Genomic DNA, 57,671 nt, shown 5'->3' on the forward strand with positions numbered 1-57,671 from the left:
ACGTTCCAGGGTAGGGAAATCTCGCCCCTCCATCGGTGGAAGCGGAGTGGGCAACTCCTGAGATCCGCTACGAGGTGGAGTGAAGTTTTTCCCCTGATCTGTTTGTGGGGCTGCTGGAATCGAAGGAGATGCTGAGTTCGTTGGAGCTCCACCTGAAGTTGGTAAAGAGGGAGGGGTGCGAACTGGTGGTTTCGCAGGGGGAAGGTCTTCAAATTCATCCGAAAACTGAGCCCATGCCAGATTGGCAGTTCCACCCCAGATTGCGATGAGAAATACGATCCGTCGAATCAGCCATGACATGATTGACCATCCTCTTTGCGGGGAGGGACTCCAGCTTGATCTGCACACCCTCCAGCAATGACTTATGCAGCTATGCTCCAGTTTCTACAGTTTCACAAAAACACGCAAACCTCCTGCTTGTTCGAGATTGTGCCGTGGTCAAAGCAAAGTGTCGAGTCGTCTCTTCCTGAATCTCGGAAACCGAAGCCGCATGGGGCAGAGAATCGATCTGCGCAAATGAGAAACTGATGGTCGATCAAACACCGTCTCAAACCAGAATTTCAAAGGGATGGATTGATCTCACATTGGCAGCGTCCGGTTCCGAAGTCTGATCCGCTGCGAATGCGAAAGCTCATGAATTGTTCATCACGCCTGAGAATGGTGACATGCACAGGCTCACCCGGCGGGTGCTTGGAAATAGCCGCAACCATTTGTCGCAATGTGGGATTTTCAACGTCATCGATCGAAAGGATGCGATCTCCGGGACGTAAGCCGACGCGTGCTGCCGGGGAATTGGGAACAATACGATCAATCACCACGTTCGAACCAAAGGGCATCGCGCCGATGACCCCGAGGCACCCATTGACTTCTGAACTGATCTGAAGACGAGGATACCACTGTCGCAGTGCCGCCAATTCTTCACCCGGGATATCGAGTTTTTCGGAAACATAAAGGACATGCAGAGTATTGAGTCGCTTCAGATGCTTAAGCCCTTCGCGTCCTCCGGTATAACGCTCATCCAGCAGCACAAATTCAAAGGTCGTCGAATTTCCAATGAATTGATCATTGACCGATTCGACCTGTGCACCAAGGCGAGACAAATGATCGATCGCCCGCATCCGGCGAATCGAAAAGTTTTCCGATAAAGCATCAAATGCAGCGTCGGCCACTTCTTTATGATGATACGTCGTTAGTGCTTCGATGGCAGAGAGGGCCGCTTCACCAGCTTCATTCTCATCAAGAACGGTCATATCTGAGAGAACATGAATCAAGGGACGGCATCGATCAGGTGCCTGCTTGATCTGAGTCACAATCTCCGGGACAACATTCTGGCCCGCCTTGATTAACTCTTCTGCGGCGCGGCGTCGATTCGATGCAGATCCACTGTTGAGATCGCGAATGTTCTTCGATGTCAGTTCCGGGCGACTCAATTCCCCTTGGGGATTAGACGTCAAGGCAAACCAGAGAATCAATCCAAGAATAAGAGCGATGACCACATAACGACCAGGAATTGGCAGCATTTGTTCCTCGCTCTACAGTGATTTGATTACGGCTTGTTGGAAGCGATGGCACTATTAACGACAAAAAAATCCCCTGTCAGAACGAGTCATGATTCAGGGCGAACCATCACCTGTAATTGATCATCGAGATTCTCATCCATTTCCACAGTGATCACATTAGGACAACAACAGACAGGGCAATCTTCGACATACTCCTGAAAGTTCCCCTGTGAAAGATCAACTGGCACAATAATCTCTTCGCCGCACGAAGGACAGATGTAAGCGGCTTCCAGAAATGTGCTGCGCTGCCGGCGTCGACGTCGCTTAGGTTTTGTCATCCTTCAAATCCTGAATTGAGAAGTTATTACAACAACACCTCCAGGCCCTGTTCAGTGAGTACATGTGGCCCCTCAAGGATGATAGCCAGCAGCTTCAAATTCACCGGGAGGCATTGACTGCATGGAGTCGAAGCCATCAATGATGACTTTTGGCAGCGATGCCTGGTTGCAAAAAAACGACAAATTCTGACGAATCGTTACATTTGGCAGCGCCTGTCGCGAATTTTCCACGCAAATCAAGAAAAATCCTTACCTCGAACTTGAGAACTCTCCGTGAGAGTGAAATAGTTCAAAAATGCTCAAGTTTGGCGAAAAACTGCTTCCGTCCTCCTGCTTGTCGTATCTGGCCTTTCGTCTGGCCTGGCGACAAACGGTCGAGGCACTCATTTATCAGCAGCAACCTCTCGAAGATCGGTACCAGACGCTCTCAGGCGAGGATTTCCTGGCCTTCGAGAAAAAGAAACCAACAACTTCGGGTTTTCTGTGCGAAGTCCCTTTCCTTTCGGAAGTCGCTCCACAGGTGCAGTTGGATTTACTTTCAAATTTCTGGTCGCGACATATCAGTCTGGCGAGCTACCGAGCCTCACTTCTGGATGAAGCGATTCTGTATGCCGCTTGTGAATCTGCAGCGAGCCTGTTGGAGCATGATCCTCATGCTGTGCCGCTCCATTTAAAGGGTGGACCACTGGATGTGACTTTTCCTGTCGACGAATCACTCTCAGCCGAGATTCGCAAACTCTATCTGGATTTGCCCAGCGAAGGCGATTACTTGCTGATCGGGCAATTTCTTGATGTACCACCCGAAGAGTGCCGCAAGCTCAAGAAGAAATTTGGCCTACGATCCATCGAAACCGAGGAGCTTTTCGACCTTCTCGGACGCTGGACCATACAGCCAGCGATGAATGACCGTCTGGCTGGATTGCTCTCGCCTCACGAGATCTCCAGACTTCGCAAGATTCTTGACCGTCACATTCGCATCTGAGAAACATCCACCTTCATGACTTTCGATGTCGAACACAGCGAAAGTCCCGTGTTCATCTCAGCGAGCCAGTGCATAAAGCAGAATTCCGGTCGCGACGGAGACATTCAGCGAACCTACGGCTCCCTGACTGGGGATCGAGCAGACTTCATCACACAGTTCGAGTGTGAGACGTCTCAATCCACCTTCTTCGTTACCAATCACGATCAACCACGGGCGATCCGCCTTAATTGATGAAAGTGGCTGCTGGGCATGCTCCGATGTCCCAAGTACCCAGACACCACTTTTCTTGGCAATTTCGAGAGCACGGGCCAGGTTAGGGGGTTGTGCGAAAGGAATCGATTCCAGTCCTCCTGCCGATACATCGTATGCCGTCCCTGAAAGTGGTGCCGACCGGTCTCTCGTAGCGATGATGCCGCGAACTCCGAAAAACGCAGCAGCACGGAAGACGGCTCCCACATTGTGAGGATCTTGCAGGCAATCCAGTGCCAGCCAGATGCCATGCCGATTACCTTCTACTCCGCCAGGTGCGTCACTCTTCGATGCCAATGGGCCCGGTGGAGCAAGTTCAAAGAGCTGCTCCACTGTCAAAGGTGCCCGGTCGCGAACGGTGGCTTCCGAACTGCTTTGCCTTTCGAACTTTCCACCGCGATCTTTTCCGCTCGCGGGACGTTCAGAACCACTGGAGGGCAGGGCCGTTCGAATGGGAATGCGATGTACTCTCGCCTGTTCGAGGACTTCGCTCCAGGCACTGGAAGGATTGGCTGTGGTAACAATTTCGAGGACATCGTGTGGTCGATATTGCAGGGCAGCGAGGACACTATGAGGATTTCGCAGAGTGACTGTCACAAAAGACTTTCCATGGTAAAGATTGGCATTTCGCCATACTGAATTTGCTATTGAATCTTCGCAGACTGCCGCTGGATTTCGGCCAGTAAGATCCCGGCAGCCACAGCAGCATTCAAAGACGATGTTTTCCCCGCCATAGGGATCCGTACCTGAATATCGCAAGCTGAAAGCAGAGAAGGAGAAACACCTTTCCCTTCGTTGCCAATAATCAGACACAATGGCGCAGGGATAGCGACATTCCAGAGGGATTGCTCACTCTTCTCTGTGGCAGCCAGGATTTTCATGCCCCTAGATTTTAACTGATCGATCGCTCGGTCGAGAGCTGGAACACGATAGATGGGTAGAAAGTTGACCGCACCGGCAGAACTTCTTGCTGCCTGACTGTTCACACCCGACTGACCTTTCTCCGGAAGCACGATCCCACCGGCACCCAAGGCTTCTGCACAGCGAATAATGGCACCCAGATTGAAGCTGTCTTGAATTCCATCGAGAATCACGAGAAGTGACGGGAGATGTGCCAGCAACAGATGATCAAAATCCGCATAAGGAAACTCGGGCATCCGGGCAGCCAGCCCCTGGTGATCTTCCGCCCGAATCAAACGAGCAATCTGATCAGCAGTCGATGCCACCAGATGGATCCCGGCTGCTTCACAAAGATTTTTGAGCGAAGTCAAATCGGTTTCTAAGGAATCGCCCAGCGGGACATCGCCAGGTGGCAGATCGCCCACAATGGAATTGCCAAGGGGATCATGCGGCGAAAATCGATGAGAATCGTAATGCAACTCCAGAGGAATCCAGTATTTGGCGTGAATCGTGGCCGATACGAGGTGGCGTCCCCAGATCCAAGAACGATTATGGTTTCCAAGTAGTTTCGGCACCGAAAATCTCAAATCTCTATTGGCAGGTTCTGTAGCAAGGTCGCAAAAGAGAGCCTGCTGATTTCAAATGTTGACGGGGTCAAACTGGGATTGTCAGGCAAGGAACGATCGCTCGAACTCGACTCCAGGCGAAGTCGTGGCGGTCGCCATGTCAGACAGTTGTCGAGATTCTATTGTATGAGGATAAGATCAGGACTTGCCAATTGCGAGCAGTGAGGCGACACTCGTTGAATTCCTTTGCCAACTGGCAAAAGCAGGTCATGACCCTCACGATGAGTTCAGCATAAGATGCAGGCACCGCTCCGCCGAAAAGTTCGCCGCAAGTGTCCGATCTATGGCCCCGAAGAACGGGATTGTCTGCGACGAGCTGCGCGGTTTAATGCGCAGGTGATGGATTTCATTCGGGATCATGTGAAGGCGGGTGTCACCACGCGGCAATTGGATCGACTGGTGGAAGAGTACACCCATGATCACGGACACACCTGTGCTACCAAGGGTTACAAAGGCTATCCCGCTTCAATCTGCACGAGCGTCAATGAAGTCGTTTGCCATGGAATCCCGAACGACCGTCCTCTCAAAGAGGGCGATATTGTCAACGTCGACCTGACCAGCATTGTCGATGGCTGGTATGGCGATCAGTCCGAAACCTTTTTAATCGGCGAGGTTTCCGCAGCAGCGCGCGAGTTGGTCCAGGTAACTTTTGACGCCATGTTTGCCGGCATCGACGGCATTGCCCCCTTCGGCAAAGTCGTCGATATCGGCCGCGCGATCGAACGGTTCGTGCGTGATAAACCGTATGAAATCGTGCGTGAATATCAGGGCCATGGGATCGGACAGGATTTCCATCAGGATCCCGGCATCCCGCATTATGTTCCCCGCTTGAATCCCCCTCAGGATGTGATTGAGCCCGGCATGTCCTTTACGATTGAGCCGATGCTCAATGCCGGGACCTACCGGACGTTTGTCGACAGTGTCGATGGCTGGACTGTCCGCACCGTCGATCTGGCACTCTCCGCCCAGTTTGAACATCAGATTCTGATGACCGAAAATGGGCCCGAGATTCTGACACTCACGCAAAAAGGTCCACAAAGGGGGCATCGCTTCTGAAATCTTGAAAATGAGGAAGCACCTCGCTGAGAAAATTGTTGGAACAAGGATTGATTTTGAGCAGGCGGAAGGCAACACTCTAATAGCCATTAGAATGTGGTCCCCCAGGAGCCTGCTGTATGCCTGCCCAAACTCCCCGTTTCAAAGCGTTTTTAGCCCGCTCGGGATTCACTCTGATCGAACTGCTGGTGGTCATTGCCATCATTGCCATTTTGATCGCCTTGCTCCTACCAGCCGTCCAGCAAGCACGCGAAGCGGCTCGCCGGACACAATGCAAAAACAACCTCAAGCAACTGGGGTTGGCGCTGCACAACTATCACAGTTCTCTCAACACATTCCCGCCGAGCATGTCTCACGGCGGAGCAGCCAGTTACACGGGTGGCGCCAACTGGAGCGTTCTGGCATTTCTGACGCCCTATCTGGATCAGAGCAATGTCTATAACGCGATGAACGTCAACTTCCCGACCTACGATGCGACGTTCAACATCAGTGCGCCGAACCGAGTGGCTGCGGGAACGATTGTCCCCTCGTTCCTGTGCCCAAGTGATCGCGGAACTGCCATTATCAGCAATGTGCTGGGTGTCACAACCGGTCTGGGCCCGACGAACTACGTGGCCTGTAATGGAACGGGAACAGTGGGACGCGATGGGCTGAGAACTGGCGGTACAAGCACAAACTACCCTGGCTCACCATATCAAACCGATGGTGTGCTCTTTGCCAATTCGAGAATACGTATTGGCGATATCACCGACGGTACCAGCAACACGATCTGTTTCTCCGAATCACTCCTGGGTGATCGCACAGCCAATGGAACGACCTTACGAGAACGTGCCTTCGCCGTCGCAACTCCCTCCTATTCCTACAGTACCTTCAACGATGCGGGCTGCACTTCTGCAACCAACTGGGCTGATGGAGCGGCCAGAAATCCCAAAGGCTACAGTTGGATTCACGGTGAAATCGGAGCGGCCTCATACAATCATTACTACGGGCCGAACTCAAGAAACCATGATTGTGGTGGCAATGCCATTGAGCTGGGATTTACTGCCATCGGCTGGAGAGCAGCGCGAAGTCTGCACACAGGTGGAGTTCATGTGCTGCTGGCTGACGGGGCTGTCAAGTTTGTGAGTGAGAATATTGATCTGACCGTCTGGCGGAACCTGTCCACCCGCAGCGGTGGTGAAGTGATTGGTGAGTTCTAAATCCTGATCACTTTCGCGGTTTAAATTGATAGCACTCACATTTGACAGGTGACTTCATGAGTATCGTGATTGAGAATTCCTCGACACATGAAACGAGCCCATCTCCAGCGAGTTTGACTCCTGTAATCAGTGCTGATGTAAGTGACTATCACCGCGATGGATATCTGATTCTACGTCAATTCTTTGATCCGGCACTGATTCAGCAAATTTCTGATGAAGCGATTTCACTGCTGATCGAGCGGCGGGATCTGATCGATACCAACAACTTGCGATGTCGGTTTCAGCCTCACCATCAGAACGGCGAATGCCTGTTTGAGACGTTTGATCCGGTGATCGATCTCTCTCCTGCCTGTGGGATGATCGCCCGAGATCAGCGTCTGTTTCAGGTTCTGGAAATGCTCTATGGAGAGCCAGCCGCTCTCTTCAAAGACAAGCTGATTTTTAAACCTCCCGGCGCTAAGGGTTATGGAATCCATCAGGATTACATCGCCTGGAAGAATTTTCCGCGTTCGTTCCTGACAGTCCTGGTTCCGATCGATGCCTGCAGCCCGGAAAATGGTTCGACCGAACTATATGCGGGCCTCCATCATGACGGGCCACTGACTCCTGAAGATGGTGCCTACCATGAATTGACGATCGACCAGCTTCAAGGAGTAAAGCCTTTGAAGCTCACTCTGGCTCCGGGGGATATTGCAATCTTTGGCGGCTTCACCCCACATGGCTCCGCGCCCAACGCATCGGACGTCTGGAGACGTCAGCTTTATCTCAGCTACAACGCGTTAAGTGATGGTGGAGACCAGCGATCAGCACACTACGCAACCTTTCAATCCTGGCTGAAAGAACGCTACGCCGAATTTGGCAAAACGGAGACATACTTCCGGTAATACCAATGCCAGCCTGCAAATCAACAAGACGTTTGCATCTCTAAGTTCTACCCAATGATTTGCAGGCCCTACACATTACCTGCCACTGGACTGCGAGATTTTGGAATCACTGTGAATCAGGATCAGACAATTCATCCCAGACCACGGTCGATCCTGGTAAGGCACACTGACGCTGGCTTAGCTCTGGTGATCGCTGCAGCCGCGATGGTCGCGACATTTCCTGCCCGTACTCATGGCCTGGGTTTAATTACAGAACGGGTGATTCAAGATACTTCGCTCGATCTCAATCATCTGTCCATGGCCCGTGTTAACTTTTTTGCAACCATTCTCGGTGCAGCCTTTGGAATTGGCAGTGGTTGGCTGATGGATCGGATCGGTACCCGCTGGGTGCTGACAGCGAGTCTTTTTCTTCTCGCCGGATCCGCCTGGTGGTTAACCAATATCAAAGGTTTCTGGGCTTTTGCTTTCGTGTTGACATTAAGTCGTGGTTTTGGACAGACCATTCTTTCTTCGGCCAGTTTAACGCTTGTGGGGAAGTGGTATCACCGCCGCATCACCCTGGCGATGGCTATCTATACAGTTCTGATGGGAATCGGTTTTGCCGCAGCTTTTTATTTTGCTGGCGGCCAAAAGGAAAGCGACTGGAGAGTTCTTTGGACTCAGGTCGCCATGTGGGTGGCTGGGTGTGGAGTGGCTTCACTCCTGCTGCTTCGTCGAGAGCCTTCTGCTGCTGAACTTGAACCTGCCGCTACACCTGATTCACTTACCGGGAAGATCAATCAAACGGTTTCGCCGGATGACTCATGGACGTTGAAAGAAGCGATTTCGACTCAATCCTTCTGGCTGCTGGCGATTGCCAGTTCTTACTTTGGTTTAATTTCTACCGGGACATCGTTATTCAATCATTCAATCTTGATGGAACGCGGCTATTCCGACGAAGACTATCACTTGCTACTCGTGTTCTCGCTGATTTGCGGCCTCATGACAAATCTCTGTGCTGGTTTTGCGGGCCTCGTGATATCGCTGGAGAACCTCATGGCATTTGCCATGTTTCTGATGGCTGTCACCCTCGGGGCTTATCCATTTTTAGAGACCAGGCAACATCTCATCATGTACGCGATGGGCATGTCGATTTCCGGAGGGATTGTAACTGTCATTTTCTTCACTGCCTGGCGAAAGCGATTCGGCGCATTACATCTCGGTTCGATCCAGACGTTCGCTCAAGTCTGTACAGTATTAGCATCAGCACTTGGGCCGGAATATTTCCAGAGGAGCAACTTCCATTTTTGTACATATATCTATAGCTTTAGAGTAGCGGCTGTGATCGCTATCTTACTCTCACTTTGGGCCATGGTTGTGAGAATACCTCAGCGGGTAGAAAATCCCTGAGGTATAGATTCTTACATTGATGATATGAATGTCGTAAATCGACGGATACGTGAGGCGGCATGATGGCAGACCTGATCAACCGATTTCATCTTTCGCTCAATGTTGGCGATCTCAATCGTTCAGTCGATTTTTTTCGCAACTTACTGGGGCAACCACCGGCTAAATGTCGGGAAGACTACGCGAAGTTTGAAGTGAATGATCCTCCGCTAGTCCTTTCACTGGAACCGATGCCTCCGACAGGACGCGGGGCACTCAATCATGCCGGGTTTCGTTTTTCGTCATCTGAGAAACTGGTTGAAGCCCAGTGTCGCCTCGAGATGGCAGGTTTCCCGACGCAGCGTGAAGAGGGAGTCGAATGCTGTTACTCCAAGCAGACCAAGTTCTGGATCAACGACCCGGATGGCAACATGTGGGAGTTCTATGTGCTTGAGGAGGACATTAGTCATCGCGGGGCAGGGCAACAACTGCCGGTATTGACCGCGATGACGACGACTGGCGAAGTTCGCGAGTCAGTGAAGAATATCAATGATCTGGCTCCTATTGCCGTCAATTGCTGCACTCCGAGCGATAAGAATTGCTCGACAAATGCCGTACTGCCGCCTCAACAAACGAAGCCACCCTCCAGTTTTGAGCATTTCCTCGGAAGCCCCGTCAGGCCAGAACCGGGCGTGATCTACCAGCAGATACACCTGCGGGGAACCTTCAACGAGGCGCATGCCGAGGAAAAAATTGCGACCTGGCTCCAAACCTCAAGGAAACAACTCGCGCCACACGGTGAACTGAAAATTCATGTGCTGACCACTGACTCTCCCATTGAGGAGAGCGACCTGAACCTTCCCGGGCCGGCAGCATATGTCAAACATGTCCCGGTTCTGGAAGAATTGCTGGGCCAACTGCAGCAAGCTGGATTTGTGCATATTTCTCTAGAAACATTCCGCAGTCAGCCCTGTTTTGTGGTGCATCATGCACAGCTTCGAGAAACACTGATCATCGCCAGGCAACCAGCAGTCATCCCGGTAAAATCTTCTCCAAATTCCTCTGTCGAGGATCAAAACAGTCCCGGCAGTGAGACTTCGGAACCCACGTTCGAAGTGCTCTACAAAGGACCATTCGCCCAGATTACGGAAGACAGCGGGATTGTATTTCGGCGTGGAATCCGCACGCGTGTCGCTGAATCGATCTGGAAACCCATTGCAGGTACTAAGTCGAGTCAGGAGTTTGTGACTTTGACAACTCCACGATAAAACCATCGCAAATACAGGGCTTCACAAGGTCGTCGGACGTCAAATTGACTCAGCCGAAATCGCAGATGACATTCTGCCCGACGGTCGTTAATCTCAAGCGATGGAAGAGAAAACTGACGCATCTGCCCGTCCCATCGAATGTGCCGAAAAACTCAAAGTTCTCGGCGAACCGATCCGGTTTCGTCTGATCGAGGCCTTGCAGGCGGGTTCTATGGCAGTGGGTGATCTGGCGGAATTGCTGGAATTGCCGCTGATGCTCGTCTCCCATCATCTGAAAGTTCTGCTCGAGTACGGATTTGTCCAGAGGCAGAAAGAAGGGCGTTTCGTCTATTACTCTCTCGGAGACGACGTCCTGCGCATGAACAAGCTCAATCTCGGCTGCTGCGAACTCAGCTTTCCTGCTTCAGAAGATCAGCGAACCAAGTCGGGTGGAGAGCCGCTGTGAACTGCTGAAAACTCGAAATCGATTCGACAATTCAGGGAGTCGGTGACCGTTTGACTCTTGAAGAAAGACGATTTTAAGTGAATCGATGTTGAATGTGGCTGGTATCTGTCGCTTGAGGGATGGTCTTGGCGGCACCTTCAGACTCGGCTTTCCGACTTCGAGCTGCGATCTTTGCCAGGAGCGGTCACTCGAACAATCTCAATTGCGAACCTTGAGGTGCAGGTCTGCTGAACTGCGAACAATCAAGAGGCGCAAAGTTTTTGAAGCCATACTTTTGCTGAAAGACCTGGAACATTGTTTTGATTTGTTCAGCAATCGGGCCTGCCCCTGTCATCCGCTGGCCCCACAAAGAGTTATTCAGGCCTCCCTGCCGTGTGTCTCTGATGAGGCTTTCCACTTTTTCAGCTTTGAGGGGTTGAGTCCGTCTCAGCCATTCCAGGAAAACGGGTTCAACGGTCAGTGGCAATCTCAGTAAGACATAGCCAGCAGCCTGAGCACCCGCTTCACGAGCAGATTTCATGATTTGCGGCATCTCGTGATCATTGAGGCCGGGAATTATGGGCGCAACCATGACTCTGACAGGGATCCCCTCTTTCGCCAGAAGTTCAATGGCCCGCAGTCGAGCTGAGGGAATACTGGTGCGAGGCTCCATCTCTCGCGCCAGTTGAGGCTCAAGAGTGGTGATCGAGATGGCCACGTGGACCAGATTTCGCGCAGCCAGCGAAGCCAGTAACTGCTTATCTCTCACGACCAGTGCATTCTTGGTGATCAGCGTGACCGGTTGATTGAATTCATCGACGACTTCGAGGCATTGGCGAGTCAGTCCCAACTCTCGTTCGATGGGTTGATAGCAATCGGTCACTCCACTGAAAGCGATCGGTTCTGACTGCCACGATCGACGCGAGAGAAACTTTCTGAGGAGGGCAGGTGCATCTCGCTTAACAACAATTTTGGTTTCAAAATCGAGACCCGCATTCAACCCCAGATACTCATGCGAATTGCGGGCATAACAATAGCTACAGCCATGAATGCACCCGCGATAAGGATTGACACTGTATCGAAACGGGATGTCTGGGGAATTGTTCTCGGAGACAATGGTCTGCGATGAATCTTCAATCAATTCAATGGGGCGATGTTCACGTTGATGCAAGTATTCTTCGTCCCATTCGAGATGCTCCAGGTCCGGCACCGCGTGGGTATTTTGGAAGCGATTGGGAGGATCGAGGTGAGATCCGTGCCTCATGCGTTGCCCCTCAGAAAAAGCCATCCACACCCAATCTATACGTTAGTATAGATTCATGGCAAGTGATTTTGGGGATATGAGTCCGGAACACAAAGATCCGGGCATTCGACTGGCCGAACTTTGTTCGCTCCAAGAAACCTGCAGAGTGACGTTTCGTCAATCATTATTTGCTGCCCCACAGGTGGTTTGCCTGAAGCAGCGAGCAGATCCAATGAGCGGATTGGTGCAGGGCTCCAGTCTTGTGAAGCCGAAAGAACCAGATTAGCTTCTTCAGATTGTCGGGAAAGCTGCTCAGACAGAATGTGGTGACTGCTGCAGACTCAACACCGATCCGGGAGATGCTCTGATGAAACTGGGGATGATCGACGCAGAAGCTGGGCTGCGAGTGGTCGCGCTGAATCCGGATGGTCAATACGTCGACCTGCTGGCTTTGGATGCACAGATTGCTCCAACACTTATCGGCATTCTGGCAGATCCGGAAGGACTGGCTCGTGTTGCCAGTGCTCTGGTAACAGGGTGGAGCAAAGGGCCGTTTATCGAAGGCCGACTGGTCGCACCTTTTTCTCGACCAGGTAAGATCATCTGCATTGGACTCAATTACCGCGATCACGCCAAAGAAACGGGTGCGGAGATTCCCACAGAACCTGTGGTGTTCAGTAAATTCTTCAATACGATTACATCTCCCGAAGCCCCGGTCGTCTTGCCCTCAGTCGCCCATCAGGTCGATTTTGAAGCGGAACTTGTGGCGGTGATTGGGAAAACGGCGAAGAACGTCTCTAAATCCAAAGCCTTCGAGTTCATCGCCGGCTACACCTGCGGCAACGATGTCTCTGCCCGCGACTGGCAGAAAGGGAGGCCAGGGGGCCAATGGCTCATGGGAAAAACCCCTGACACTTTTGCACCCATTGGACCCTGGTTCGTGACTGCCGATGAAATTGGGGATCCTCACGATCTGGCGATCTCCCTCAAGCTCAATCAAGTCGTCATGCAGCAATCGAGGACGAATGAGTTGATCTTCGGTATCGACGAATTGGTGGCTCACCTGTCTCAACTCGTCACTCTGGAGCCAGGAGATCTGATTTTCACAGGGACGCCATCAGGCGTGGGTGTCGCCCGCAAACCACCAGTCTTCCTGAAGAATGGCGATGTCATGGAAGTCGAGATCGAAGGGATCGGCGTCCTGCGAAATCCGGTGGTCGCCGACTCGCACAATCGATAGCCACACGTCGACTGGCGACTTTGCGTCGTAGGAGACGACAATTCTACCGAGTTGCCGAAAAACCTGCTGGCTGGATCTGAGCGACATTGCCAGGGTGAGATTGCCTTTTCGCAATCGCATCGGCTCCTGTATTGGCAGAGAGCATTTGTGCTAAAGTCGTCGCACCACGGTGATCTGGCTGCATGGCCAGCGATTTCTGGACGCTGATCCTGGCGTGTTCTCCACTTCCCGTGTGAAACTGGGCCTCGGCAAGGTGATACCAGTCGTCAGCCGATAGCTCACGCTCGGCAATCGATTGCTCCAGACGCTGGACGGCATCTTCCCATCGCTGATTCGAAGCATAGGCCAGACCCAATTGCCACTCGGCCTCGCGTTGCTGCGGCAGCGTCGCATAGGGATGGTGCATCAACTCACGAAGAATCGGGCAAGCACGGTCAGCCTGACCACGCTCGATCTGTACGCGAGCCATCGCCAGTTTTGCCGCTACGTCATCCGGCCAAAGGTCACTGACGGAACGATACATTTCATAGGCAGCATCGTAATCTCGCTGCCTTTCGTGAATTTTCCCTAAGAGCATTCTTGCAGAGACGGATTGCGAATCTCTCAGCAGTGCCGCCTCGGTCGCGAGTTGTGCCTCGTCGATCTGCCCCAGCTCGAGATAACATTGAGCCAGATTGACAACAGGTTGAGGATCACCGGCGAACTGATCTGCCAGACTCCGGTATTCGGCGATCGCAGCCTGGTGGCGACCACTTTCCCACAACAGCCTGGCTTTCATATCACGAGTCGAAGCGTTTTTGGGAGAACTTTTTTCAATCTCGCTGAGCAGCGACGAAGCATGCCGGAAATCTCCCTGTTCATGGAGAGCCTCGGCATCCTTACACAATTGTTCACATCGTCGATCCTGATTGGCCACCTGCCGACTGACCCATTGGCAACCGGAAAGCGAAATGGTCAAAATCACCATTGTGAGCGAGAATGCGGTTTGGGAGACCAGACGTGCAGACACCCGGCAGAAACTGCCAGCCAGCCATCTCGAAATGCCTGGAGATGTCCATTTCATGGCACGGGCTCGCACCAAATCCATTTGAACGAGTGAGGAGCAACAGGCAAAAATCGATTATGGGTCACATTCTGCCTGAGTCCCGTCATATCATATCGACCAGATTTGAGGGAAGACCGAAGCGATTCCCAACGTTTGTTAAGGCTTTTGACAGGCTCATTTCGAGAAAATTGAGTGGTGGAGCCACTGGAGTCTGAGCGGCCTCAGACATGGAAAATTCAGCACAACTTGATCTTTCCGAAAGCTCCCCCTATTGTTCGCCCAAGGTAACGACTGGTTGACCCAGTCATTAAGTACAACGATTTATCACTCTCTGACAGGACTCCAGGTCATTATGGCTGATTTGATTCCTCCCCATGGAGGATTGTCCGAACCGGTCAATCTTACAGTTGCAGCAAACGATATCGAGGCCTTTAAGGCTGAAGCAGCAGGCCTGACAAAGGTTCCTGTTTCCGCGGCAGATCTTTCGACCGTCTACCGCATGGCTGATGGCACACTCTCGCCATTGACCGGGCCGATGGACAGTGCGACTTATCATCGCGTGCTCGATGAAGCTGTCATTGAAAATCTGGGCAAGAAATACGCCTGGACAATTCCTCTCGCTTTCCCGGTCACTGCTGAACTGGCAAAAACCATCAAGGCCGGTGACAAGGTGGCATTGACTGCTCCCGATGGCAGTGCTGTCGCCATTGTTGAACTGACAGATGTCTACCCATGGCCTAAGCTGAAGTATCTGCAGAAGGTCTACCGCACCGACCGTATTGATCATGCTGGTGCGGATATGGTTCTCAAGGGTGATGCCGACAAATCTCACCTGATTGGTGGCAAACTGCGAGCACTGCCACAACCTAAGAACCCGGCCTTCGGGAAGTATGTGCTGACTCCCGTAGAAGTGCGTAAACTGCTGGCCTCCAAGGGTTGGAATGCCGTTGTCGGCTTCCAGACTCGTAACCCTCTGCACCGTGCTCACGAATACGCTCTGGTTTACGGGTTGGAAACGCTTATTGCTGGTGGCAAGAACGCTGGCGCTGTGCTGAATCCACTGATTGGTGAAACCAAAGGGGATGATGTGAATGCCGAAATTCGCATGTCCACCTACGAAGCACTCATTGAGCAGCGTCAACTGGGTAATGGCGACAGCGATGAAAGTCTCTGGAAAAGCCGTAACGAATCGGTCCCTGATCGCGTCATTCTTCTCGGTCTGGACATCAAGATGTTCTACGGTGGGCCAAGCGAAGCCGTGATGCATGGCATTTACCGCCAGAACATGGGCTTTACACACATCGTGATTGGCCGCAAGCATGCCGACGTGCCCTACGCGAACGGCGAAGCGATCTGGGGTGATTTTGATGCCCAGGAAATCTTCAGCAAGCTGGGTGGCGAACTCTTGATCCAGCCACTCAAGGTGGGTTTCGCCGCCTATTACGAATCGATTGGCCGTGTCGATCTGACCGAACGTCACGCTGGCGAAAAGCCACTCTCCATCAGTGGGAAAGACATTCGCTCCACATTGCAGAAGGGTGAAATGGTCGACCCCCGCATTATGCGGCCCAGCACCTCTGAAATTCTGGCCAAGGCGATGAAAATCGCATAGTGGATCTCCGACGGGATCTCTGTCAGAGAGTTTGCAGAAAAATGATCAGGACCTGCCGGCAATCTTGTCGGCAGGCCCTGAGTTTTTTTACACGGCCAGTATTTTGAATGTTTTAAAGCACACTGAGTCGAGAATGATGCTCGATCCAGAAATCAATCGCGCGATGAAGTTCCGTAAACGACTCCTGTTCGGACTCACAAGCACCAAATTCGAGGCCTGCTAAATCCTGAAACCCGTATCAGCGGACTCAGGGTTTCATGGCAGGCAGCTCCGGCAATGGGAATTTCTGCAATTTGACCGAGTTACCGTTAGTGGTAGTTGTCCGGCTTCCTTGAAGGGCGGCAATAGCATCTGCCAGTGAGCCATCGGGCGTGTCGTTCAGAGAGGCAAAGAGTTTCTTTTCGTCGGTCGCGGTCATGGCCCAGCCAAAACGCTGGACATGAGCTAAGAGGTTTCGCACGGCTGAAAGCCGCACGTTCTCGGGCAGATTGTTGTTGGCAGCCACTTCAGCCAGTCGTGACTGGACATCGCGAGTTCCAATCGAGAGGACTGCCCGCTGGGCCAGTGGTCCCAGTTGAGCATCATCCACGAGTGACAACAGTGGAGCCTGTGCGGAAGAAAGGTCGACTTTGACGGCGCTTTCAGGACGAGAAAGATCAGCCAACCAGGCCAATGCATCCCCCCGCATCTCGGCACGTTCCTGAGGAGTGAGGGAGGCCGGCGCGTAACGCGCCAGAAACTCTCGCGTTTGCGAATCGAATCCATCAAGAGTCGAAGATTCGGCGACAAAGAGAATGGGTGGATACTGCGTTAATTGGCGAGTGACTGCGGATCGGACAGATTCCGGCCCATACAGGAGAATTGGAAGTGCCGCTGTCCGGGCATCAGCACGGAAGTTTGCCAGTGTTTGCGAAAGCTCCCAGCGGGCCACATTCACATGAATAACGACCAGAGCACACTGAGAGGAAGCGGCAGCTTCTTTAAATCCCTGCTGACCAGTTTCCACGCGGATCGATTCGAACCCAAGGTCGGCCAGATATCCAACTGTTGCAGCCGATCTGGTTTCATCAGCATCAATCACGATCGCTTTGGGTTCTGTTCCAGTGCTGAGGCTGCGAGTGAGTATCTGAGCGATCTGATGTGAGAAGGCTTCAAAGTTTTTGGGAGCCAGTTGCAGTATGGCCGTGGCGGCGGCAAACCGCACTCGTTCATCAGGATAGCTCAATGCGTTCTTGAGCGGTGACTGCACTCCACCGGCCACCTGGAGAGCCAATTCACTGTGCTGATCAGCCAGAGCATCGATGACTCTGACGGCCGGCCCAGGCTGACCAACTTTGAGTGCTTCGGTCAGCACAGCGGAAAGGAGTTCCGGGCTCATCGAGCGAAGCATCGAAGCTGTTTGACCTGCCGGATTCCCGAGAACAGTCTCATAGGCAAGATAACTCGTCAGATAGAGCTGCTGAGTCTGTGGACGGTCAGGGCTGATCCCCAGGGCCAATCTGGCAGTTCTGGCAGCAAAGTATGCACTGGCTAAAGCGGGTGCCAGTTGCCGTTCACCCACCAGATTATCGGCTGAGTCGTACACCCAGACCGAGACCTGGCCATCATTCATCAAAGAGAGTGGGCCATGGCCAGAAAGATAATCGCGGGTGCGTTGTTCCAGCGCATTCAGAGCCACGACATCAGAAAGTCGATCGGCCCGGTCTGGCTGGTTGTAGAGGATTCGACCCAAAGCTCTCAGAGCCGCCGTTTTTTCGGGCGGAGAACTTTTCTGACCAAAGGCGATTCCATAGAGATCGAGCACGGCTTGATCGGCTCGAAGATACCCCAGGACATCGATCACTCGAGTCCGTACAGATTCTTGCGGAAGACTGAGTCCTGCTCTCAAAGGATCGATTGTCATACCACCCATTTTCACGAGCGCGAATGTCAGCAGATCCTGTTCTCCACTGTCTTTGGTTGACTGCATCCGTTGCAGCATCGAGGCCACAACAATCGGGCCCAGATTCCGCAATTCGACGATTGCCAGGTCTCGCTGCTGGGGAGAGCCATTGAGTTGATCAAGCAATTTTCCCACGAATTCGGGATTGGCAGCCTGCTCTTTGGCAGCCTTACCAAGCTGCACAACTAAATCTTGCGATGCAGGCTGCAACTCTTTCGTTTGAGAGAGCTTCAGGAACGCGGCAGAGCCATGCTTACCCCGAAGTGCGAGAAGGAGATCATTGGAAGGCTGCCCCGCCATGAACTTGTCGAGATATTGTCTGGCAAGATCGAGTCGTCCGAGGTCGACCATCAACAGAACGACCGAAAACTCCTGCTCAGGGGTTTCGGGAGGAGCCAGCAACGGATTCGTGTCGGCAAGGCGATCGGTCGCTGCTGGAGGATTCGCCCCCTCATCTTGAGCCCATGCCACAGGCGCACTGACAGTAGCCAGCCCGGCAAAGACGAACAGCAGTAAATACCGCATGGCAAAAGACATCAGCAGCAGCTCCGGACAACCAGACAACCGCGAGACTCGTCCCTCCATGGATCGCCTCAATAACCCGGGAAACATCGACCCGGTGCACATGTTGTCGATGGTACGGTTCCAGAGATGGGCATGGCAATCCACTGTTTCCTCCGATTCTTGCCGAACCGGCAATCCTGACGGAGAAGTTTCTAGTCCCATACCCTCACACTTCCCGGAGATCGGTTGATCGTGACCAAACTCTTCCGCGTCCAACCTTCTGTTCGGTCAGTCTCGGCCGAAAGCTGTGTGACGTAGGGTTTGTGCGGATTTTTCATGTTCGACATGTCATGACGGCAACCGCATTCTGCCAGGACGCAGTGCCGTCCCCACAGAAAAGTGCGGGAAATTTGGCCCATTGGTCGAGTTCACAACATCAATTCGACAAACTCACACGGCGAAAACATCGAATTGCCGGAACCTTCTCAAGACTTACCCGCCGATGAGCTCCCCCACTTTCAGAGAACTTCCGCCTGCATCCCCTGAGAGCGGAGCCCGCAAACAGGCGGGAATTGAGTTCATCCTCTGCACTCTTCTACTGGATATATTAGGGATTGGACTGATTATTCCGGTTCTACCGGATCTCGTGAAAATGCTGGCTGGGAAGGACAATTCGGACTCATCCCTGTGGTTCGGCTCACTGATTACGGCCTACGCCACAATGCAGTTTCTATTCGCGCCACTGATCGGTGCGCTTTCCGATCGGTTTGGTCGCCGACCAGTGCTGCTGACAAGTATCGCAGTCCTGACATTCGATTTTTTGCTGACAGCTTTTGCACCCAATCTCTGGTGGTTACTTGTGGCTCGCATTCTTTCGGGAATGACCGCCGCCAACATTACAGCAGCCAGTGCCTATATTGCGGACATCAGTGACGAAACAACCCGCGTGCGAAATTTTGGTCTTGCGGGCGCAATGCTTGGTCTTGGATTTGTCCTGGGCCCACTCTTAGGAGGATTCGCTGGCAGTTACAGTTCGAGGTTACCGTTTCTACTGGCAGCACTGTTATCGGCCATCAACTTTCTTTATGGCTGGCTGGTTCTGCCAGAATCCTTACCCGCCCACGCACGTCACTGGCCACGCAGATCGTCGTTCTTTCCGGGAACATCACTGCGGTCGCTGCGCGTCGAGCCTGTAGTTTTTGGATTGGCAATCGCCTATTTCTGTGTCAGTTTTGGAGAAATGACCCTACGTGCGACGTGGATTCTGTTCACTGAAGAACGATTTCATTGGGATGCCTTTCAGAATGGACTGGCCCTTTCGTTGGTGGGTCTGATGTCGGCCTTTGTTCAGGCAGTACTTCTCCGCAGACTCAACAACCGGTTTGGAGAACGAGCCGTTCTGCTCACTGGACTTTTCATTTCGATGCTGGCGTATATCGGCTATGCATTGGCAACCCGCAGCGAGATGATGTTCGCGATCATCATGCTCAGTTCCCTGGGTGGAATCTCCGGGCCAACGGCTCAATCGATTATTGCCAAACGTGTTGATCCGAAAACTCAAGGACAAGTGCAGGGGGCGCTCTCGAGCATTGCCAGCCTGACCGCCATTCTGGCACCACCGCTCGGAACAGGAACCTTCTGGTACTTTTCCCACGCTCCGCAATCGCTTTACTTCCCGGGAATCCCCTTCGTAATCGCTGCAATCTTTGCATTCCTGGCTCTGCTCATTACCGCCTGGGTCACACAGTCAATCTCGACATTTCATCAAGTGACAGACCCGATCCGCTATTCATCACCGGCTGGGAAAATTTGAGTTCACCAAGCAGGTTGCGAAGAGCACGAAAAGAGCGGTAAGGACAATTCCGTTGTCCTTACCGCTCGCTGCCATCTTAAATTCAGTATGTCGATCGCTCAAACAACAGAGCTGATGATTATTCAACATCCATCTCGGCGGCAATCAAATCGTCATAGGTCTCACGACGACGGACCACCTGCACGTGACCTTTATCAACGAGCAATTCAACCGCACGAGGGCGGGAGTTGTAGTTGCTGCTCATGGATGTCCCATAAGCACCTGCACTGAAAATGCTGATCAGATCGCCGCGTTCTACTGGCGGCAGATAACGTCCTTTCGCAAAGTAATCGCCCGATTCACAGACCGGGCCAACGACGTCGCAAGCTTCGCATCCGTCAATCTCGCCTTCATAGTTGGCTGGTTCGGCTGCAGCCTTCACTGGCCAGATTTTGTGGAAGGCATCGTACATCGCAGGACGCATGAGATCGTTCATAGCCGCATCCTGAATCACGAAGAGCTTGCCACCTTCCCGTTTGGTGTAGACCACTTCGCTGACGAGAATACCGGCATTGCCAGTGATGAACCGGCCAGGCTCCAAAGCGAGCTGCACACCCATTTCCTGCACGGCTGGTACAATCACTTTGGCATATTCCGAAGCCGGCAAGCCTTCGCTTCCCCGATAACTGATGCCAAACCCGCCACCCAGATTCACCCAGCCAATCTCATGTCCACGTGCACGAAGATCGCGCGTCACTTCAATGGCCTTCTGCCCAGCCAGTTCGTAGGGTTCTGTCGTCAGAATAGGAGAACCCAGATGCATGTGAATCCCGACGAGTTTTAACCGAGGCGTCTTCAAAACTTTGTCGGCCAGTTCAAAGACCCGTTCGATATCCATCCCGAATTTGTTGCCCTTTTTGCCCGTGGTGGTTTTCGCATGGGTTTTGGCATCGATATCAGGATTCAGGCGTAACGCCACGGGAGCAATGACCCCCATTTTTTCCGCCACTGCAGCAATGGCATCAAGTTCTGGTTCACTTTCGACATCGAACATCAGAATCTGATTTTCGAGAGCTAGCTGAATCTCGGCATCTGTCTTGCCGACACCTGCAAACACCACTTTGGCAGTATCGGCCCCGGCTTTCTTCACGCGGTAAAGTTCGCCACCAGAAACCACATCGAAGCTGCTCCCGGCATCCCGCATCACCTTGAGAATTCCCAGGTTCGAGTTCGCCTTGACTGAGAAGCAGATGACAGGATTAACACCAGCAAAAGCCTGTTGAATCTGCCCCAGTTGATGCAGCAGCATGGCCTTGGAGTAAATCCAGCAGGGGGTACCAAAGTCGCGGGCAATTCGAGAAACAGGGATCTCTTCGCAAAACAATTCACCATCACGGTATTGGAAAGGATTCATTACAACGTCACTTAATTATTGGAGGTATCTGTTAGATGGAAGTGTCAGTCGATGAACAGATTGGCCGGTGAGCCGAACATCGTTCATGGTTTAACGGGAAAACTGTTGCATATCGAGCAGTGGTCTTTGCCCGGGGGTGGCAAGGAATTGAATCCTCGAATCAGCGCCTGTTTAGACGCGTGAGGCGAGGAGTTCGGCAATCTGGATCGCGTTGGTCGCGGCCCCTTTTCGCAGGTTATCACTCACACACCAGAAGGAGAGTCCATTGGGGTGAGAAAGATCCTGGCGAATTCGCCCCACAAAGACCTGATCGCTTCCTGTGCAGGAGTGCGGCATCGGATAACCACCATGCTCTGGTGTATCGATAACCGTAATCCCTGGAAAGCTGCTGAAGAGTTCTTTGGCCTTCTCGACAGAGATATGCCTCTCGGTTTCGACCAGGATGGTCTCACTGTGACAGTTGGCAACGGGAATACGTACACAGGTCGGACACACTTGGATTGATTCATCACCCATGATTTTACGAGTTTCGTAGACCATTTTGAGCTCTTCGCTCGTGTAGCCATTCTCTTTGAAACCACCAATCTGCGGGATGGCATTAAAGGCAATCGGCGACTTGAAAGCTTTTTGTTCGTACTTTTCGTGCTCTAACGTAGCGCGAGTGGCACCAATCAGGTCATCGATCCCTTGAACTCCTGCGCCACTGACTGCCTGATAGGTGCTGACGACCACGCGCTTGACCTTCGCAAAGTCGTGCAACGGCTTAAGTGCCACCACCATCTGCGTGGTCGAGCAGTTCGGGCTGGCAATGATTCCTTTGGCATCGAGTGCTGCCTGAGGATTGACCTCGGGAATCACCAGTGCCACGTCGGGATTCATCCGGAAGTAGCCCGATTCATCGATCACTTTGCAACCAGCAGCCACCGCAGCGGGAAGAAACTCGGCAGCGACTTCATCCGGCGTGCTGGCAATCACCAGATCAACACCCTGGAAAGCGGCGGGTTCAAGAAGTTCAATCGTATGCTCGACACCTTTGAACGTGATTTTGGTACCCACACTTCGGGCAGAAGCCAGAAACTTATACTTGCGTGCCAGATCGGGCCTCTGTTCCAGAAGACCCACCATGATCCGACCCACAGCCCCCGTTGCTCCAACCAATGCAAGTGTGCCAAACACGACAATTTCCCTCTGCGTTACAGATAAGCGATCACAAAAACCGACAAGGCTGTGCTCCGCCTCCATTTGTCAGGCGAAGCACAGATATTCATATCTCCAGCATCTCCCAAGATCATAACCCGGCGTGACACGCTTGCCGAGTGCTGCCCGTGGGCCACTCTCCGCGATCCGCGGGAATCGATTCACCGCCAGACTTCCCCTCAAAATCCGCATTCAAGATCACGTCCTTGAGAATTCTCCCGACCCGAGCCGCCACAAACTCCAGAACACATTACACCACAACACGTTACATCTTTACCGAGCAGAGTCGCAGTCTGCTGCACCAGTTGACTATCATATGATCTAAGACCTCGGATCAGATTTCGACGTCGGAAATCGAACAAACTTTTTGCTTGAGAACGAAAGATCGCAATGCGAGTGCTGGTCGTCGGACAAGGTGGTCGTGAACATGCGCTGGTTTACCAACTCAAGCGTTCCCCCTCTGTCACCGAAGTTTACTGTGCCCCTGGAAACCCTGGAACCGGCATCGATGCCACCAATGTCTTCATACAGGCCACAGATACCGCCAAACTCGTTGAGTTCGCGATTAAGAACAAAATTGATCTCACGGTCGTCGGACCCGAGATTCCGCTGGTCAACGGCCTCGTTGATGAGTTTCTGAAAAACGACCTGAAAATCTTCGGCCCCACGAAAAAAGCTGCCGAGTTGGAGGGCAGCAAAAAGTTCGCCAAGGAAATCATGAAGAAGGCCGGCGTCCCTACGGCAGACTTCCGTGTCTTTTCCAATGCCGCCGAAGCGATTTCTTATGTTGATGAGCGAACCGACGAACGCTGCGTTGTCAAAGCCGATGGACTGGCTGCCGGCAAAGGTGTGGTGGTCTGCCAATCCAAAGCCGAAGCCCGCGAAGTGATTAAGAAAATGCTGGTGCAGAAGCAGTTTGGCACTGCCAGCCAGCAGATTGTGGTCGAAGATTGCCTGATTGGTGAAGAGGCCAGCATTCTGGCTCTGGTCGATGGTTCAACCATCGTCCCGCTGGAATCGGCTCAGGATCATAAAGCCGCTCATGATGGTGACACCGGCCCCAACACGGGCGGCATGGGGGCCTACAGCCCAGCTCCGATCGTGACATCTGAACTGACAGACATCGTCGTCGAAAAAGTTCTCGTGCCGATTGTACATGAGATGAAGCGGGAAGGGCGGCCATTCCGTGGCTGCCTGTATGCCGGCATCATGGTCACTGCCCAGGGCCCGCGTGTCCTGGAGTTCAATGTTCGTTTTGGCGACCCGGAAACTCAGGCTGTCCTCATGCGGCTCAAAAGCGATCTCGGGCAGGTGCTGCTCGCTTGTGCCTCAGGAACGCTCGATCAACTTGAACCTCTGGAATGGGATCCGCGCCCATCCGTCTGCGTGGTGATGGCGGCCGAAGGTTATCCAGGGGATTACAGCAAAGGGAAGCCGATTCGTGGACTTGATGAGGCGGGCGGACTTCCCGATGTGAAGGTTTTCCATGCAGGAACCAAAATCACGGGCGAGCATGTCGTTACCGATGGGGGAAGAGTGCTCGGTGTCACCGCCGTTGGTGACGATTTACCACAAGCCAAACTGCACGCCTACCAGGCAGTCAAATGCATCCGCTGGGACGGCGCCTGGTGCCGCAAAGATATTTCGGATAAGGCGATTCGCAAGGGTTTGAAGTCATAAGAATGAGCTCGAAATCGGGAGTTCCTTCCGAGAATGGCTGGCAATCAACTCTTCAATCAGAGTCTGTACCCACAAAGTAGCTGCCGACTGAAGACCATTGCATCGGCTCTTAATGGATTCAGAAGTCTATTCATTAAGTGCGATGGTGGAGTTCTATTTTTTCCACTTGTTGATCGTCGTTTTTCGATAAACCGGTTGACTCAGGGCACTGGCTCGTTTTACGGTCAATAGACGATCTTCGGGTGAGGAAGCTGCTCAACGAGCCCGTGAGTGAATTGTCCAAACCGGGTATCTCCTCGTGAGATCTCCTGACTTTTGCAGGAGATCCTGTGGATTTCCCCTGCCGATTCTTTACTGACTCAAGGATGTCCCGCCGCATGAGACCTGCCGAAACTTCGATGCCCAGCGCCACGTTCATTTTTCCCACAAGACAATTGCTCCACCTGACCTGTGCCATCCTGCTGGCTGTGCTTCCTGCAGGCATATCAATTGCTGCAGAAGACGCACCGGCCCCGTCGAATACTTCACCGATCGGCGTCGACCCGTTCCAGCAGATTGACAGTTTGCTCCCCACACCCACGGAATCGCGCCTGGCATCCGGCGCACCTGGCCCGGCCTACTGGCAGCAGAAGGCCAGTTACAAAGTCGATGTGACACTCGATGAGGATAAGCGTCGCCTCAAAGGGTTCGAACGCGTCCATTATGAGAATAACTCGCCGCATTCGCTCAGTTATCTCTGGCTGCAGTTACAACCGGACACTTATACGCCCGACTCTCCCGCTACGCTGACCCGAACCTGGTCAGACAATGGGAGTGTCAGTATTGGTGATCTGCAGCGAGCTCTCACACCTGAGACTTTTGCAGGTGGCATGATCATTTCTGGAGTGAAAGATGCGACTGGTAAGCCTCTCAAAACGATGATTCATCAAGGGCTGTTGAAAATCGAGTTGCCGGCACCACTGGCCCCGCGCAGCAGTTTTGACTTTGAACTGGCATGGGAGTACGCCATCAACGACATCAAGCTTTTGCCAGGCCGCACAGGCTACGAGATGCTTGATGATGGAAACGCCATCTATGGCCTGGCTTACTGGTATCCTCGCATGTGTGCCTACACTGATTACGGCGGGTGGCGCACTAAACAGTTCATCGGACGCGGCGAGTTTACCGTCGAGTTTGGTGATTACGACGTCACCATTCATGTCCCCGCCGATCATGCAGTGGCCGCGACTGGTGAGCTCATGAATCCCGAGGAAGCATTGACACCCGAACAGCGTGAGCGTCTCAAAAAGTCAGATACCTCGGATGCTCCGGTATTTATCGTTACCAAAGACGAAGCCGAAGCCAAACGGAAGGTCAAAACTTTCCCGCAACATAAGGCCTGGCGATTCAAGGCAGAGAACGTTCGCGACTTTGCTTTCGCCACCTCTCGCACGTTTGTCGTCGATGCCTGGGGTGTTCCACTGAATGGGCGAACTGTCCGTTGTATGTCGCTGTATCCGAAAGAAGGGATGCCACTCTGGGATAAATACGCCACACATTCAGTGGCCCAGGCGATTGAAGTTTATTCCGAAGTGACAGGTATTCCTTACCCGTGGCCGCATTGCACTGCCGTGATGGGAATTGTCAGCGGTGGGATGGAATACCCGATGATCAACTTCAATTCCCCCAAGCCCGAGAAGGATGGCACTTATACCGAAACCGTTAAAAATCGATTGATTTCAGTCATCATCCACGAGACGGGGCATAACTGGTTCCCGATGATCATCAATAACGATGAGCGGCACTGGATGTGGCTTGATGAAGGTTTCAACCAGTTCGTGCAAGGGTTTGCCGAACGGGCCTGGAAGCGTCGCCTGGGGAAATCAGGCGAGCCATCGAAAATCACAGAGTATCTCGTGAACCCGGCACACCAACCCATCATGACTCAGCCGGACAATCTCAAAGATGTGGGCCGTAACGCGTATGCCAAGACATCAACAGGTCTGACCATGCTGCGGGAAACCATTCTGGGTCGGGAGGTATTTGATGCGGCATTTAAGGAATATTGCCGTCGGTGGGCGTTTAAACGTCCAGAACCTGCCGATTTCTTCCGCACCATGGAAGATGCATCTGGTTTCGACCTCGACTGGTTCTGGCGCGGGTGGTTCTTTTCCACTTCGAGTAACGATGTGGAAGTTCTGGCCGTCACACGACGTCTCCTGCAGACAGGTGATCCCGCTAAAGACAAAGAGCGCGACGACCGCAAAGAAGCCAAACTCCCACCAAGCCTGACGGAAGAGCGGGATGCGAACCTGGCGAAGCGCGTCGACAAGTATGACATGCTCAAAGACTTCTACGACACCTACGACCCGCATGCGATCACCGAGAAAAAAGTTGATCGTTATCAGAAGTTTATGGAACGACTCACTCCCGAGGAGAAGGCCACACTCGCTAATCATCAACTGCTCTACGAAGTCCGAATCCGCAACAATGGTGAATTGCCAATGCCTCTGATTCTGCAGTTGGAGTTTGATGATGGCTCGAAAGAAATCCGCAGATATCCTGCAGAAATCTGGCGGCTGGATGGCGCTGAGTTTTCCAAACTGCTCATTACAGCCAAGCCACTCAAGTCGGTCATGGCCGATCCCTATAACGAGACGGCGGATATCAACTACAGCAACAACCGCTTTCCGCGAACCATTGCTGAAACGGATCTGACAATCACCAAGCCCACCTCAGGAGAACCTCGAACCCCGCGTCCGGGAACCCCCAATACGCCTGCCAGTGCAGCACCCTCAAGCGATGCCAGCAATCCGATGCGTGAGCATCAGGAAGAACTTCGCCGTAAAGAACAGGCGGCTAAAAAGGCAGAAAAGAAACCTGATTCTGCCGAAGCGAAGCCTGAGCAGAAGTAACTATTGGCTTCGTCCAGGAGCACCACTTAGAACCGAGCCATCGACGTTCAGGCGTCCTGCTTGATCCTCATTCAGCACGAATCTGCATCATGATTGTCATGGTGCGATTCGTGCTGTCATTTTGGACTCAATGATTTACGCCAATCATTCCTGAAACGCGATCAATCACAAACGATGCCCCATGGGCACATGTGCATAAAGCTCATCAACAAGATCAATTTCACAACACCTGCTTCTCAATGGAACGGACGAAAGGTAACGTGCCTGATCATTCGGTGATGCGCCCTCACCGGGATGACGAGCTCAGATTGTCGTGGTTTTTGGCATTTGGCCTGGAACTTGACGGATTTGCGAGGGTTACTCAAGAGATGTCAGCTCATGGATTCGAAACAGCCGGGCAGGCACCAGAACTCCAGAAAAGTCTCGGGCCATGGACACTCTGGGGATTGGGCGTTGGCTATGTGATTGCTGGTGAGTATTTCGGCTGGAACATTGGTTTGCCCGCTGGTGGCACCGGCGGCTTACTGATTGCCTTTGTGCTGGTCACTATCCTTTACATCGCTTTTGTCTTCAGCTATGCCGAACTGGCTTGCGCATTACCAAAGGCGGGCGGTGGTTTTGTCTACGCACTCCGCGGGCTGGGGCCATTTGGCGGCTTCCTCACGGGAATTGCCCAACTGATTGAGTTTGTCTTTGCCCCACCAGCGATTGCGATGGCACTCGGGGCGTATGCGGTTACGAACTGGCCGGGCATTGACCCGAAGCTGGTCGCTGTCGGAGCACTCACCGCGTTCACGCTGCTCAATCTGGCAGGTGTGAAGCAAACGGCTCTCTTCGAACTGGTGGTGACGATACTGGCCGTCGGAGAGTTGCTGCTCTTTATGGGAGTGACTGCACCACATGTCCGTGCGGAGCATCTGCTGGCAAATGCCTGGCCCAGCGGCTGGACGGGAGTCATCGCTGCCTTACCTTTTGCTGTCTGGTTTTATCTGGCAATTGAAGGAGTTGCGAACGCCGCTGAGGAAACCAAAAACCCTCAGCGAAACGTACTGATTGGCTTTGGTACCGCCTTGGCCACACTGGTGTTTCTCGCTGGTGGAGTGCTGATTTGTGCTGTCGGTGTGGGTGGTTGGGAGCGAGTGGTTTATCATCCGGAGCAGGTTTCTGTGGTTGAAGGCTCCCTGATGATCGCAGAACCTGGCAAGATGTCCGATAGCCCGCTCCCCCTGGCTTTGGGCCAGATCATGCCCAGTACTCATCCGTTGTATCAACTTCTCATTGGGATTGGTGGCCTGGGGCTGATCTGCAGTTTAAATGGAATTATTTTTGCAGCAGGACGATCCATTTTTGAGATGGGCCGTGCGGGATATCTCCCCTCACGACTGGCAGCCATTCAGCCGCGAACTCACGCTCCCTGGAGCTCACTGCTTGCCAATTGGGGGCTGGGAACGCTGGCTGTATTGTTCTTTGATACAGCAGGTATGATCACGATCTCTGCGATGGGAGCAGCACTGCTCTACATTCTCTCGATGGAGGCTCTGGTGCAACTCCGCCGGAAGGAGCCGCATCTGCCACGTCCTTATCGGGTGCCATGTTATCCTTTCATGCCCCGGCTAGCTCAATGGCTATCGATCGTGCTGCTAATCGCCATGTTGTGGCAAAACCTGAATCTGGGTAACTGGAAAGCCTCGTTGAGCCTGCATTTTCTGATTTGTCTACTGCTGGCGACAAGTTACTACCTGTTGATCATTCGCCCCCGACTTGTCATCGTGCAAAATCCATCACAAATCACCCCGGAATTCCATAATCCAGGTCCTGGAGAACCAGGCGTCTGCGAACTGCGAGTCAATGATTAACCAATCCTGTGTCAGCCAATACCATGCCGATGAAATGAGTCCTTATGAGAATCTGGCGGAGTCATCTGGGTTCGACGACCTGGGTCTTTGAAGGTCTCGGTGAACTACTCGCCAAAGCCACCCCTCGCCGCTCAGGTGATGAACTGGCAGGTGTTGCTGCCCGCTCGGAAGAAGAGCGCGTTGCTGCCCGTATGGCACTGGCTGATGTTCGACTCTCCGACTTCCTGGGAGAGTCAATCATCGATCCCGAGATTGATGAGGTTTCTCGATTGATCATCGATGCTCATGATCCGGCGGCGTTTGATCCGATTCGCAGTCTCACAGTGGGTGAGTTTCGAGAATGGTTGCTCAAGTACGAAACCACTCCCGAGGTGCTCGCCAGTATTGCTGCTGGTATCACTCCGGAAATGGCGGCAGCCGTCAGCAAACTGATGCGTAATCAGGATCTGGTGCTGGTTGGCAGCAAATGCCAGGTCGTTACAAAATTCCGCAATACGATCGGACTTCCCGGCAGGCTTTCCGTCCGCTTACAACCTAACCATCCCACAGATGATCTGCGTGGAATCGCGGCCTCAATTCTCGATGGGTTATGTTACGCCTGCGGCGACGCGGTGATCGGAATCAATCCTGCAACTGATAATGTACCGCGAACGACAGAGCTGCTTAAACTCCTGTCTGACCTGATTGAGACACATGACATCCCTACACAATCGTGCGTTCTCGCCCATGTCACGACCACGATGCAGGTGATGGAACAGCGGGCTCCTGTCGATCTCGTCTTCCAATCGATTGCAGGAACTGAACAGGCCAATCGCAGTTTCGGAGTCTCATTGAAGATCCTTGATGAAGCGTGGCAAATGGCCAGAGAGCTTCGCCGCGGGACGATTGGCGACAATGTTATGTACTTTGAGACGGGACAAGGTTCTTGCCTCTCGGCAAGTGCCCACCATGGAATAGACCAGCAAACTCTCGAAGCGCGTGCCTATGCGGTCGCGCGTCGTTACCAGCCGTTATTAGTCAATACGGTCGTGGGGTTCATTGGCCCTGAGTACCTTTTCAACGGCAAACAAATCCTGCGGGCCAGTCTGGAAGATCATTTCTGTGGCAAGCTGCTGGGCCTCCCGATGGGATGCGACATCTGTTATACGAACCATGCTGATGCCGACCAGGATGACATGGATGGACTCCTTTCCATGCTGGGAATGGCGGGGGTGAACTACATCATGGGTGTTCCCGGAGCTGACGACATCATGCTCAATTACCAATCGACCTCATTCCATGACAGCCATTACCTGAGACAGACATTAAAACTCAGGCCGGCCCCTGAGTTTGAACGCTGGTTAATCGATATCGGGATCATGGATGAATCGGGGCGACTGGCACCGGTGACATTACAGCATCGACTGGCTCAGCATCTGAGACTTGGAATTTCTCCTTCCTAAACGAGTGCCACAATGGTCTCATCAGAAACACAGCCTGACGCCTGGTCCTCCTGGCAGGAACTGACTTCGGCACGAATTGCTCTTGGCCGTGCCGGGGGAAGTCTGCCGACGCGCGAATGGCTGAAGTTCAGCCTCGCACATGCCCGCGCCCGCGATGCTGTTCATGTCGAACTCGATAGCAAACGGCTCAGCGACGAAATGCAGTCTCTTGGCTGGGAAACAATCGTTGTGGCCTCGCAAGCTCATGATCGTACCGAAATGCTGCAAAGGCCAGATCGAGGTCGAAAACTCCGTCCTGATGATGCAATTCGACTCCAACAAATCGCCCGCACAGCAGCCCCAGGTCCCTCAGATCGATTTACTTTTGACCTGGCGATTCTCGTGGCGGATGGACTTTCAGCAGTGGCAGCACAAGCTCATGCAGTGGGGCTCTTGAAGAATCTTCTGCCACCATTACATGATCGCGGCTGGAGAATTTCACCGATTGTGATTGTTCATCAGGGGCGAGTTGCCCTGCAGGATGAGGCAGGTTCTTGCCTGAATGCCCGGCTCATTCTCTCTCTGATCGGAGAACGCCCGGGGTTAGGATCGCCGGATAGCCTGGGGGCCTACTTCGTTTATGAGCCCCGCCCGGGAAGAAACGATGCCCAGCGGAATTGCGTTTCTAATATCCGACCAGACGGACTACCGCTCCCCGCCGCTGCCGACACGTTGATTTACCTGTTAACAGCTTCGCATACCCGCCGCCTGAGTGGCGTTGACCTTAAAGATGACCGGGTTCTGCTGAAAGACGACTCCAATCCCATCAAGTCGATTGATAGTCCTCCAGAAATAACAGCAGGCCACTCATGACGCCTCATGAGCGGCCTGCTGTTCGCGAATGTTTTCGATAGAACTCGCCCTCAGCGATCAATTGTTAGATTACAGTTTGGGTTTCTGTAAGAGGACGTTGACCCCTTTTTTGTTCGAGAGAATGACATCCAACTGGCCGTCGGCGTTGAAATCGCGAATCTCGAATTGTGTGCCAATGCCAGTATCCAGACCGGCCCCAATCTCCCGCCGGACGAATTTTGGAGGCTGGCCTTTTTCGCGGATGATCTCATAAGTCAGCATGGCCACGGGTTCTCTTTCGCCAGGATCAGAACCATTATGAGCCCAGAAGCGTTTGCCCGTCACCAGATGAGGATTGCCATTGCCTTTGAGAGCCACCATCAGCAGTGCGTGTGTCTGTGAAACCGTGTCGTCGATCTTGTGAAAGACCATTTCTTTGCCGGCACCGGTGTTCTCAAACCACCAGACACCATACTTGTGGGCCGAGCTCATAATGACGTCATGATCACCATCCAGATCCAGATCAATCACATGGATATTGGCGGCGGGCAGGGGGGCACCATCTGGCTTTTCGGCGAGCTTCCATGGATGAAATGCCCAGAGAGAACCATCGAGCTTTTCCGGTTGTTCCCACCAGCCATGAGGGATGAGCACATCGGCTCGACCATCACCATTGAAGTCACCCGCGCCTAAGCCGTGATAATACTTAAAGGTTCCGTTCTGAGCGGGATCGCCGGGTTCACTGATAGGGACAAACTTCCAGCGTTCGCGAATTTTGTCGGCGGGAGGAATTTCGAGATACCCCATCTGCCGTTCAGGTTGTGAGCCCAGAACAAGTTCTGGTTTTCCATCACCCGTAATGTCTGTGAAGAGTACTGTTTCGTTGCAGGCACTCGTCCAGATCTCGTGTTTTTTCCAGTGACCTTCTGCATTCTGAGGATTCTCATACCACGAGAATGGATCACCCGGAAAACCGACGATGATCAGATCGTCCCAGCCATCACCACTAATATCGTGAGCGAATTCCACAAAGCACTGGCTGTAGCTGCCGTTCCATTTGTATTCACCAACCGGGCGAACTTCATGCTTTTTCCAATCCGGAGCGGCATACCAGTAATCTCCAGCAGCGACATCCATCAATCCATCATGATTGAAGTCGCCAGTCGCCACTCCCTCGGCACGGAATGTCTCATCGAGCTTGATGCGCGTCCAGTTGTCGTCAACCACAATTTCTGCGGCGTGGGCATCTCTCAGGACGAATGTCCCGCATGCCAGTAAAAAACACAAACTGAATACAACCTGGCGTACGATCACATGAGGACGTCGGCACATCTCAGAATCTCCCCACCGAACACATCAACAGTCTTTGATCCATATCTGTTGTAACCTCTTACTGGTGGGAATGTCCATTCTATCGATTGATCAAATGTGTGAACGACGACCTTGATAATCCCCCGCAAGGGGTCGTTATTCCTCGATCGAATTCAGTCCGCGACAGGCCCATATTCCGGCAGCCATTGACTGGCTTCAATTCGGGCAATGAGTTCAGGTCTGGTTGTTACGGGGGCCACACCAGCCCGTTGTGCTTCCATTCCGACGGCTTCGGCAATAGCACGGGCGACCGATCGTACTTCGGAAAGTGGCGGGAGGAGCGAGCCTGCAGTGTCTTTAAGAGCTGGCGAATGTTCGCCCAGTGCCCGCGCTGCCGCGAGCATCATCCCGTCGGTCACTCGCGTGGCTTTTGAGGCCACTACCCCCAGCCCAACCGCAGGAAAAATGAATACATTATTGCACTGGGCAATTGGAATTGTCCGCCCATCCCACACAACTGGGGCATAAGGTGAACCCGTTGCTACCAGAGCCCGGCCATTTGTCCAACGGAGCAGATCTTCCGGGCAGGCTTCAGATCGCGACGTGGGATTCGAGAGTGGCAGAATCACGGGTCGATCGACCTTGCTCGCCATCTCGCGAACGATCGGTTCCTTAAACGCCCCTCCCACCGTGGAAAGACCAATCAGAATCGTCGCCTCGATCTGCTGAATCACATCAGCCAGACCGATGGCACCTTGGGCCGTCTTTGGCCAATTGAGCAACTTTGCGGAATCCTGGGCATATACCTGTTGTTCGGGTGAAAGATCATGCCGATCGGAGTGCAACAACCCGTCTTTATCGACCATCCAGAACCGCTGCCGCGCTTCGGCTTCCGATAATCCGTCCTGCACTAAAGCCGCCCTCAGATAATCGGCCACACCGACAGCAGCCGAACCGGCACCGAGAAACACAATCTGCTGCTCATGCAATGGTTTTCCTGTGACACCCACAGCCCCCATCACAGCCCCCAGAGCGACAGCCGCTGTTCCTTGGATATCGTCATTGAACGTCAGCAACTTGCTGGCATAACGCTCAAGAATGGGCCTCGCATGCGGGGTCGCAAAGTCTTCCCATTGCAGGCACACCTGCGGCAACTCCTGTTGAACCGCTTTGACGAATTGATCAATAAAGTCGAAATACGCCTGCCCCGAAATGCGTTCGTGTCGCCAGCCAATGTACTCCGGATCTTTGAGTCGCTCGGCATTGTTCGTGCCCACATCAAGCACAATGGGCAATGTCCGCTCAGGGCGAATTCCACCAATCAGCGTGTAGAGCGAAAGTTTTCCAATGGGAATTCCCAGCCCGCCAGCCCCTTGATCACCAATCCCGAGAATTCGTTCTCCATCCGTCACCACAATGACGTCTACATCCGAGTAAGGCCTGCTGCGGAGGAGCGCGCCAATCGAATCTCGCATCGGATACGAAATAAACAATCCTCGCGGTCGGCGATAGATATGACTGAAGAGCTGGCAGGCCTGCCCGACAACAGGCGTATAGACGATTGGGAGCATCTCTTCAATATGCTCCAACAACAGCCTGTAAAACAGCACCTCGTTCGTATCCTGCAGCGCCCGAAGGTAAATATGCCGTTCGAGATCATCGTCTTTCCGCTGATAGGCCTCGTACACCCGCTGAACCTGTTCGTCGAGACTCTCGATGTGCGGAGGGAGCAGGCCATGCAGCCCGAAGCGATCTCGCTCCTGGATACTGAATGCGGTTCCTTTATTGAAGGCAGGATCACTCATGACTCGAAACGGGAAGGAATGACCCATTCCTGGAGATGGCACAGGTGGCACGTCACTCGACATGGGAATCACTCGCTTCTAATGCCTGAGAGCTGAATGACTCGAAAGGCACTTGGGATTTGTCGTTCATACGAAATCAATGCTGTCCCGGCACAATAGAGAGCCAGATTTTCAGGAGCAATCCCTTCTTGAAAATTGCCAGCAAAATCTGAGCCACAGGTCTCGAAGATGTGTGGAATTGTGCATTGATCTTGACCCGTCATTCGGAAGCGTAGACAAATGGTGAACTCGTCAGGAGGACGAGCGGTCGTTCGCGTTCACTTTTTGTCAGGGATGATGACATGGCCCGAGAAACCAAAGTCGGATTGGTGCTGGTGGTTGTGCTGGCCTGCGGCTTTGGCTTGCTGCTCTACAAACGGCTGCAACACCCACAGATTACTGTCGCGCAAGCCACAGAAGGTGCCTCAACAGAAATCAGTGCTGACGACATCAAAGCTGAGATTCAACTCGCTTCCAGCAACGCAGCATCTTCGCCATCCAGTCCTGAGAGCAAGCCAGCCACGACGCTGCCATCGAGCCTCGAGAATGAACTGCTCGATCTCAAAAACGATCCTGTCGCATCTCCTGTGGCTAACTCGAAGTCATCGGCAAGAAGTCTCCCAAGCTTGCCGACAGACCTCGATGATATGGCGTTTCCAGCGGAAACACCTCCCGCTGCAGTGGTCGCTTCCACGCCGAAATCGACAACTGTCGATGCTGATCCTTTCGCTGCCCTCGATTTGCCAGCGGATCAGTCTTCCGGATCAAATCGACCGGCCAACGCGACAGCATCTCCCGCGACCACAGCCAGTGGAAGTACGTCAAGGGCCGTCGAGACCGACCCCTTCGCAGGGGAACTTCCAGATTTAACGCCACGAAAGCCATCACCTGCAGCAATCACTTCCTCTGATCATGCAGAATTGACTTTACCTGCTGGCAATCTTGAGCCTCTCCAGAACAAGCCAGTTTCTTCTGAAAAGATGGCCACGAGTTCGCCCGCAAATGAAGATCCATTTGCCCTCGAATCTCCTGCTGCTGATATGGAAAAGCCAGCGGCAACGACCACTTCTCGTGGTAACGAACTGTCTTTAACTCCCCCAAAAAATCAGCCATCGGTATCTCAGGATGATCCGTTTTCCATGCCCGTCGAAATCCCTGCGAACGATGCCAGTCTTGCAGCGGATAGTCAGGCAAACGTCGTCGAATCTCTTGAGCTGCCCGTCCAGGTGGAACCCAAGCGAACTGCCACCAGTTCTCCAGTGAATGAGCCAGCACAGCCAACAACTCAAGAGACATCCCGGGCTGTGCCAGAACTTGGATTTGCAGAACTCGAACAACCTTCCGCTAAAGCGAAAACTCCATCTCCGGCAGTCATCGACGAGTTTGGGTTCGATAATCTTGCTTCTCAGAAGGAACCCGCTTCAAAGGAACCAGCCAAGCCGACATTGCCGCTCGATCTCGATAGCGATCCCTTTGGCGGAAGCACCACAATTCCCACACCAAAGACGGTTGAGCGACCTGCATCCAACGCCCCCTCACAGCCAGTGAATAATTCTCCTGCGAATGATCTCGATGCTTTCGGTTTTGAAACGCCGGCTGCTTCGACCGGTGGTCTGAAACAACCTGCCCCTGCTGGATTGCCGATGGCGGGTAACAAACCTGCTCCACAGGAGTCACCCTTTCCAGATCAGCTTTCGATACCCGCAGCCAATACTCAAAACCCAGTGAATTTGAGTCTTGATCCAGGTTCTACACTCCCTCCCAGCCAACGCTACACCGTCGAACCCAGTGATAACTTCTGGAGTATTTCGCGAAAGGTCTATGGCAGCGGACGCTACTTCAACGCTCTTGCCTCTCATAATGCCAAGGCGGTTCCTCGTCCCGAAGCCATGAAACCCGGAACGACGATCGAGATTCCTCCAGTGGAATTTCTTGAACAGAAATATGGATTCTCGACCTCTCGCGAAGTCAGTGAAGCCGCACGTAACAGTGCTCCATCAGAAGGAACGAATGAAGCACCTGCCAGTGGTTTCTTCATCGACCCGGCAGGTGCTCCTATGTACAAAGTCAGTGATCAGGACACGATGAGCGGCATTGCCAGAGCACATCTGGGCCGCTCTTCCCGCTGGATCCAGATTCTCGAACTCAACCGGGATAAGCTTCAAGACGGAAATACCATTGCCGTCGGCACAATTTTGCGACTTCCACCCGATGCCAGCCAGGTTCAAGTGATGAACACGTCGCCGGGCACCCGAAACTGAGCGATGCGGGTTGCTCGTGAGTCGATCGACTGCCAGCAATTGGTACCGCAAAGTTTGCAGGCACACCAAAGCTGCACGGGATCAGGTGGCCATGTTTTTTCGATTTGGAGTCGCAGTACTGATTGTCGTAGCGATTTCGCTATATGGAACCTCGCTGGAATCAGAAATACTGTCTCTCAAGAGGCAGATCATTCGCCAAAGCTACCGGATTGATGTCGCTCAGGAGCAACTGGTTCAGCTTCGTCTGGAAGTGCATGCCGCGAGCTCACCAGTTCATCTGTTACCAAAACTCGAACGTGGTGAGCTGATGGCGATCCGGCCCAGCTATGACGACGATTCGCGAAAAAGAACTGAACGACCAAAACGTACTGTGGCGGATCTTTCCCGTCAGGAGAAAACACCGATCAGACGATAGGAACGCCAGGTTTCACTCCACCTCTCCAGTCCTGATCGGATGAAGGGTCTCACGAAAGCAACCGTCCCATGAGCTTCTCCTCGTTGATCGCTCGCATCAGGAACACCTGCCAGAATTGGCTGTTCCACGCGACCAATCGATGGAGCCAACTCTGGCCCTTCATTCACCAGTTATCTGACTGCTGGTCACAAATACCACTCGTTCAATCCCTGCGCAGGACCATCATTCAGCGCTGGTTTCCCAAGTACGAAACCAGCAGCTCGGAACCAGCCACTCAACCCCTCAGTTCGACAGAATCTCTTCAACCACAACCAACTCCCGAGTACCGCGAATGGCTCAGTTTTCCCGGGAGATTCTGGAAGGAAAGCGTATTAAAACTTAGGGGAGCCCAATGGATTCTCGCCGCTGGCTCCATGGCAAGATGGATCTGGAAAGGCTGTACATCGAACCGTATGCGGCAAGCGATGGAGCTCTCAACGGAGCCGCTGACGTCTCCCCGGGATTCAGTCAACCCGGCAGCATCCTATCCGTGGCTCACATCTCGTTCGATGGAACAGCGGATGCTGATCGCCAGCCTGGGTGCTCTCGTCGTGAGTGTGGTTTTGGCCGGGCGGTTGATCCAGCTCCAGGTTCTTGAGCAGGATGATTTTTCACGAACAGCCTCGGGACAGCGAATCTTTCGACAGACAGTCCCAGCCAGACCAGGGGACATTCTTGATTCTTCGGGGCGGATTCTTGCGACAACTGTCACCACACAAAGTTTTTATCTGGTTCCCAGCCTGATTGATGAACCAGAGTCGTTCGCATCAAAAGTCGCGAGTGTACTCCAGTTCGATCCACAAAAACTCTCTCAAAAAATCAGGAACTCGTCGAAATCTCAGTTCCTCTGGATTAAACGACGGCTGGACCCCAGCGAAGTCATATCGATCCGCGAATTAAAATTACCGCGCGATCAATGGGGATTCCGCGAAGAATATCGCCGCGTCTATCCCCAGGGGCAGATCGCTGCCCATGTGCTGGGCTTGCGGAACATCGACGGGATCGGGCAGGGCGGGATCGAAGAGTCTCAGGAATCGATTCTGGCTGGTCAGCCTGGTTCCGAGACCTTACTGAGAGATGCCCGGGGAAGAGTGCTTGAAATCGACCCGACCTCGACCTTGCCGATGAGTCCGGGCGAATCTGTCACACTTACGATTGATACTGTCATCCAGCTCCAGACCGAACGTGTTCTGGATGAGGTCATGACTCAGTGGCAACCCAGCAGTGTCTGCGCGATTGCGATGGATCCCCACACAGGCGAAATCCTGTCGATGGCTTCGAGACCCACTTTTGACCCCAATCAACCCGAGCTGGCTGCCAGTGATTCGTGGAAGAACCGGGCCATCAGCGATATTTATGAACCTGGATCGACGTTCAAACCTCTCATTGTGGCTTATGGCCTCGAAGCGGGTCTGATTCAGAAAGACCAGGTTTTCGATTGCGAACGTGGTCAGTATCGGATGGGACGACGAGTCTTGCATGATACCTATGCCTATGGTTCATTGAACTTGACCGATGTGCTTGTGAAATCCAGTAATATCGGCATGGCCAAAGTTGGTGAACTGCTGGGAAATGCAGAGCTTTTTGAGGCTGCACAACGTTTTGGAATTGGCCGCCGCACAGGCATTGAGCTAACCGGTGAATTACCCGGGCTGTTGCGACCTTTGTCTCAGTGGAACAGCTACTCGACAGGCTCCATTCCTATGGGTCATGAACTGGCAGCGACTCCATTGCAGATGATCGCAGCCCATGCTGCGATCGCGAATGGTGGTGTCTGGCGCAGCCCGACAATCATCAAAGCCCCTCGCGAAAGCCGAACTCAGGTTTCCCAGCAGGTGATTTCCAGCGATGTCTCTCGATGGATGATCAGTGAACCACTGCGCGAAGTGGTGACTCGCGGGACTGGCAAAAAAGCTCAACTCGACGACTACGAAGTCTTTGGAAAGACGGGGACAGCGCAGGTTCTATTAGCCTCTGGTGGCTATTCGCACGGCAAGTATGTGAGTTCTTTCATTTGCGGTGCACCCATCGACAAGCCTCGGGCGATTGTCCTCGTGGTCGTCAACGAAGCCAGTGTGGGTGGTGAAGCTTTTGGTGGCAAAGTGGCTGCTCCTGCTGCTGCAGAAATTCTGAAGCATACTTTAAGGCATCTTTCGAAAGATCTTCGCTGGGCAGCATCACCAGCAAAGAACCACCCCTCCAGATAAGAGCTTTATGCAGGATTTCTGGGTTGGAAAGTCCATGTTCCCAGAGTCTGCCCATCCATCTGAAGGGCGGTCACCTGCAGTCGTTCGGATGTGGCTTCCCCGAGAATCACGGTGGCTAACGCCAGATTCGGTGAACCACCAATGAGCTGTGCCATCACCTGACCATTCTCCGCCGGCATGAATCGATGCTTGTGCGTATGCCCACTGATGACCAGTTGCGCTTTGGCTTTCTCTAAATGCGGCAACCAGAATTTCTGCCCCTGCTCGCAGAATCGGGCAAACTCTATTTGACCTTCCACGGCATCCTTACGCCGATTCCCGAAGAGCGGGATGTGACAATGAACCACCAGATAAGGCGCACCCGCGATCTCTGGCTGAGTGAGCACTTTGGCCAGCCATGCCCCCTGAGCTTCACGATAAGGTTCGAATTGAGCTAAGCCGGCATACACCGGGTGACTGTCAGGTTTATCCTCGCCGGTATCGAGACCAATTAAAGCCACTGGTCCGCATCGGAGGGCAAAACATCGCCCCAGAGGACTGCTCTCTGGCCGCGAAAGCATGCATTCTTCCAAACGACGTGCCAGCACACCGCGAACATCATGATTGCCACTCACAAACATCACGGGCCGGGTTGTTGCATAGGCCCGGCCTGCTGGCTGCAACGTCTGATTGACCAACTGTTTCTCGGAGCGAATATCGTTGAAAATGTCCCCATTCCAGACCATCAGTTCGGCCTGAAGTTCATCGACTTTATCGAGCGTGGCACTCAAGGTCTGATCGACCTCGTGCGTATCGTTGATCACACACCAGCGGAAGCTCTTCGCATCTGGGTCGGGTAACCGAAACTCGTAGATCTCACTGTATTCTGTCTCTCCACGAACGACCTTGTAAGCGTTCTGAAAATCAATGGGAGCAGCAGCAACCCGATAGAAGATCGTGGCGGCTTCAGGCAAACCTTCCAACCTCGCAGACAGCACTGGAGAATCCATTGAGTTGAGGCCATACCCTCCCGGTCTCACAATCTGGCCCAGCTCTTTTGTCGTACCATACTCGACCCAGCCGGTCGCATTCCCAGAGACTTGCCATACGACACTCATTCCGTCAGTTGCCGGACACTGCAGAACGGGAGCGCCCACAAGAATCCTGGTCGGTGACGTTGCAGTGACATCGGCGTTCGATGGCGGTTGATTCTCAGCGGCATGAACTTCATTACCAGACGTTAATGCACCGGTACTGGCTAAGCCCGTTGTCGCGATGGCACCAATCGACAGCCCTTCGAGAAACGCGCGGCGATTGACGTTGAAACTGCTCGATGTTGGGAATTGAGAAGCATCCATGAGTCGTGTCTCGTCTGTTTAGTGAATCAATCCGCTTGCCAAAATGCACAAGCCATCATCGCAAAACAGCATTGGTACGGTCAATTCCCGCGAACAGCCTCTGGAAAAGTCACTGAAAAAAATGGGATCTTTCCTGTGGCAAGAACATAACGAAGGGCGTATTTGTGACAATCAGTTCCAGGGAAACAACTTTCAGAGAGACAACGGCCATGATCACTGACGGGCAGCATATGACCACCACATACATGCACAATGCTCATGGGGCGCAGAGATCTCATCGTGTTCACCAGCGGTCTCTTCTTTGCGTTCAAAGAAACCGTAATGCCACCACGCGATCCAGCCAGACAAGCTTCTGGCAATTCAATCTCGTGCGGCTGGCTGCACTCTATGTGCTTCTGAGCCTCTTGGCATCTGCTGAGTTCGGTATGGTCCATGCGGGCGAAGTCAAAACGCTCTTTGGATCAGGCAAAGATGGCTTCAATGGCGATCAGCAGCCATTCCTCGAAACTCACAGTGGCCAGCCGTTTGGACTGGTGATTGGGCCAGATGGTGCTTTGTATTTCTGTGAATACACTGGTAATATTATTCGCCGCCTCGATCTCGAAAAGCAGACGGTGACGACCATTGCCGGGACTCCAGGCAAAAAGGGATTTGCCGGTGACGGCGGCCCGGCGACCAAGGCCTTGATGAATGAACCCCACGAACTCCGTTTCACTCCGGCAGGGGATATTGTCATTGCCGATATGCGGACGCATACCATCCGCAAGATTGATGGCAAAACGGGCATGATTTCCACGCTGGCAGGCACAGGAACCGCCGGATTCAGTGGTGATGGCGGGCCAGCCGAAAAAGCTCAATTGAATATGCCACATTCCATTCAGATCGATCCGGCTGGCGATCTGTTGATCTGCGATACCGGGAACCACCGGGTTCGCAAAGTCGATATGAAAACGGGCCTGATCTCGACCGCTTACGGAACTGGCGAAAAGAAACCTGCCAAAGATGGTGATCCGCAGGTGGGCACACCCCTCAATGGCCCGCGCAGTATCGACTTCACTCCCGAAGGAGACATGATTCTCGCGCTTCGCGAAGGGAACGCAGTCTATCGCTTTCCCATGGGAGAAGCCAAACTCATCCACATTGCTGGTGTGGGTGGTAAGCCATCTTTAGTCGGTGATGGGATTGATGCCCGCAAAGCCATTCTCGGTGCCCCCAAGGGAGCGGCTGTCGATGCTAATGGCGACATTTATCTCGCCGATACCGAAACACACACGATTCGTGTGATTCGAGCGAAGACCGGCCTGATTGAAACTGTCATTGGTGATGGCAAAGCCGGTGATGGCCCAGACGGGGATGCAAAGACCTGCCGCCTCAACCGGCCCCATGGTGTATTCATTACCAAGGAGGGCTTACTCCTGGTGGGAGACAGTTCCAACAATAAAATCCGCGTTCTTCCGTTACGATAAGCAGGCAGGGATGACTCTTCAGACCGGATACAACTTAGTTTTACAGAATGAGCATGCAGTCGCCATAACTGAGGAAGCGATAGCGCTGCTCGACGGCCTCTTTGTAGGCCTGCATTGTCAGGTCGTAGCCTGCCATGGCACAAACCAGCATCAAGAGTGTCGATTTGGGAACATGAAAGTTCGTCAGTAGAGCCTCGACTTGCAGAAACTCGCATGGTGGCCTGAGGAAAAGATTCGTTTCGCCCTGCCAAGGTAAACCCACGCCCACTTTTCTCGCAGCCGATTCCAAGGTTCGCGCCGAAGTTGTACCAATTACCAGGACTCTCCCGCCCTCGGACTTTGTCGATCGAATTTTTTGTGCTACGTCTTCAGACAACTCGCAGGTTTCCGTATGCATCTGATGCTCAGCGATCCGCTCACTGCTGACGGGGCGGAATGTCCCCATGCCCACATGCAGCGTGACTTCTGCAAATTTCGCCCCGGAAGCTGCACATCGATCTCTCAATGCGGGAGTAAAATGCAGTCCAGCAGTGGGAGCTGCGACCGAGCCTTGAGGCCCGGAAAAAATCGTCTGGTAGCGGACTCGATCTTCCGCCTCTTCGTCATCTCGATGAATGTAAGGTGGCAGAGGCATGCTTCCATATTGCTCAAGCAGATCCCAGGTAGAAATTTCACTCTGAGGAGATGCTTTCCAGATGCCACCTTCTCCACGTTCAATCAACTGCAATTGAAGGTCGGAGTTCTGGCGACTTGCAGCATTTTCGATATGAGTCGCTGGAACAGGAATCGTGATCCACTCGCCAGCCACAAGCCGTCCGCGCGTCTGCCCAATGATCTGCCACTCTCCGGAGGTTGTGACTCCCAGAAAAAGTCCTTCCCATTTGCCGCCAGTGGAAGCTCTCACACCCTGTAATCGGGCAGGTACGACTTTGCTGTTGTTGACCACAATCAGATCGTTGGGTTTAAGAAACAGCGGCAGCTCTTTAATGAACCGATGCTCGATCGTGCCTTTCGAACGATGTATGACCAACATGCGAGAGGCGTCTCGCTCAGGCAAAGGATGCTGCGCAATCAGTTCCGGAGGAAGTTCATAATCGTAAGTCGAAAGTGACTCAAAATCTGGGGAGGACGACATGCTTTCTCCGATAGACTGCGAGTGCCGGAACTTGATTCGCACTCGTTGAATCATTGATGCTACATTGAAGTTCTCGATATGTCTGGCGAACAGAGCCCAGAGTTGCTTTGGCAGGAACAGAAATTCCTGAAAACGGCTGGTATCGACCGAAATCGAAAGACGTTTTGACGAATGCGAACTGCATGACCCACAGCCCTCGAATTCGAATTCTGATGATCATCACGGAACTTGACCGGGGTGGTGCCGAGCAACAGTTCGTGCAACTGGCCATCGGCTTACTGCATAAAGGCTGGGAGGTGCGGGTGGTTTGCCTGGGGCCACGGGCCGAGCTTTGCGATCAACTCGAAGAGCAGGGGATTGTTCCACGCTGCCTGGGTGCCAGGAGCGTCTGGTCAACGCTGTCAGTTCTCAAGCAGTTGGTTGAGAATATCCGCAGCTTTCAGCCAGAAATTATTCAGACATATCTGTTCCATGCCAATATTCTGGGGCGTCTGGCGGCTTTCAGAGCAGGGCGATCCGTCGTGGTATGTGGTCTGCGCGTGGCAGAACGGCAAGCCCATTGGCATGGCTGGGTTGAATGGCTCACAGCTTCGCTGGTGACTCGATGGGTTTGTGTGAGTGAAGGCGTCCGTCAGCACGCAGCAAAAAACTGGAAGCTCGACCAGACTAGGCTCGTCGTTATTCCGAATGGCATTGATATCGACCGCTGGAAAAACGCCATCCCATTCACCAGAGCAGATCTCGAACTCCCCTCCGATGCCATCATGCTCTTTTCTGCCGGGAGGCTGGATGTGCAGAAGGGGATGGACATATTGCTCGATGCATTTGGAAAAGTGGCCCTTGAATGGCCGAGGCTTCATCTGGTGATTGCCGGTGAAGGTCCGCTAAGAAAAGAGCTCGAACTTCACAAAGGCACTCAAAGCCCAGCGAGTGGTCGCGTCCATTTTCTGGGGCAGAGAAATGACATTCCTCGCCTGATGGCCAGTTGCGATCTTTTCGTGCTCGCATCGCGCTGGGAGGGAATGCCCAATGCGCTGCTTGAAGCGATGGCGACGGGCAAGCCCTGTGTGGCCACCAACGTCGAAGGGAGCTCAGAACTCCTCGGGCATGGCCAGCGAGGGGAAAATAGCCAGCGGGGCTGGCTAGTCCCCGTCGATGATTCACTGGCTCTGGCGGCCGCCATTGATGAAGCGCTCCGCAGCGAAACTCGATCCACCGCCCTCGCGAACTCGGCGCAAGCATATATTCAAAAACACCTTACGACACAGGCGACGATTTCTGCCTACGATTTTCTGTACCGACAATTGCTGGAAGTGAGCCCACCAGCACTCTCAACGTCGATCAACTGAAATTTTTTTCCACGACCGAATCGCTTTGTGCATAACGAGCTACGGCGACGGAGAACATCATCAGACCCTTCCGGCCACGAGCTGAACTTGCACGATGGTGACGGATTGATATTCTGCGGGGACTTTGTGGGAGATTGTGGGGAGGAATGGGGAAACACATCCCTTCTTGGAATCTCTCGACGCTGCCTCGTAACTAGCGACTGGGTCAAGATGCCGCTGACGGGTACCTACCTGCGAATTCTCGACGAGAAGCAGCGTGTGGGCCTCCCCAAGCGACTACGCGAAGACTTGGGTTGCCTCGAATGTAATCATCTGTACATTGCACCCGGGACTCAAAAATCACTGGTGCTCTACTCTCCGGAAGGTTTCAATTGTCTGTCGGAAACATTAAGTTCCAGAGGCTTTCCTGGGGGTGACCAAACGTATTTGCGGTTGTTTTACTCTTCTGCGGAGAGGGTCGATTTAGATAATCAAGGACGATTCCGAATTCCGGATCGGCTTTCTACACACGCTTTGCTTGATAAAGAAATTTATCTGCTGGGCGTGAATGACCATGTCGAAATCTGGGATCGGGAGCATTGGGATCTGTATACGAGAACGTTTTCCCCACAGTTCGATCAGCTCTCCTCTCCAGGGAACTCCTGGCAGATTGCGGGCTGAGTGATGTGAATTCTTTGTTCAACAAGCCTGCTGGTTTGGAGAACAGGGGAGCTTTGAGTAAATTTTGTTGAGTTCTTCCCGCTGGCTTACCGGGCTTCGCGGAAATGCCTGACTGAGAACGGAATCTCAGCAGGGGCGTTCGCTGCAGAGGAGTTGAGTGATCGACTCTGACAGGAAGTGAAAAGCTGCTCGCTGCAGAACGTGGCAAGATGTCACAGGCAGCTGGCAGACGCCGATAGAACAGATTGCCGGTCGCAGGTGGCAGCCCGCGACCGGCAGTTTTTTTGATGGCAGCCTGATGTTTGCCTGTAGAAATCCCTCAACAGAAAAATCTCAGAAGCGTCAGATGAGCACCTCTTGAACCACGTGGCCATGCACATCGGTCAGTCGGAAATCCCGCCCCTGAAAGCGGTAAGTCAACCGCTCATGATCAATCCCCAGTTGATGCAGGAGTGTGGCATGCAGGTCATGAACGTGAACTCGTCCACTCGTCGCTGCAAATCCCAATTCATCGGTTGAACCATGAATGTATCCAGGCCGAAACCCACCACCTGCCACCCACATGGTAAAGGCATCAATGTGGTGATCGCGACCAATGGTCCCGCGCACTTCACCCAGTGGTGTTCGACCAAATTCCCCACCCCAGATCACCAGCGTATCGTCCAGCAGACCGCGTTGCTTCAGATCAAGAATCAGTGCGGCCGACGCCTGATCAACTGCCCGACATTCCTTTTCCAGAGCGTCTGTCAGGTCGGCCCCTTTCCCACCGTGATGATCCCAGTCGGTATGATAAAGCTGAATGAATCGCACACCGCGCTCGACCAGCCGACGAGCCAGAAGACAATTATTCGCAAACGAGGCCTTACCAGGTTCTGCTCCATAAAGATTGAGCGTCGCTTCGGTCTCCTGCGAGAGTTCCACTAACTCGGGAGCACTCGTCTGCATCCGATAGGCGGTTTCGTAAGCGGCAATTCGAGTGGCGATCTCTGGATCACCCGACTGCTGTAACTGCACGTCATTCAATTGCCGCAACGTCGAGATCAGTCGGCTCTGCCCTTCATCATCAAATCCCGCAGGAGTTTGTAGATGAAGAATTGGTGGCCCCTGGCCTCGCAGCGGGACACCCTGATACTGTGAAGGCAGAAAACCACTCGACCACAGGGCATTCCCCGCCCGAGGGCCACGCGGGCCGCTCTGCAGCACCACAAAAGCTGGCAGATTCTGTGATTCACTCCCCAATCCGTATGTCAGCCAGGAACCAAAACTTGGCCGCCCCGGTGCCTGAAAACCGGTATTCATAAACAGTTTGGCTGGGCCATGATTAAAGACATCTGTTGCCACAGCCTTCAGCCAGCAGACATCATCCACAATCGAACGGTGGTACGGGAGGAGTTCACTCAGTTCCATCCCACATTCGCCGTAACGACTGAATTGGCGAGTGCTGCCAAGCAGCTTGGCATCCGGCTTCAAAAATGCAAAGCGACGTCCCTCAGTAAAACTGGCCGGTGGTGCCTCGCCATGAAACCGCTTCAGCTCGGGTTTATCCTCAAAGAGTTCGAGCTGACTCGGGCCGCCGGCCATAAACAAAAAGATGACACTTTTCGCTTTCGCCAACGTGGGCGACGGTGTCGGTTCCGCAGTAAAGCCATCCTGAGCCAACAAAGCCCCCAGTGCCGTCCCTCCCAATGCCAGTGGGGCCTGCTGGAGAAAATAGCGGCGATTCAAAACATCAGCAGCATGTTTGGAAATCGTCGAATTGTCTTGTGATCGATCTGGCATGCTGACCTGCACTGTTCTGGTTCGGGGAGAAGTCTCAAGGTTCGAAGGAAACGACCAGAAAATCGTCTAGTTGCGGGTAATAAACTCATCGGTATTAAAAACAAGTCGCGCCAGACTGATGGTGGCCGCAATCTCGGCTTTGGAGAGATCCGCCGGCCATGAAAACCGTTTCATGGGCTTTAACAGTTCGTTGATCTGCTCTGGCGATCGATTAAACCTTTGTTTTTCCGCTTCAAAGAACTTAGCCACAATTTCGCTCTCTGCAGTGCTCATGCCACGCGACAGACAGATCTTCCACATGGCGTGGGCAATCGCCTCCGGATCGCGAGACTCATCCTGAAGCACCCGCTGAGCCAGACCACCTGCCATTTCCAGAAACATCGGATCGTTGGCCACCGAAAGTGCCTGAAGTGGGGTACTGCTGGGCTGCCTCCGTGTACAGGCCGAAGTGAAATCGGGTGCGTCAAATGTCGCCAGCAGCGGGTACGGAGCACTCCGATAGAACATCGTGTACATCGTCCGGCGATAACGATTTTCTCCCTGTTCTTCATTCCACGGCTTACTGTTCTGCGTGAACTGAAAAACACCAGCCGGTTGCGGAGGAAACACACTCGGGCCACCGATTGTGGGAGTCAATAATCCGCTGGCTGAAAGCATCAGGTCGCGCACAATCTCCGCATCGACTCGGAGACGCTGTTGTCGCCCCAGGGCGCGATTCTGTGGATCTTTTGACAGTGCCGAAGAAGTGATCCGGCTCTCCCGGCAGTAAGTTTTTGAAAGCAGAATTTCCTTATGAAGCGACTTCATGGACCACTTCTTTTCGATAAATCGACCTGCCAGCCAATCGAGAAGCTCTGGTGAGAATGGCAACGAACCCTGCATCCCAAAATCATTCTCGGTTTCGACAATCCCCCGTCCGAAATATCGCATCCAGACACGATTCACAAAGACTCGTGCTGTCAAAGCATTGTCATTGCTGACCAGCCAGCGAGCCAGATCAAGTCGATTCTTCAGCTTGTCGGCCGGGCCGGTAGAGACCGTCAAGGCACCAGGAACACCGGGAGAAAGCTCGCCTCGGGGAAGATCGGGATTCAGAAAATCTCCTCGCAACAGCAGATAGGTCGGTGGCGGCTTGGGAAGATCCTGCATCACCATCTGCAGGTATTCACGGCCCGCCCCTGGAACTTGAGCTTCCAGCCGACGAATCTGCTCGTTGATTTCGGCCAGTTGTTGCTGGATTTGCGAAGAGGAAGTTGTCGACTCAGGCCATTGATCTGCCACTTCGACAGCAAAACGGCCCACCAGATAATGAGCATTCCGATCATGCCTAAGAACGATTGTCACGGGCCCTGGCTCGACCTCTTGAGATGCCTTCAACACGAGTTCATGTCGGGAATTCATTTTGAGCTGTGGATTGCGTTTGGTCTGGTCGGCAGAAACATTGATTGCCCAGCCACTTTGAGGATCATTGTCGATGGCATGGCTGGCGGTGTAGCCAGGTTGTTCATGATCAGCAAAGGCCTGCTCGAAGCGGTAAGATCGATCTTTCTGCTTCAGAGAAACGTCACTGAGAACGAAATTACCATTCGAGGCCAAGCCCGGGCCTTGCCGGGGCAATGATTCGTGGGGCAACACCACAATCTTGACGGCTCGGGTTTTCTCGGGCCAATCAAACGTGACTTCATAACTGTCGTTCTCGGCAAGTTTCCGGCTGGCGAGCAGCGATTGATCAGGAAGTTGGACAAGCTCCCCATTACTTCCAGCAGCAAACTGCTTGAATTCAACCCGGTGCCAACGAACAGAAGCCGGGTCGCTGCCATTGGCAACTTTCGACTCTTTCCCCACGGCCTCTTTCAATTTTCCCTGCTCGATCCGCAGAGCTTTCAGTTGTGCGAGGAGTGCCTCTTGAGCGGGGGTGAGTCCGAAGACCTCATTCACATAAACCGGGACGGTGTCGGCCTGATTGTTGGCATCTTTGGCCGCATTAAAGAAAGCATACAGCCTGTGAAAATCCTCATGGGTAATCGGGTCATACTTGTGGGTATGACATTGGGCACATCCAATCGAGAGGCCCAGCCAGACTGACCCGGTCGTTGCCACGCGATCAACCATCGCTTCATGGCGAAACTGATCCGCTTTAACACCACCTTCTTCGTTGATCATCGTATTGCGATGAAACGCTGTGGCGACAAGCTGTTTTTTGCTGGCATTGGGCAACAAATCACCAGCCAATTGTTCGATCGTAAATTGATCAAACGGCATATCCGCATTCAGTGCTTGAATCACCCAATCCCGATAGGGCCACATGACACGGGCTCCATCGATGGTGTAGCCGTTTGAATCGGCATAGCGTGCCTGATCAAGCCAGTGCCGCCCCCAGCGCTCACCATAATGCGGGCTGGCCAAGACCTGATCGACCAGTTTTTCCCAGGCATCAGGAGCTGCATCCTGCTCAAAGCGATCGACTTCCTCGGGAGAAGGGAGGATTCCTAACACATCGAGATAAAGTCGACGAATTCGTACGGCCCGCGAAGCCATGGGTGCGACCGGAATCCCTTTAGCCAGTAAATCTTTCTCGATGAATCCATCGAGTGGTGAACCAGGGACCGTATCGACAGGGGTTGCCATTGATACTGGGATTTCTGGCTTGGAAAGCGGCGCAAAGGCCCAGTGGGGCTGATATTCGGCTCCTTCACGAATCCATTGTTTCAGCAGGGCGATTTCCCGCGTCGTTAACTGTTGAGGTGACTCTGGCGGTGGCATTTTGAGATCAACATCGCTGGTCTCGATCCGTTCCACCAGCAGGCTCTTTTCAGGAGCATGGGGCACAATTGCCGACGCACCATCACGCTCAGCCAGTGCCCCCTCGGCCATATCGAGCCGCAAACCAGCGGCTCGATTTTTGTCGTCAAATCCGTGGCAGCGAAAGCACTTGTTCGACAGGATGGGCCGCACATCTCGATTGTAATCGAGTTTTTCTGAGGCCACCGCTGGTACCATCAGCAGGCAGAGGGCCAGACCTGCCAATCCAATGGCAGGGCGATGACGCGATTCTCGCCGATTCCAGTTGGTCAGGTCGCGAAAAAACTGCGAATACATCTTGGGAAAACTCCCTGCCACATCACTCAACGTGATTGATCCATCATGCAGATACAATTGCGTCAATGACCTACGCTCAAATTGCGATAAACTTAAGAAGCAATTCAACTTTTCGATGCATCACAACAACAATTCAGTTCATTGAACTGCCAAACTCCGTGGAATACTAGACTTTCCCGAGTTTCTCGACCTGAGAGAGACAGATTTCAGGTACCTCGAAGATTACAGCAGGACTCCTGGATTACTTCTTTTCGAACTGGCTTTGACGCAGTTGAGCCCACTCGACGAGTTGCTGGTATTGGGTGGCAAACTCGGGAGTTGAGCAGCCCATGGGGCTCTTGAAGAAGGAACCCACGAAGGAGAGCAACCCTTTGCTTCCCAGCCGAGCCTCAAACTCGGCAATACGCACGAGGTCAAGCACCAGGGGAGCTGCCAGCAAGGAATCGCACCCTTGCCAGGTAAACTGCATGGCCATTTTCGTTCCGAGGAAACCCTCGAAATGGATATGATCCCAGGCGGTCTTCCAGTCACCCAACGACTCAATGTACTCGATCGAAACCAGTGTCTGCGGTTTGTAGCCCAGAATTTCTGTCAGCAGATGATCCTTGGATCTGACTTTCGTCGCTTTATTGGCAGGATCATCCAGAACTTTCCCATCCAGATTGCCAAAAATGTTATGCCCCACCCAACTGTTCACATGCAGATTTCTCGCAGCAAACATGGGTCCAAGGACTGACTTCAACAACGTTTCTCCCGTTTTCCCATCGCGACCACAATGCACCACTCCCTGAGTTAATGCCAGTTCGGACAATGCCGGCAGATCAGTCCCCACTGAAGGGGTAAAATTGACATGAGAGGCACCACATTCAAAGGCAGCGATCGCATAGAGTGAACTCGAAGGAAGCTTGATCGGCTCAGTGGCTCCCAGCAGCTTTTGCAGTTGTGGCCAGTCAAGTTCTGCGAGGGCTGGATCAACGGGCGGCTCTGTCGAAGCGACGTTGACAACAATCAATCGATCCAGTCGATGCTGCTGGCGAAAGTTTTCGAGATCTTTGCGGATTCTGGCAATCGCCTGCAATGGACTCTCTGCGAGGTATGATCGCGACTTTTCACCCGCCAGCGAACGAATTCGATCGCCCACATTGACCAGAACACCGGGCTGAATATTCTGATCCCAGGCAGCAAAGTCATCTGCCACCCGGTTCAGCAAATCGGGAGAAAAGACTCTCGATTTCTCCCACAGTACCTGGGCTTCGGCTGCATAGGTGGTTTCGCGAATATCATGACCACCAATCGTTAGATCACCCCAATCGACCCAGGGGAGACTGGCGAGTGGTTCCTTCGCTGTCACAAGCCCAACCGGGGCCGACAACCCCTGCCGGAGTGCCGACAGGCCAGTCGCCACTGTTGTTGCCACGCCACCCCAGGCACCGACCATCCACAGCCCAACTCGCGCCGCCATCAATTGCTCTCACTTCCCAGAAGTCGTTTCTTCAGTATCCATCTTCGTTCATCACAGCTTATGTTACTGCGGCGAGGACACGGGGTTCACCCAAGTGGACTCAGCCGGCATTTTGTGGCGAACAGTCTCTCCGCAGCTGCTTCTGAACATATAAATTAACACGAATGCAAAGGTGGGACGAGTGAGCAGGTTACTTGTAAACCTCTCGGTTGCCGGATTGTGACCAGATTTTCAGAATAAAGGCTTCTAAAAGTCATTCCGGGGCCTTGCGCCACGCCACTGCAATTATTCAATAGCATCGAGTATGTCTGTTTATGAATCAAAAACATCTTTCTCTGCCGACGAGATTGTTTCGACTCCCGATGCGCCAATCACTACAAGCCGCACAAGAGGCTGGGGCCCGAGGAGTGCAACTTGACCTCGCGAGAGAAATCAATGGCCCGGACTGGAATGCCACAGCTCTTAAAGAACTTCAGCATTATGCCAGTGAACTGGGGCTCACTCTGGCCAGTGGCTGGTTACCACTGCGAAAAGCACTTTTTGAAGACGATGGGCTGGATGACCGACTGACCCTCATCCGGCATGCTATTCAACTCGCGGGAAAGCTCCGCCTGAGCACTGTCTGCCTTCGCCCGGGCCACTTGCCTCAAGCCACCGAAAACAACCCTGCCACCAGTACATCAAAAGCCCGGAAAATTCTCGACGAAGTCTTCTCGGATCTCACTCGGCTGGCAGACCATCATGGAGTTGTCCTCTGCATCATCCCCACAGCCGATTCACCGCAAAGTCTCAAAGAGTTCACAAATTCCATAACCACTGGCCGACTGGCCATTGATTTCGATACGGCTTCGTTTGCGATGCAGGGCCTTTCGGTTGGAGAAGCCATCACTTCGCTCCACGAGCAGATCGGCCATGTCACACTTCGCGACGGGATCCGTGATTTCCAGCAGGGCGGCCTTGAAACGCCTGTTGGCGAAGGAACAATCGCCTGGCCAGAAGTTATTGCCACATTAGAAGAAGTTCAATTTCGCGGCTGGCTCATGCCAATCCGCACCCAGGGGCAGGATCCACTGGGCGATACGATGAACGGTCTGGCTTACTTTCGGCGCATGCTTCCCAAGGGGTAACCGCGCGGAGTTGTTCGCGAAAACATGCTTGCCTGGAGCGTGCATGACACGCAGAGAGCTCCAATTTTATAAAAAGCGTCTCACCAGAGGCCCTCACTATTCACGGAGGAGGGCAGGGACAGGCAGTTGACCATCTTCCCATTGCTGAGCCTGCTGACTGTCTGGAAGTGCTGATTCGATATAGAAGCGAAAAGACGTACCGGAACCCGCCGCTCCACCCCCGGGAACTGGTGTGGAAGGGAGCCGTCGCACGAGCGGAGCTGTTTTGTAAATGGGCACATTGGAAAGCACCCATTGCGTGTATTGCCCGCCATCTGTCACCAAGGTGACCAGGAAAGTCATTGGTCTGATCGTTGAAAGATTCTTAAGTTGACCTTCCACCTGCATGCGACCAACAGGTGAGGAAACAGCTTTAATCTCGACTGAGGCCAGGTTCGAATTGGCAACGACATACCCTGGCCGTGTCTGGTCGCGATCAATCACTTTCTGCTTCTTGAGCGCTGCATCCAGAGCCTGGAGCAATTCCTTCTGCAACTCGTCGATACTCTTCTGAAAAGCTGTCTCAAATTCCCGGCGGCGCGCTTCGGGAGTATCTGTGGCCAGTACGGATTTTTCACCCAGTTTTTTGACATAAGCCGCATAGTTCTGTTTGTATTTTGTCATCAGCAGCCAGTGCATGGCCCAGGCATGGGCATAAGCTTCGCCAGCCAGTAGATCTCCTCGAAAGGCCTTGTCATCCGTGATGATTTCCTGCCAGTTCACATTCTTCGCCGCCAGTGCCGACCGGGCATAACGCAGATTCAGCTTGCCCGGGCCGCCAGTCACTTTTTCACCATTGGCTTCAAATCCCGTCGCAATACCTTCATTGAACCAGACGGGAACAGGCGCCAATCGTTGCAGCAAGCCTCGATTATGAACCTGCTGATGAATCGCTTCATGGAGAGGGACTTCAAAGGTGTCACATTCGGCCATACGAAGCACGAGTCGATTGGAAGCGGCTGAGTAGAAGCCGAGAACATTGGCCCCTGAGAGGCCAGTTCCACCGGTCTGTTCATTGAAATAGGCGATGAACTGATCGTTGGTTTCAAAAATCAAAACCACGAGTGGATGAGAAGGTGGTTCAAGAGCCAGTCCCATATCGGCAGCATATTTTTCAAAAACACTCTCCACTGTCTTAAAGAACTTCGTTGCTTTCTTGCAGAAAGCATTGGCTCGCGACTCCTGGCTTTTTGGCAATGGTGCCGCCAGAAGCAAGGCCACCACATAAGGCGCATCGATCGACGTCACACAAATGTCTTTGCCAAACTCGTCTTCCAACTGCCTGGCTAGTTGCGCCGGTGCGATGGGAGCCGGTGCCTCTTCAGGCTTACGCGACTTGATGGCACCGCTCCCGACAAGTTCGTAACTGCCATCTAGCTTTTCTATGGCAAGAGCACCTTGGCCCTCACCCGCCAGCCTTCCAGAAAGCTTCCTGACTTCTCGGCGTTCGTTCAGCAACTCAAATTCATCGGCTGGCAGCGCACTCCCCCACAGGCAGCAGAGTGCGAGTGTGAAGCAGCCATAAATTCGCCATGCACCAGTTGGCATGCGCTTTCCTTGGATGAAAATCAGTGAAGGTGATCGTTCAGCAAGACTTCAGAGTAAAAGACAGGATCGTAGAACTCTTTCGCTTGAGTGTACCCGTAGAAAACGACGCATCGATAGCGGTTCATGACAAATTCGAAGGCTTAATCCTCACGATCTCCCGAAGAATTCTCGTTGGCTTCCGAACCTGCTTGCAGCATTGAGGTATTCCAACTTCGCATCCAACACCAAAGAAGCATCGTAAGGCATTACAAAATAGACATTTATGAACAAACAACGAGCCCAAACTTGCCGTTGCAACAAGATCCGATGGCAATCGGAACAGACGTTGCATCCTCAGTTACTACAACCATGAGGAACTGCCATTTTGGCAGCCCATCTTGTACGTCTCAAACTGTTCCCAACTTTCCAAAGTTCAGTGAGGGCTTCGATGACGACCGCCACCCGCGAAGAATTCACATTCCAGACCGAGATCAAGCAGCTCCTTAACATTCTGTCGCATTCGTTGTATCAGAACCGCGAAATCGCAGTTCGTGAGCTTGTTTCCAATGCATCCGATTCTCTCAACAAGTTGCGGCATATCCAACTTTCCGAAGCTGAGTACCGGGACGATGCCCCACTCAAAATCACATTGCTTCCCGATGCGACGGCGAAAACGTTAACAATCGTAGATAATGGAGTCGGGCTCACTCGCGAAGAACTGATTGAAAATTTGGGGACCATTGCTCACAGCGGTTCGCTTGATTTCATGAAAAAAGCGGCCGAGGCGAAAGCAGGTACTCACGATTCCGATTCGTCCGGCAACAAATCAGACCTTTCCTTGATCGGACAGTTCGGTGTCGGCTTCTATGCCGCTTTCATGCTGGCAGATACCGTCGAAGTGATCACTCGCAGTTATCGCGAAGAAACCGGTTGGAAATGGACATCCGATGGCACCGGACAGTATTCGATCGAGCCAGTCGATGAAGCACCACGCGGTGCACAGATCGTGCTGCATCTCAAAGAGGATGCGATTGACGAGTTCACCAAAGAATATCGGCTCGAGTCGATTGTTCGCCGGTATTCGACATTTGTGCCGCATGCTGTCTATGTGGGCGAAAAACACGTCAACAATCAGCCACCGATCTGGGTGGAGCCCAAATCGCAGGTAACGCCCGAGCAATACAAGAGCTTTTATCAATGGCTCACACATCATGCGAATGAAGAGCCTTTGTGGCATCTGCATCTCTCGGCAGATTCACCGCTGCAGTTTCAATCGATTCTGTACTGTCCGCCAGTCAATCTTGAGCTGCAGGGGTTCGGTCGCCTCGAACACGGTCTGACGCTGTGCGCGAAAAGAATTCTCGTTCAGGACGACAACAAAGATCTCCTGCCTGATTATCTGCACTTTGTTTATGGATTGGTCGATTCCGCCGACCTTCCGCTCAACGTGTCCCGCGAAACGTTGCAGGACAATCGACTGATTCCCAAGCTGCGGAAGGTCTTGACTAAAAAGGTTCTCGACTATCTGGCCGAACTGGCCGAGGAACAGCCCGCGACCTATGCGAAATTCTACGAGCAGTTCGGGATGGTTTTGCGCGGTGGAGTGGGTGTTGATTTCGAGAATCGCGAGAAAATCGCCCGCCTGCTGCGACTCGCTTCCTCGCATGATGTCACTCCCGGAGCCACCACATCGCTCGGGGAATATGTCAAGCGGATGCGTGAAGACCAGACACAGATCTATTATCTCGGCGGACCAGATCTGGCGAGTCTGCTCAGGAACCCGCATTACGAAACATTCCGCGACCGGGGACTGGAAGTGCTCTTCCTCACTGATCCGGTCGATGAGTTCGCGCTTTCGCATCTGCAGGAGTTCGATGGAAAATCATTGGTCTCGATTGATTCGGCTGATATTCAACTTCCCGCTTCAGCCGAATCCCCATCGAGTTCAACGACCGGTGAAGAACAGGGTGGTTCTTCACAAATCGCCCCAGCCGGTTTTGACCGGGTTCTTGAAATCTTCCGCCAGGCGCTGGGTGAACGTGTGCAGGATGTCCGCAAGGCCACGCGGCTGGCCACCAGCCCGGTTTGTCTTGTCAATCCGCAAGGCTCCATGAGCAGCCAACTGCAAAAAGTCCTGAGCCAGACCGTGAAGGATTTCAATCTCAGCCGCCGCATTCTCGAGGTCAATCCTCAGGCACCGCTGATTGGTCGGCTGGCGACATTGAGCAGTTCCGGCACCAACGATGACTTTATTGCGGATTGCGGACTCCAGCTCTACGCCTCGGCCATGCTGCTGGATGGTTTGGTTGTCGAACCAGATCTGACCGCAGACCGTATGCGGAAACTCATGGAGGAAGCGGCCGACAAACGAACTGTGATTATCACCTGATCAAACAGCCTTCCGGCAGTTGTTTTCCATGAGAAGTTGGATTGGCTCACAGTGCCATTGAACGGCTCTAATCTCAGTCAATTGCTGCAAAACAACGAATAAAGTCCGGTGCGAACGGGCACAAAGGCTTTCTCGATGGACGACTCCGTCGGGAAAGCCTTGTGCATTTGAGAATCGCCGCAAATCAAGGCTTCACAAGAATTCCGAAAGAATTTTCGAAACAGGCGGTCGATTCGCGTAGCCTGCGGGGTTAAGATTCGACGAAGGCACATGGGAGTGCCGCAACTGAAGATCACATTATTCGAAAGCGACCGTGCATGGCTGATAGCGGTGCCGCCCTGGATATGGCAATCGAAAAACTGACAAGCGCTCATCGATCGATTCGAGAGCAGATGTCTCAGGTGATTGTAGGTCAGGATGAAGTGGTCGATCAAATTCTGATTGCCATGTTCTCCAAAGGACATGTGCTGTTAGAAGGTGTTCCCGGCCTTGCCAAAACATTGATGATCAGCACGCTCGCACGCTGTCTGTCGATGACCTTTGCCCGCATTCAGTTCACCCCCGATCTGATGCCCGCTGATATCACTGGGACTGATGTTCTCCAGGAAAACAAGGAAACGGGAAAACGCGAGTTTCGTTTCATCACCGGGCCACTTTTCCATAATGTGGTGTTGGCGGACGAAATTAACCGGACACCGCCCAAAACGCAGGCTGCACTTCTTGAGGCCATGCAGGAGCGCCAG

At 53.1% G+C, this 57,671-nt stretch carries 42 protein-coding genes (2 of these 42 running past the window's edge); 24 read left to right on the top strand and 18 right to left on the bottom strand.

The genetic code is table 11. From position 1 onward, the window contains the following. From A6X21_RS08395 to A6X21_RS08405, 3 genes are all read right to left on the bottom strand, one after another. A protein-coding gene (locus tag A6X21_RS08395; RefSeq protein ID WP_068847135.1) for a hypothetical protein crosses the window boundary here: on the bottom strand, positions 1–300 show its 5' portion. 1,068 nt of this gene lie to the left of the window's left edge; only the first 300 of its 1,368 coding nucleotides appear in the window; the start codon lies at positions 298–300; its stop codon lies off the left edge, out of view. Positions 301–560: 260 nt separating this feature from the next. Then, entirely contained in the window at positions 561–1,520 is a 960-nt protein-coding gene (locus A6X21_RS08400; RefSeq protein ID WP_068847136.1) for a PDZ domain-containing protein, read from the bottom strand. Positions 1,521–1,606: 86 nt separating this feature from the next. After that, a complete protein-coding gene (locus A6X21_RS08405) occupies positions 1,607–1,837 on the bottom strand; it encodes a CPXCG motif-containing cysteine-rich protein (RefSeq protein ID WP_068847137.1) in 231 nt (76 codons plus the stop codon). 295 nt (positions 1,838–2,132) lie between these two features. Between A6X21_RS08405 and A6X21_RS08410 the strand changes: the two genes are divergently transcribed. Then, positions 2,133–2,819, top strand: coding sequence for a hypothetical protein (locus A6X21_RS08410; RefSeq protein ID WP_013110024.1), 687 nt, complete (start codon positions 2,133–2,135; stop codon positions 2,817–2,819). 57 nt (positions 2,820–2,876) lie between these two features. Here A6X21_RS08410 and A6X21_RS08415 read toward each other — a convergent pair whose 3' ends face one another. Together A6X21_RS08415 and rlmB are read right to left on the bottom strand one after the other, a co-directional pair. Continuing rightward, complete coding sequence (locus A6X21_RS08415; RefSeq protein ID WP_068847138.1) at positions 2,877–3,665, bottom strand: TrmH family RNA methyltransferase; 789 nt, start codon at positions 3,663–3,665, stop codon at positions 2,877–2,879. A gap of 47 nt (positions 3,666–3,712) precedes the next feature. Continuing rightward, positions 3,713–4,447 (bottom strand): 23S rRNA (guanosine(2251)-2'-O)-methyltransferase RlmB, encoded by a 735-nt coding sequence (rlmB, locus tag A6X21_RS08420; RefSeq protein ID WP_165603728.1) that lies wholly within the window; start codon positions 4,445–4,447, stop codon positions 3,713–3,715. 384 nt (positions 4,448–4,831) lie between these two features. On the opposite strand from rlmB, the gene map reads away from it, so the two are divergent. From map to A6X21_RS08450, 6 genes are all read left to right on the top strand, one after another. Next, complete coding sequence (gene map, locus A6X21_RS08425; protein WP_068847140.1) at positions 4,832–5,650, top strand: type I methionyl aminopeptidase; 819 nt, start codon at positions 4,832–4,834, stop codon at positions 5,648–5,650. Between the two features lie 119 nt (positions 5,651–5,769). Continuing rightward, positions 5,770–6,849: a DUF1559 domain-containing protein gene (locus A6X21_RS08430; RefSeq protein ID WP_068847141.1), complete on the top strand. Its 1,080-nt coding sequence runs from the start codon at positions 5,770–5,772 to the stop codon at positions 6,847–6,849. 56 nt (positions 6,850–6,905) lie between these two features. Then, a complete protein-coding gene (locus A6X21_RS08435) occupies positions 6,906–7,733 on the top strand; it encodes a phytanoyl-CoA dioxygenase family protein (protein WP_068847142.1) in 828 nt (275 codons plus the stop codon). A 54-nt stretch (positions 7,734–7,787) separates the two neighbouring features. Beyond that, the gene (locus tag A6X21_RS08440) at positions 7,788–9,122 is read left to right on the top strand and encodes an MFS transporter (protein WP_068847143.1); all 1,335 of its coding nucleotides are present in this window, start codon (positions 7,788–7,790) and stop codon (positions 9,120–9,122) included. A 59-nt stretch (positions 9,123–9,181) separates the two neighbouring features. Then, entirely contained in the window at positions 9,182–10,366 is a 1,185-nt protein-coding gene (locus A6X21_RS08445; RefSeq protein ID WP_068847144.1) for an ArsI/CadI family heavy metal resistance metalloenzyme, read from the top strand. A 100-nt stretch (positions 10,367–10,466) separates the two neighbouring features. After that, positions 10,467–10,811, top strand: coding sequence for an ArsR/SmtB family transcription factor (locus A6X21_RS08450; protein WP_068847145.1), 345 nt, complete (start codon positions 10,467–10,469; stop codon positions 10,809–10,811). A 184-nt stretch (positions 10,812–10,995) separates the two neighbouring features. Here the strand turns inward: A6X21_RS08450 and A6X21_RS08455 are convergent, their stop codons facing one another. Then, complete coding sequence (locus A6X21_RS08455; RefSeq protein WP_068847146.1) at positions 10,996–12,054, bottom strand: PA0069 family radical SAM protein; 1,059 nt, start codon at positions 12,052–12,054, stop codon at positions 10,996–10,998. Positions 12,055–12,400: 346 nt separating this feature from the next. Between A6X21_RS08455 and A6X21_RS08465 the strand changes: the two genes are divergently transcribed. Beyond that, entirely contained in the window at positions 12,401–13,273 is an 873-nt protein-coding gene (locus A6X21_RS08465) for a fumarylacetoacetate hydrolase family protein (protein WP_068847148.1), read from the top strand. Positions 13,274–13,316: 43 nt separating this feature from the next. Here A6X21_RS08465 and A6X21_RS08470 read toward each other — a convergent pair whose 3' ends face one another. Then, positions 13,317–14,336: a tetratricopeptide repeat protein gene (locus tag A6X21_RS08470; RefSeq protein ID WP_165603729.1), complete on the bottom strand. Its 1,020-nt coding sequence runs from the start codon at positions 14,334–14,336 to the stop codon at positions 13,317–13,319. Between the two features lie 334 nt (positions 14,337–14,670). Here A6X21_RS08470 and A6X21_RS08475 point away from each other — a divergent pair, with 334 nt between their 5' ends. Then, positions 14,671–15,930 (top strand): sulfate adenylyltransferase, encoded by a 1,260-nt coding sequence (locus A6X21_RS08475; protein WP_068847468.1) that lies wholly within the window; start codon positions 14,671–14,673, stop codon positions 15,928–15,930. 247 nt (positions 15,931–16,177) lie between these two features. Here A6X21_RS08475 and A6X21_RS08485 read toward each other — a convergent pair whose 3' ends face one another. Next, entirely contained in the window at positions 16,178–18,457 is a 2,280-nt protein-coding gene (locus A6X21_RS08485) for a HEAT repeat domain-containing protein (protein ID WP_131818250.1), read from the bottom strand. 421 nt (positions 18,458–18,878) lie between these two features. Here A6X21_RS08485 and A6X21_RS08490 point away from each other — a divergent pair, with 421 nt between their 5' ends. Then, entirely contained in the window at positions 18,879–20,189 is a 1,311-nt protein-coding gene (locus tag A6X21_RS08490; protein ID WP_131818251.1) for a TCR/Tet family MFS transporter, read from the top strand. 118 nt (positions 20,190–20,307) lie between these two features. On the opposite strand, the gene lysA is transcribed toward A6X21_RS08490, so the two are convergent. Together lysA and A6X21_RS08500 are read right to left on the bottom strand one after the other, a co-directional pair. Next, on the bottom strand, positions 20,308–21,582 hold the full coding sequence (lysA, locus tag A6X21_RS08495) for a diaminopimelate decarboxylase (RefSeq protein ID WP_068847153.1): 1,275 nt from the start codon (positions 21,580–21,582) through the stop codon (positions 20,308–20,310). 171 nt (positions 21,583–21,753) lie between these two features. Further along, the gene (locus A6X21_RS08500; protein ID WP_068847470.1) at positions 21,754–22,758 is read right to left on the bottom strand and encodes an aspartate-semialdehyde dehydrogenase; all 1,005 of its coding nucleotides are present in this window, start codon (positions 22,756–22,758) and stop codon (positions 21,754–21,756) included. 411 nt (positions 22,759–23,169) lie between these two features. Here A6X21_RS08500 and purD point away from each other — a divergent pair, with 411 nt between their 5' ends. The 5 genes from purD to eutC all read left to right on the top strand — a co-directional run bounded on the left by purD (position 23,170) and on the right by eutC (position 31,503). Beyond that, positions 23,170–24,459 (top strand): phosphoribosylamine--glycine ligase, encoded by a 1,290-nt coding sequence (gene purD, locus A6X21_RS08505; protein ID WP_068847154.1) that lies wholly within the window; start codon positions 23,170–23,172, stop codon positions 24,457–24,459. A gap of 377 nt (positions 24,460–24,836) precedes the next feature. Further along, complete coding sequence (locus A6X21_RS08510) at positions 24,837–27,353, top strand: M1 family metallopeptidase (protein WP_068847155.1); 2,517 nt, start codon at positions 24,837–24,839, stop codon at positions 27,351–27,353. Between the two features lie 368 nt (positions 27,354–27,721). Further along, the gene (gene eat, locus A6X21_RS08515) at positions 27,722–29,209 is read left to right on the top strand and encodes an ethanolamine permease (RefSeq protein ID WP_068847472.1); all 1,488 of its coding nucleotides are present in this window, start codon (positions 27,722–27,724) and stop codon (positions 29,207–29,209) included. Positions 29,210–29,253: 44 nt separating this feature from the next. After that, the gene (locus A6X21_RS08520; RefSeq protein WP_068847156.1) at positions 29,254–30,651 is read left to right on the top strand and encodes an ethanolamine ammonia-lyase subunit EutB; all 1,398 of its coding nucleotides are present in this window, start codon (positions 29,254–29,256) and stop codon (positions 30,649–30,651) included. Positions 30,652–30,663: 12 nt separating this feature from the next. After that, the gene (gene eutC / locus A6X21_RS08525) at positions 30,664–31,503 is read left to right on the top strand and encodes an ethanolamine ammonia-lyase subunit EutC (protein WP_068847157.1); all 840 of its coding nucleotides are present in this window, start codon (positions 30,664–30,666) and stop codon (positions 31,501–31,503) included. 69 nt (positions 31,504–31,572) lie between these two features. Here eutC and A6X21_RS08530 read toward each other — a convergent pair whose 3' ends face one another. Together A6X21_RS08530 and A6X21_RS08535 are read right to left on the bottom strand one after the other, a co-directional pair. Continuing rightward, the gene (locus A6X21_RS08530) at positions 31,573–32,814 is read right to left on the bottom strand and encodes an FG-GAP repeat domain-containing protein (RefSeq protein ID WP_068847158.1); all 1,242 of its coding nucleotides are present in this window, start codon (positions 32,812–32,814) and stop codon (positions 31,573–31,575) included. 152 nt (positions 32,815–32,966) lie between these two features. Further along, on the bottom strand, positions 32,967–34,661 hold the full coding sequence (locus A6X21_RS08535; RefSeq protein WP_240490205.1) for an NAD-dependent malic enzyme: 1,695 nt from the start codon (positions 34,659–34,661) through the stop codon (positions 32,967–32,969). Between the two features lie 278 nt (positions 34,662–34,939). Between A6X21_RS08535 and A6X21_RS08545 the strand changes: the two genes are divergently transcribed. From A6X21_RS08545 to A6X21_RS08555, 3 genes are all read left to right on the top strand, one after another. Next, on the top strand, positions 34,940–36,898 hold the full coding sequence (locus A6X21_RS08545) for a LysM peptidoglycan-binding domain-containing protein (RefSeq protein ID WP_068847160.1): 1,959 nt from the start codon (positions 34,940–34,942) through the stop codon (positions 36,896–36,898). A 91-nt stretch (positions 36,899–36,989) separates the two neighbouring features. After that, the gene (locus A6X21_RS08550) at positions 36,990–37,313 is read left to right on the top strand and encodes a hypothetical protein (protein WP_131818252.1); all 324 of its coding nucleotides are present in this window, start codon (positions 36,990–36,992) and stop codon (positions 37,311–37,313) included. Positions 37,314–37,381: 68 nt separating this feature from the next. Further along, entirely contained in the window at positions 37,382–39,559 is a 2,178-nt protein-coding gene (locus A6X21_RS08555; protein WP_240490206.1) for a peptidoglycan D,D-transpeptidase FtsI family protein, read from the top strand. A gap of 5 nt (positions 39,560–39,564) precedes the next feature. Here the strand turns inward: A6X21_RS08555 and A6X21_RS08560 are convergent, their stop codons facing one another. Then, positions 39,565–40,896 carry a metallophosphoesterase family protein gene (locus A6X21_RS08560; RefSeq protein ID WP_068847162.1) on the bottom strand — a complete coding sequence of 444 codons (1,332 nt, stop codon included), beginning with the start codon at positions 40,894–40,896 and terminating at the stop codon, positions 39,565–39,567. 209 nt (positions 40,897–41,105) lie between these two features. On the opposite strand from A6X21_RS08560, the gene A6X21_RS08565 reads away from it, so the two are divergent. Continuing rightward, the gene (locus A6X21_RS08565) at positions 41,106–42,362 is read left to right on the top strand and encodes an NHL domain-containing protein (protein ID WP_083233469.1); all 1,257 of its coding nucleotides are present in this window, start codon (positions 41,106–41,108) and stop codon (positions 42,360–42,362) included. Positions 42,363–42,402: 40 nt separating this feature from the next. On the opposite strand, the gene queA is transcribed toward A6X21_RS08565, so the two are convergent. Further along, positions 42,403–43,497, bottom strand: a complete 1,095-nt coding sequence (gene queA, locus A6X21_RS08570) for a tRNA preQ1(34) S-adenosylmethionine ribosyltransferase-isomerase QueA (protein ID WP_068847163.1) — start codon at positions 43,495–43,497, stop codon at positions 42,403–42,405. Between the two features lie 182 nt (positions 43,498–43,679). Here queA and A6X21_RS08580 point away from each other — a divergent pair, with 182 nt between their 5' ends. After that, on the top strand, positions 43,680–44,846 hold the full coding sequence (locus A6X21_RS08580) for a glycosyltransferase (RefSeq protein WP_083233471.1): 1,167 nt from the start codon (positions 43,680–43,682) through the stop codon (positions 44,844–44,846). A gap of 210 nt (positions 44,847–45,056) precedes the next feature. After that, entirely contained in the window at positions 45,057–45,506 is a 450-nt protein-coding gene (locus A6X21_RS08585) for a division/cell wall cluster transcriptional repressor MraZ (protein ID WP_068847166.1), read from the top strand. A 342-nt stretch (positions 45,507–45,848) separates the two neighbouring features. Here A6X21_RS08585 and A6X21_RS08590 read toward each other — a convergent pair whose 3' ends face one another. The 3 genes from A6X21_RS08590 to A6X21_RS08600 all read right to left on the bottom strand — a co-directional run bounded on the left by A6X21_RS08590 (position 45,849) and on the right by A6X21_RS08600 (position 51,846). Further along, positions 45,849–47,285, bottom strand: a complete 1,437-nt coding sequence (locus A6X21_RS08590; protein WP_068847167.1) for a DUF1501 domain-containing protein — start codon at positions 47,283–47,285, stop codon at positions 45,849–45,851. 66 nt (positions 47,286–47,351) lie between these two features. Continuing rightward, on the bottom strand, positions 47,352–50,384 hold the full coding sequence (locus A6X21_RS08595; RefSeq protein WP_083233505.1) for a PSD1 and planctomycete cytochrome C domain-containing protein: 3,033 nt from the start codon (positions 50,382–50,384) through the stop codon (positions 47,352–47,354). A gap of 241 nt (positions 50,385–50,625) precedes the next feature. Beyond that, entirely contained in the window at positions 50,626–51,846 is a 1,221-nt protein-coding gene (locus tag A6X21_RS08600; RefSeq protein ID WP_083233472.1) for an inositol-3-phosphate synthase, read from the bottom strand. A 362-nt stretch (positions 51,847–52,208) separates the two neighbouring features. On the opposite strand from A6X21_RS08600, the gene A6X21_RS08605 reads away from it, so the two are divergent. Further along, positions 52,209–52,973 (top strand): sugar phosphate isomerase/epimerase family protein, encoded by a 765-nt coding sequence (locus A6X21_RS08605; protein ID WP_261340642.1) that lies wholly within the window; start codon positions 52,209–52,211, stop codon positions 52,971–52,973. A gap of 96 nt (positions 52,974–53,069) precedes the next feature. Here the strand turns inward: A6X21_RS08605 and A6X21_RS08610 are convergent, their stop codons facing one another. Further along, positions 53,070–54,560, bottom strand: a complete 1,491-nt coding sequence (locus tag A6X21_RS08610; protein WP_068847169.1) for a DUF1570 domain-containing protein — start codon at positions 54,558–54,560, stop codon at positions 53,070–53,072. Between the two features lie 427 nt (positions 54,561–54,987). Between A6X21_RS08610 and htpG the strand changes: the two genes are divergently transcribed. Both htpG and A6X21_RS08620 read left to right on the top strand, forming a co-directional pair. Next, the gene (gene htpG, locus A6X21_RS08615; protein ID WP_068847170.1) at positions 54,988–56,928 is read left to right on the top strand and encodes a molecular chaperone HtpG; all 1,941 of its coding nucleotides are present in this window, start codon (positions 54,988–54,990) and stop codon (positions 56,926–56,928) included. A 317-nt stretch (positions 56,929–57,245) separates the two neighbouring features. Further along, positions 57,246–57,671, top strand: the 5' portion of a protein-coding gene (locus A6X21_RS08620) for an AAA family ATPase (protein WP_068847171.1). It continues 624 nt past the right edge of the window; 426 of the gene's 1,050 nt are visible here — the first part of the coding sequence; it begins with the start codon at positions 57,246–57,248; the stop codon falls past the right edge of the window.

Source organism: Planctopirus hydrillae, from assembly GCF_001707835.1.
Classification (GTDB): Bacteria; Planctomycetota; Planctomycetia; order Planctomycetales; family Planctomycetaceae; genus Planctopirus; species Planctopirus hydrillae.

Excerpts from the sequence above, each read along its gene's own strand:
- A6X21_RS08400 (WP_068847136.1), bottom strand. The coding sequence starts at position 1,520 with ATGCTGCCAATTCCTGGTCGTTATGTGGTCATCGCTCTTATTCTTGGA.
- A6X21_RS08405 (WP_068847137.1), bottom strand. The coding sequence starts at position 1,837 with ATGACAAAACCTAAGCGACGTCGACGCCGGCAGCGCAGCACATTTCTG.
- A6X21_RS08410 (WP_013110024.1), top strand. The coding sequence starts at position 2,133 with ATGCTCAAGTTTGGCGAAAAACTGCTTCCGTCCTCCTGCTTGTCGTAT.
- map (WP_068847140.1), top strand. The coding sequence starts at position 4,832 with ATGCAGGCACCGCTCCGCCGAAAAGTTCGCCGCAAGTGTCCGATCTAT.
- A6X21_RS08430 (WP_068847141.1), top strand. The coding sequence starts at position 5,770 with ATGCCTGCCCAAACTCCCCGTTTCAAAGCGTTTTTAGCCCGCTCGGGA.
- A6X21_RS08435 (WP_068847142.1), top strand. The coding sequence starts at position 6,906 with ATGAGTATCGTGATTGAGAATTCCTCGACACATGAAACGAGCCCATCT.
- A6X21_RS08440 (WP_068847143.1), top strand. The coding sequence starts at position 7,788 with ATGATTTGCAGGCCCTACACATTACCTGCCACTGGACTGCGAGATTTT.
- A6X21_RS08445 (WP_068847144.1), top strand. The coding sequence starts at position 9,182 with ATGATGGCAGACCTGATCAACCGATTTCATCTTTCGCTCAATGTTGGC.
- A6X21_RS08450 (WP_068847145.1), top strand. The coding sequence starts at position 10,467 with ATGGAAGAGAAAACTGACGCATCTGCCCGTCCCATCGAATGTGCCGAA.
- A6X21_RS08455 (WP_068847146.1), bottom strand. The coding sequence starts at position 12,054 with ATGAGGCACGGATCTCACCTCGATCCTCCCAATCGCTTCCAAAATACC.
- A6X21_RS08465 (WP_068847148.1), top strand. The coding sequence starts at position 12,401 with ATGAAACTGGGGATGATCGACGCAGAAGCTGGGCTGCGAGTGGTCGCG.
- A6X21_RS08470 (WP_165603729.1), bottom strand. The coding sequence starts at position 14,336 with ATGAAATGGACATCTCCAGGCATTTCGAGATGGCTGGCTGGCAGTTTC.
- A6X21_RS08475 (WP_068847468.1), top strand. The coding sequence starts at position 14,671 with ATGGCTGATTTGATTCCTCCCCATGGAGGATTGTCCGAACCGGTCAAT.
- A6X21_RS08485 (WP_131818250.1), bottom strand. The coding sequence starts at position 18,457 with ATGGAGGGACGAGTCTCGCGGTTGTCTGGTTGTCCGGAGCTGCTGCTG.
- A6X21_RS08490 (WP_131818251.1), top strand. The coding sequence starts at position 18,879 with ATGAGCTCCCCCACTTTCAGAGAACTTCCGCCTGCATCCCCTGAGAGC.
- lysA (WP_068847153.1), bottom strand. The coding sequence starts at position 21,582 with ATGAATCCTTTCCAATACCGTGATGGTGAATTGTTTTGCGAAGAGATC.
- purD (WP_068847154.1), top strand. The coding sequence starts at position 23,170 with ATGCGAGTGCTGGTCGTCGGACAAGGTGGTCGTGAACATGCGCTGGTT.
- A6X21_RS08510 (WP_068847155.1), top strand. The coding sequence starts at position 24,837 with ATGAGACCTGCCGAAACTTCGATGCCCAGCGCCACGTTCATTTTTCCC.
- eat (WP_068847472.1), top strand. The coding sequence starts at position 27,722 with ATGTCAGCTCATGGATTCGAAACAGCCGGGCAGGCACCAGAACTCCAG.
- A6X21_RS08520 (WP_068847156.1), top strand. The coding sequence starts at position 29,254 with ATGAGAATCTGGCGGAGTCATCTGGGTTCGACGACCTGGGTCTTTGAA.
- eutC (WP_068847157.1), top strand. The coding sequence starts at position 30,664 with ATGGTCTCATCAGAAACACAGCCTGACGCCTGGTCCTCCTGGCAGGAA.
- A6X21_RS08530 (WP_068847158.1), bottom strand. The coding sequence starts at position 32,814 with ATGTGCCGACGTCCTCATGTGATCGTACGCCAGGTTGTATTCAGTTTG.
- A6X21_RS08535 (WP_240490205.1), bottom strand. The coding sequence starts at position 34,661 with ATGTCGAGTGACGTGCCACCTGTGCCATCTCCAGGAATGGGTCATTCC.
- A6X21_RS08545 (WP_068847160.1), top strand. The coding sequence starts at position 34,940 with ATGGCCCGAGAAACCAAAGTCGGATTGGTGCTGGTGGTTGTGCTGGCC.
- A6X21_RS08550 (WP_131818252.1), top strand. The coding sequence starts at position 36,990 with ATGTTTTTTCGATTTGGAGTCGCAGTACTGATTGTCGTAGCGATTTCG.
- A6X21_RS08555 (WP_240490206.1), top strand. The coding sequence starts at position 37,382 with ATGAGCTTCTCCTCGTTGATCGCTCGCATCAGGAACACCTGCCAGAAT.
- A6X21_RS08560 (WP_068847162.1), bottom strand. The coding sequence starts at position 40,896 with ATGGATGCTTCTCAATTCCCAACATCGAGCAGTTTCAACGTCAATCGC.
- A6X21_RS08565 (WP_083233469.1), top strand. The coding sequence starts at position 41,106 with ATGATCACTGACGGGCAGCATATGACCACCACATACATGCACAATGCT.
- queA (WP_068847163.1), bottom strand. The coding sequence starts at position 43,497 with ATGTCGTCCTCCCCAGATTTTGAGTCACTTTCGACTTACGATTATGAA.
- A6X21_RS08580 (WP_083233471.1), top strand. The coding sequence starts at position 43,680 with ATGACCCACAGCCCTCGAATTCGAATTCTGATGATCATCACGGAACTT.
- A6X21_RS08585 (WP_068847166.1), top strand. The coding sequence starts at position 45,057 with ATGCCGCTGACGGGTACCTACCTGCGAATTCTCGACGAGAAGCAGCGT.
- A6X21_RS08590 (WP_068847167.1), bottom strand. The coding sequence starts at position 47,285 with ATGCCAGATCGATCACAAGACAATTCGACGATTTCCAAACATGCTGCT.
- A6X21_RS08595 (WP_083233505.1), bottom strand. The coding sequence starts at position 50,384 with ATGTATTCGCAGTTTTTTCGCGACCTGACCAACTGGAATCGGCGAGAA.
- A6X21_RS08600 (WP_083233472.1), bottom strand. The coding sequence starts at position 51,846 with ATGGCGGCGCGAGTTGGGCTGTGGATGGTCGGTGCCTGGGGTGGCGTG.
- A6X21_RS08605 (WP_261340642.1), top strand. The coding sequence starts at position 52,209 with ATGCGCCAATCACTACAAGCCGCACAAGAGGCTGGGGCCCGAGGAGTG.
- A6X21_RS08610 (WP_068847169.1), bottom strand. The coding sequence starts at position 54,560 with ATGCCAACTGGTGCATGGCGAATTTATGGCTGCTTCACACTCGCACTC.
- htpG (WP_068847170.1), top strand. The coding sequence starts at position 54,988 with ATGACGACCGCCACCCGCGAAGAATTCACATTCCAGACCGAGATCAAG.